Here is a 56,337-nt window from a genome sequence, read left to right as displayed (position 1 = left end):
GAACCGGGACCAGGACGCTGCCCCCAAGGCGGCCGAATGCGCGGATCTGGCGCTGAGTTGGCACTTCGTCGGCCAGTTGCAGACCAACAAGGTGCGATCCGTGGTCGGTTACGCCGATGTCGTGCAGTCGGTCGACCGGGCCAGGCTCGTGACCGCGCTGTCGAAGGAGGCCGAGCGGTCCGGGCGCGAACTGGGCTGTCTCATCCAGGTCGCGCTCGACGCGGGAGTGAGCGGGCGGGGCGAGCGCGGTGGCGTGGGGCCGGGCGGCGTAGGGGAGTTGGCCGACCTGGTGGCCGCCTCCCCGGGGCTGCGGCTCGACGGTCTGATGACTGTCGCCCCGCTCACCGGGGAGTACGCGGGACGCCAACAGGAGGCGTTCGGGCGGTTGATGGATTTGTCGACTGACCTGCGCCGAGCCCATCCGGCTGCGAACATGGTGTCGGCAGGGATGAGTGCGGACCTCGAACAGGCCGTGGCAGCCGGAGCGACACATGTACGCGTCGGCACTGCGGTACTCGGCGTCCGCCCCAGGCTCGGGTAACGTCGCCAGGAAGTCGGACCACAGCAGAAAATATGGTCATTGCCGCCGAAGGCGGGCACAACGACCTCGTGGATCGCGGGCACTTGGCAGTCGTCAGCCGATCCACCACAGAGCGGAGGACTCAGAGAATGGCCGGCGCGATGCGCAAGATGGCGGTCTACCTCGGCCTCGTGGAGGACGATGGGTACGACGGCCGGGGTTTCGACCCCGATGACGACTTCGAACCCGAACTGGACCCGGAGCCCGAGCGGGACCGGCGGCGGCACGAGCCGTCGCACCAGGCGCACAGTTCACATCAGTCCCAAAGGGACGAACCGGTACGAGTGGTGCAGCCTCCGGCCCCTCGTGACCCGGTGTCCCATTCCGCTTCACTGGGTGCGGAATCAGGGCGTCCGGCGCGCATCGCGCCCGTGGCATCCATCACACAAGAACGCCAGTCCCTGGAGAAGAACGCACCGGTGATCATGCCCAAGGTCGTGTCGGAACGAGAGCCTTACCGGATCACCACACTTCACCCCCGGACCTACAACGAGGCCCGTACCATCGGGGAACACTTCCGTGAAGGCACCCCGGTGATCATGAATCTGACTGAGATGGATGACACAGACGCCAAGCGACTTGTCGACTTTGCGGCCGGTTTGGTGTTTGGTCTTCACGGCAGCATCGAGCGGGTGACGCAGAAGGTGTTCCTGTTGTCGCCTGCTAACGTCGATGTCACGGCGGAGGACAAGGCCCGCATCGCAGAGGGCGGGTTCTTCAATCAGAGCTGAGACAGACAGCCGCTAGGAAGCACGGAACAGGGGAGAGGGAAAGACAGACCATGAGCGTGTTCGCGCAGGTGATCTACATCGCGCTGATGGTGTTCCTTATCGTGCTCATCTTCCGGTTGGTCATGGACTACGTCTTCCAGTTCGCCCGCTCATGGCAACCCGGCAAGGCGATGGTGGTCGTTCTGGAGGCCGCCTACACTGTCACCGATCCACCGTTGAAGCTTCTACGGCGGTTCATTCCGCCGTTGCGTCTCGGGGGCGTGGCGCTCGACCTGTCCTTCTTCGTCCTGATGATCATCGTCTACATCTTGATCTCTATCGTGGGCAATCTCGCGGGGTGACAGTGGACGATACGGTCTTGCCGACTGCCGATGACTACGTTGAGGTGAAGAGATGCCGTTGACCCCCGAGGACGTGCGGAACAAGCAGTTCACGACCGTCCGCCTCCGAGAAGGCTATGACGAGGACGAGGTTGATGCCTTCCTCGACGAGGTCGAAGCCGAACTGACGCGCTTGCTCCGCGAGAACGAGGACCTGCGCGCCAAACTGGCCGCGGCCACGCGTGCCGCTGCCCAGAACCAGCAGAACATGCGCAAGCCCCCGGACCAGGACCAGCAGCAGGGCGGCATGCAGCAACAGGGGATGCCCCAGCAGGGCATGCCCCCGCAAGGCATGCCGCAGCAGGGCATGCGCGGTCCGGGCGCCCCGGTGCCCGCCGGCATATCGGGCCCGCCGCAGCAGCAGATGGGCGGCCCCATGGGCGGCCCGCCCCAGCTGCCGAGCGGCGCCCCGCAGCTGCCGCCCGGCCCCGGCGGCCAGGGTGGCCCGCAGGGCCAGGGTCCGATGGGACAGGGCCCCATGGGCCAGGGTCCGATGCAGGGCCAGATGGGCCAGGGGCCCATGCAGGGCCAGATGCAGCAGATGGGCCAGGGCCCGATGCAGGGTCAGATGGGCCAGCCCCCCATGCAGCAGCAGATGGGCATGGGCGGTCCCATGGGCGGCGGCATGCCGCAGCAGGGCCCCGGTGGCGACAGCGCCGCCCGTGTCCTCTCGCTGGCCCAGCAGACCGCCGACCAGGCGATCGCCGAGGCCCGTTCCGAGGCCAACAAGATCGTCGGCGAGGCCCGTTCGCGCGCCGAGGGTCTCGAGCGCGACGCCCGTGCCAAGGCCGACGCCCTGGAGCGGGACGCGCAGGAGAAGCACCGCGTCGCGATGGGCTCCCTGGAGTCCGCCCGCGCCACGCTGGAGCGCAAGGTCGAGGACCTGCGCGGCTTCGAGCGCGAGTACCGCACGCGTCTGAAGTCCTACCTGGAGTCGCAGCTGCGCCAGTTGGAGACCCAGGCCGACGACTCGCTCGCTCCGCCGCGCGCTCCGGCCGCCGCGTCGCTTCCGCCGTCCCCGGCGCCCTCGATGGCCCCGGCCGGCGCGAGCGCCCCGTCGTACGGCGGCCCGCAGGGCATGGGCGGCATGGGAGGACCGGCCCCGGCCGGACCGTCCTACGGCGGCCAGCAGCAGATGTCCCCGGCGATGACCCAGCCGATGGCTCCGGTCCGCCCGCAGGGCCCGTCCCCGATGGGCCAGGCTCCCTCGCCGATGCGCGGCTTCCTGATCGACGAGGACGACAACTGACCGGCCTTTAGTACGCCTTCGGCGTCGGCAGCGTTCAGGGCGGGGCCCCGGATTTCGATCCGGGGCCCCGCCCTTTTGCGTGTGTCGCGGGGAGCACGGCGTTAGCGTGCGGTGCATGTTCAGCAAGCGCCGAGAGAAGCGGGCCGCCGCGGAGACGCAGGCGCGAGTGGTGGCGTATATCCACAACTGCCTGGCGGGCGCCGGTCTGCCGTTGCAGCCCGCGGGGGCGGATGCCGAGCCGGGCGTCATGGTCTATGTCCGTCCTTCGGACAAGGACGATGAGTGGACCGTGTGGGTCGGCTGGAATGTCGCGCCCGCGCTCCGCCAGGCAGCAGACGAGGCCGCGTTCGGCACGGCGGAGGACGTATACACGCGGTCGTACGCGCACCTGGTTCTCACCGCGATGACGCAGGCGATGGCGCTCATCCTCACCGCCAGAGGCTTCAGTGTGAGCGTGTTTCCCGCGGGTGGGTCGGACTCCACCCTCCAAGTGGTGGGCGTGCCCGCCGACCTGCTTGCGGTGCTGGAGCAGGGGTCTTCGTAGGCATGCGAAGGCCCGGCTCCCCTGGAGGAACCGGGCCTTCGGCCGGGCGTGCTTACGCCTTACGCAGGCGGAACACCAGCGACAGACCCTCATCGGTGAACGGCACGCCATACGTGTCGTCCGCCTCGCCCTGGGCGAAGTCCGTCGCCAGGACCTCGTCGGCGATCAGGGCCGCGTGCTCGGCCAGCGCGGAGATGACTTCCGGGTCGGTCGACGTCCAGCGCAGTGCGATCCGGTCGGCCACGTCCAGGCCGCTGTTCTTGCGGGCCTCCTGGATCAGCCGGATCGCGTCACGGGCCAGGCCCGCCTGCCGCAGCTCCTCCGTGATCTCCAGGTCGAGGGCGACCGTCGCACCCGAGTCGGAGGCCACGGACCAGCCCTCGCGCGGGGTCTCTGTGATGATCACCTCATCCGGAGCCAGCGTGATGGTCTCGCCGTCCACCTCGACGGTCGCCGTACCTTCGCGCAGGGCGAGGGACAGGGCGGCCGCGTCGGCGTTCGCGACGGCCTTCGCCACATCCTGGACGCGCTTGCCGAACCGCTTGCCCAGGGCGCGGAAGTTGGCCTTCGCCGTGGTGTCGACCAGCGAACCGCCGACCTCGCTCAGCGAGGCGAGCCCCTCGACGTTCAGCTCCTCCGTGATCTGCGCGTGCAGTTCGCGGTCCAGGGCGGCGAAGCCCGTCGCCGCGATCAGCGCGCGGGACAGCGGCTGGCGCGTCTTGACGCCCGACTCCGCGCGCGTGGCCCGGCCCAGCTCCACCAGGCGCCGTACGAGGACCATCTGCTTGGACAGCTCCGGGTCGATGACGGACAGGTCCGCCTCCGGCCACGAGGACAGGTGGACGGACTCGGGGGCGCCCGGGGTCACCGGGACGACGAGGTCCTGCCAGACCCGCTCGGTGATGAACGGGGTCAGCGGGGCCATCAGCCTGGTGACCGTCTCGACGACCTCGTGCAGCGTGCGCAGCGCGGCCTTGTCGCCCTGCCAGAAGCGGCGGCGGGAGCGGCGGACGTACCAGTTGGACAGGTCGTCGACGAACGCCGACAGAAGCTTGCCGGCGCGCTGGGTGTCGTAGGCCTCCAGAGCCTGCGTCACCTGGTCGGTGAGCGCGTGGAGTTCGGACAGCAGCCAGCGGTCCAGGACCGGGCGGTCGGCCGGGGCCGGGTCGGCCGCGCTCGGTGCCCAGTCGGATGTGCGCGCGTACAGGGCCTGGAAGGCGACCGTGTTCCAGTACGTCAGGAGCGTCTTGCGGACGACCTCCTGGATGGTGCCGTGGCCCACGCGGCGCGCCGCCCAAGGTGAACCGCCCGCCGCCATGAACCACCGCACCGCGTCCGCGCCGTGCTGGTCCATCAGCGGGATCGGCTGCAGGATGTTGCCCAGGTGCTTGGACATCTTGCGGCCGTCCTCGGCGAGGATGTGGCCGAGACAGACCACGTTCTCGTACGACGACTTGTCGAAGACCAGGGTGCCGATGGCCATCAGCGTGTAGAACCAGCCGCGGGTCTGGTCGATCGCCTCGGAGATGAACTGCGCCGGGTAGCGGGACTCGAACATCTCCTTGTTCTTGTACGGGTAGCCCCACTGCGCGAACGGCATCGAACCCGAGTCGTACCAGGCGTCGATGACCTCGGGCACGCGCGTGGCGGTCTCGCCGCACTGGGGGCAGGCGAAGGTGACCGCGTCGATGAACGGGCGGTGCGGGTCCAGGTTCGACTGGTCGGTGCCGGTCAGCTCGGTCAGCTCCGCGCGGGAGCCAACGACGGTGAGATGGTCGTCCGCGCAGCGCCAGATCGGCAGCGGGGTGCCCCAGTAGCGGCTGCGGGACAGCGCCCAGTCGATGTTGTTGTTCAGCCAGTCGCCGTACCGGCCGTGCTTGACGGTGTCCGGGAACCAGTTGGTGTTCTCGTTCTCCTCGAGGAGGCGGTCCTTGACGGCCGTGGTGCGGATGTACCAGGAGGGCTGCGCGTAGTACAGGAGCGCGGTGTGGCAGCGCCAGCAGTGCGGGTAACTGTGCTCGTACGGCACGTGCTTGAAGAGCAGACCGCGGTCCTTGAGGTCCTCGGTGAGCTTTTCGTCGGCCTTCTTGAAGAAGACACCGCCCACGAGCGGGACGTCCTCGGCGAAGGTGCCGTTGGGACGGACCGGGTTCACGACCGGCAGGCCGTACGCGCGGCAGACCTTGAGGTCCTCCTCGCCGAAGGCGGGGGACTGGTGGACCAGACCCGTACCGTCCTCGGTCGTGACGTACTCCGCCTTCACCACGTAGTGGGCGGGCTCCGGGAACTCCACGAGCTCGAACGGACGTTGATAGGTCCAGCGCTCCATCTCGGCGCCGGTGAAGGTCTCACCGGTGGTCTCCCAGCCCTCGCCGAGGGCCTTGGCGAGCAGCGGCTCGGCGACGACGAGCTGCTCCTCGCCGTTCGTCGCGACGACGTAGGTGACCTCGGGATGGGCGGCGACGGCGGTGTTGGACACCAGCGTCCAGGGTGTCGTCGTCCAGACCAGGAGCGCGGCACGACCGGCCAGCGGACCGGAGGTGAGCGGGAAACGGACGTACACGGAGGGGTCGACGACGGTCTCGTAGCCCTGCGCCAGCTCGTGGTCCGACAGGCCCGTCTCGTCGCGCGGGCACCACGGGGCGACGCGGTAGTCCTGGACCAGCAGGCCCTTGTTGAAGATCTCCTTGAGGGACCACCAGACCGACTCGATGTACTCCGGGTCCATGGTCCGGTAGGCGTCGTCGAGGTCGACCCAGTACCCCATGCGGTTCGTCAGCTCGGTGAAGGCGTCGGTGTGCCGGGTCACGGACGCACGGCACTTGTCGTTGAACTCGGCGATGCCGTACGCCTCGATGTCCTGCTTGCCGGTGAAGCCCAGCTCCTTCTCGACCGCCAGCTCCACCGGGAGGCCGTGGCAGTCCCATCCGGCCTTGCGGCCCACGTGGTAGCCGCGCATGGTGCGGAAGCGGGGGAAGACGTCCTTGAAGACCCGCGCCTCGATGTGGTGGGCGCCCGGCATGCCGTTGGCCGTGGGCGGGCCCTCGTAGAACACCCACTCGGGGCGCCCCTCGGACTGGTCCAGGGTCTTGGCGAAGATCTTCTGTTCGCGCCAGAAGTCGAGCACGGCGTGCTCGAGCGCGGGCAGGTCGACCTGGGCGGGCACCTGGCGGTACGTCGGCGTTGTCATCAGCGAGCTTCCTCCGGCGGACTATCTGCCTTCCGTCCGGAGGGACGAGAGCTACGACTTTCCGTACGCCGTGTGCGGCGCGCTCCCGCGGTACCACCCTCCTTGGCTCCCCGGTGCACCCTGCGCACCAATGAGCCCCCTCATTGGGGTCGCGATACCGGGTCTACTCACCGCGGCCGGTCGGCTGCGGCTTTCTTCCGGCGGCTCCGGGGTGATCTTCACGTCGCGCTCGCCCCCGGGCTTCCACCGTCCCCGGGTCGCTCTTGGCTGCGTACGCCGCTACTCGTCCCCATCCACGCTTCTCGCTCCGCCCAGTGTACGGGCCCGCGCCGACAGCGGCCGACCGGTTTTGCGGGGGCCTCGGCCCGGGGCTTCCCGGCCCGCCGTATGACTCGAATGGCGCTGAACGCGCGTTCGAGGTCCAGGGCGGCGGGCTCGGCGGATTACCCGGCGGGGAGCTGGGCACAACGCATGAAGGCTCGCCGCGCGGGGCCGGAGGGGTGGACGAATCGGGCGGCGTGCCCCGTTGCCGCGGGACTCAAGTCGATTTATCGTCCCAGCACGATTCGCGTGCGTGATCACAAAATGTGAAGGGGCCGCGGCCATGGTGGCGAAGAAGACCGCAACGAAGAAGACCGCGGCGAAGAAGGCGGTCGCTACGAGGGCGGCTTCTTCGGAGAAGGCGACCGGTGCGAGGACGACCGGTTCGGAGAGGACGACCGGTTCGGAGAAAGTGACTGGTTCGGAGAAGGCGACCGGCTCGAAGAAGACCACCGGTTCGCAGAAAGCGACCGGTTCCGAGACGGTGACCGGCTCGAAGAAGACGACCGTGAAGAGAACGGCCACGAAGTCGACGGCCACGAAGTCGACGGCCGCGAAGACGACGGCCGCGAATGCGAAGAAGACGGCTGTGAAGAAAGCGGCCGTGAAGAAGACGGCAGCCCCGAAGGCGGCCGTCGCCCTGAACGAGTCCCCGAAGGGGACCGCCACCAGGACGGCCACGAAATCGACCGCGAAGAAGCCGACTGCGAAGAAGGCGGCCGCGAAATCGACGGCCGGGTCGACGGCGACCGCCAGGACGACGAACAGCGCGAAGCGCACGAAGAGTGCGGCCAAGAAGGCAACGGCGGGCGCGGCGCGGGCCGCGGAGCAGACGGGAGCCACGACGGTGGTTGCGAAGAAGACTCCTGGCACGGCCACGGCGGCGAAGACACCGGTTCCGAAGGCACGGCTCGCCGCGGCGGCCGGGCCGGGCGAGCTGGCGGTCCGCCCGGGCGAGGACCCCTGGACGCCGCAGGAGGTCGAGGAGGCCCGTACCGAGCTGCAGGCCGACGCCGAGCGGCTGAGCGAGGAGATCACGTCCACCGAGCGGGCCCTGGCCGGTCTGATGCGGGACTCCGGGGACGGCGCCGGCGACGACCAGGCCGACACCGGCACCAAGAACATCACGCGGGAGAGCGAGATGGCGCTCGCCGCCAACGCGCGCGAGATGCTGATCCAGACCCAGCGCGCCCTCGGGAAGCTGGACGCGGGCACCTACGGCCTGTGCGAGAACTGCGGCAACCCGATCGGCAAGGCGCGCATGCAGGCCTTCCCGCGGGCCACCCTGTGCGTCGAGTGCAAGCAGAAGCAGGAACGCCGGTACTGAGCGCCAGTACCGAGCGCCGGTACTGAACGCCGGTACAGAGGGTGCCGAGAGGTGTGCCGTACCCTCTTCCTCAGTCAGGTACCTAGGTTCGAGGGACTCACGTGGCAGAGGCGGAGCGCATCATCGGTACGCCGGATACCCCAGAGGCGGCGGGGGCCGAGCCGGAGCGGGGCGAGACCGCGCGCCCCAGGGGAAAGCGCCGGATCGCCGTGCTGTTCGCGGTGGCCGCGTTCGCGTACACCCTCGACCTGGTGAGCAAGCTGCTCGTGGTGGCCAAGCTGGAGCACCACGCGCCGATCGAGGTCTTCGGGGACTGGCTGGAGTTCCACGCGATCCGCAACCCCGGCGCGGCCTTCGGCTTCGGCGCCGCCTTCACGGTCATCTTCACGATGATCGCGGCCGCCGTGATCGTGGTGATCGCCCGGCTGGCCCGCAAGCTCTACAGCCTGCCCTGGGCGATCGCGCTCGGGCTGCTGCTGGGCGGTGCCCTCGGCAACCTCACCGACCGGATCTTCCGCTCGCCCGGCATCTTCCAGGGCGAGGTCGTCGACTTCATCGCGCCCAAGGGCTTCGCCGTCTTCAACCTCGCCGACTCGGCGATCGTCTGCGGCGGCATCCTGATCGTGCTGCTGTCGTTCCGGGGCCTCGACCCGGACGGCACGGTCCACAAGGACTGAGCCCACAGGCTGAGGTAAGGCGGTGTCGGACCCGTCCGGCATACTCGACCGGGTGAGCACAGTTCCCGAGATCCGAAACCTGCCCGTGCCCGACGGCCTGGAGGGCGAGCGTGTCGACGCCGCCATCTCCCGCATGTTCGGCTTCTCCCGTACGAAGGCCGCCGAGCTGGCCTCGGCGGGGAAGGTCACGGTCGACGGCTCGGTGGTCGGGAAGTCCGAGCGGGTGCACGGCGGGGCCTGGCTGGAGGTCGAGATGCCGCAGGCGCCCGCGCCCGTGCAGATCGTCGCCGAGCCGGTCGAGGGCATGGAGATCGTCTACGACGACGACGATGTGATCGTGATCGTGAAGCCGGTCGGCGTCGCCGCCCACCCCAGCCCCGGCTGGACCGGCACGACCGTCATCGGCGGACTGGCCGCCGCCGGATACCGCATCTCCACCTCCGGTGCCGCCGAGCGCCAGGGCATCGTGCACCGCCTCGACGTCGGCACCTCCGGCCTGATGGTGGTCGCGAAGTCGGAGCGGGCGTACACCTCCCTGAAGCGCCAGTTCAAGGAGCGCACGGTCGACAAGCGCTACCACACGCTGGTCCAGGGCCACCCCGACCCGACCAGCGGCACCATCGACGCCCCCATCGGCCGCCACCCGAACCACGACTACAAGTGGGCGGTCACCGCCGAGGGCAAGCCGTCGGTCACGCACTACGACCTCATCGAGGCCTTCCGCGCGGCCTCCCTGCTCGACGTGAAGCTGGAGACCGGCCGCACCCACCAGATCCGCGTCCACATGGCCGCCCACCGGCACCCGTGCGTGGGCGACCTGACGTACGGCGCCGACCCGACCCTCGCCAAGCGGCTGCGCCTGACCCGCCAGTGGCTGCACGCCGTACGGCTCGGCTTCGAGCACCCCGCCGACGGCCAGTGGGTGGAGTTCGAGAGCGGCTACCCGGACGACCTCCAGCAGGCCCTGGACCTGGTGCGCGAGGAGACCTACGCATGAGTCCCACGCCCTACGCGGTGCGCGTCGCCGAGGACCCGGCCGACCAGGAGGCCTGCTTCGCGGTCCGCAAGGAGGTCTTCGTCGCCGAGCAGGGCGTGCCCCAGGAGCTCGAGTACGACGAGTACGACGCCGTGGCGACGCATGTGCTCGCCGTGCGGGACGACGGGCTGCCGTTGGGCACCGGGCGGCTGCTGTACGGCGAGGCGGCTGCCGCGAAGACCGACGGGGATCCCACCGTGGGCTCCCTGGGGCGGCTCGCCGTCACCAAGGAGGCGCGGGGGCTCGGGGTCGGGATCGCGCTGGTGCGGGCCATCGAGGACGCGGCACGCGCGCGTGGGCTGGCCGCGGTCGACCTGCACGCCCAGACGCATGCGCTCGGGTTCTACGAACGGCTTGGCTACGAGGCGTACGGCCCGGAGTTCCCGGACGCCGGGATACCGCACCGGGCGATGCGGCGCGTGTTGTAGGTCATGCGGCGCGTAGGGCGTCGAAAAGGCTGGTCGGGCGGGTGGCGTGGCAGGCTTTGGGCGTCCGCTGTGTGAACCGAACGTCGAGATCCCGCCGGAGCCCTGACCGTGGATCAATTGGCCCTGCTTTTCGTCCTGTTGCTCGGGGCCGTGGTGAGCGTCCCGCTGGGGGACCGGTTCGGTCTGCCGGCGCCCGTGCTCATGACGCTCCTCGGGATGGCCCTCGCGATCGCCGACTTCGTGCCGAACGTGAACGTCCCGCCCGACCTGATCCTGCCCCTGCTGCTGCCACCGCTGCTGTACGCGGCCGTACGGCGCACCTCCTGGCGGCAGTTCACCGCCAACATCCGGCCCATCTTCCTGCTCGCCGTGGCGCTCGTCTTCGTCACCACTCTCGCTGTGGCCGCCGTCGCGAGCGCGATCGTGCCCGGGCTGCCGATCGCCGCCGCCGTGGCGCTCGGCGCGCTGGTGGCACCGCCCGACCCGGTCGCCGCGACCGCCGTCGCCGGCCAACTCGGGCTGCCGCGGCGGCTGGTGTCGATCCTGGAGGGCGAGGGCCTCTTCAACGACGTCACGGCCATCGTGCTGTACCACGTGGCGATCGCCGCGGCCGTCAGCGGGAGCTTCCACTTCTGGCGCGCCGGGCTCGACTTCGTGCTGTCCGCCGTCGTCGCCGTGGCGGTCGGACTGGCCCTGGGCTGGGCCGCGAACAAGCTGATGTCGGTCCTGGACGACGCCACCCTGCAGATCGGCCTCACCCTCCTGGTGCCGTACGCCTCGTACGTCCTGGCCGACGAACTGCACGGCTCCGGGGTGCTCGCCGTGCTCACCACCGCGCTGTTCCTCGCCGAGTACTCGCTCGGCGCCGACGACGTGCTGACCCGGCTCGCCGGGGCGACCGTGTGGGACGTGGTGGACACACTGGTCACCGGGGTCGCGTTCGGGCTCATCGGGCTGGAGCTGCACAACGCGATCCGTACGGCGTCCGGGCGTTGGGGCGAGATGCTCGGCTGGGCCGCCGCGATCGTCGGTGTCGTCGTGGTCGTACGGCTGGCGTGGCTGCTGCCGGCGACCTGGCTGACCAAACGGCTGCACGCCAAGCGGGACTACGACGAGGAGATCCCGACGTCCTGGCGGGAGACCGTGATCATGTGGTGGTCGGGGATGCGCGGGGTGGCGTCGGTCGCGTTGGCGCTGGCGATTCCGCTGACGATGGACGACGGGTCGGCGTTCCCCGACCGGGACGAGATCGTGTTCATCGCGTTCGGCGTGATCATGGCGACGCTGGTGTTGCAGGGGCTCACCTTGCCGTGGCTGGTGAAGCGGCTCGGGGTGCGGGCCGATGTCGACAGCGAGAAGGCGTTCGAGAAGGAGCTCGCGGTGCGGGCGGCGAAGGCCGCGAAGCGGAGGCTGCGGGAGATCGAGGATGTGGAGGAGTTGCCGGAGGAGGTGTCCGAGCAACTGCTGCGGCGGGCGTTCGACATCGGGGTGCGGATCTCTCCCGAGGTGGGGGACGGGGAGCGGCGGGAGGCGTACGAGAAGAGGGTGAAACGGGTGAAGCGGATGCGGCGGATCCAGGGCGAGATGATGAGCGCGGCGCGGCACGAGGTGCTGGCGGCGCGGAGTGAGCCGGGGGCGGATCCGGAGATCGTGGACCGGGTGCTTCGGCATCTTGACGTGCGCAGCTTGCGCTGAGTCCTTGTACAGACATGGCAGTCGTGTAAACGCGGGAGAGGGCCACCCGGTTTCCTTTGTACGCTCGGACCATGGCTCGTAACGTCGTGATCAGTGGTGGGGGTACGGGAATTGGGCTCGCCGCGGCGCATGCCTTCGTCGCCGGTGGGGATCGGGTGTTGCTGCTCGGGCGGCGGCGTGAGGTGCTGGAGAAGGCCGGGGTGCCCGGGGCGCTGACGTACGCCGGGGATCTGAGTGAGCCCGAAGTGGTGCGGGGCGTCGCACGGTTCGTGGCCGAGGAGTTCGGCACGGTGGATGTGCTGGTGCACAGCGCGGGTGGCAACGGGACGTTGGAACCCGGGAGCGGCAGCGGCGATGCGCTGGACGCCGTCGCGCACGACTGGACCGTCAACTTCCGCATCAACACCCTGAGCGCCGCGCTGCTGACCGAGGCCCTGAAGTCGCGGCTCGCGGAGCCGGGTGGGCGGGTGCTGTTCGTCAGTTCCATCGCCGCGTACCGGGGGTCGGGGAGCGGGGCGTACGGCGGGGCCAAGGCCGCGTTGCATCCGTACGCCCATGATCTGGCCCGGGATCTCGGGCCGCGCGGCATCACCGTGAACGTGGTCGCGCCCGGGTACATCGAGGACACGGAGTTCTTCGGGCCGGAGATCGCGGAGGCCCGGCGTGAGCGGCTCATCAATGACACGTCGACCGGGCGGGCCGGGACGCCAGGGGATGTCGCCGGGACTCTGCACTGGCTCGCCTCGCCTGCCGCGGGGCATGTCACTTCGCAAGTGATTCAGGTCAACGGTGGGGCTGAGCGGGGGCGTTGAGGCGGTGGTCGGTCGGGTGCGGCGCCGTCGTGGCCGGGCGCGCAGTTCCCCGCGCCCCTAAAAGCCTGGGCGTCGCCGCCGAAGCCAGCTTGAGCAGGAACTGCGCGACCAGCCACCACAGCCCCGTAGGCTTCGGAGCTGCTCCGCGCCCTCCGTCACCCGCGCCCCGCCCCCGGCGGCTCATGCGCCGCCCGCCCACCACCCCCGTTGGGTGACGTGTCCTCGCCCGGTACCGGTGCCGCGTCCGCCGTGTTCACGCGCGGGAGGGCGTACGGGTGTTCCACGTACAGCCAGCGGATCATCTGTTCGCGGACCGTGACGCGGACCGTCCAGATGTCGTCCGCGTCCTTGGCCGTGACCAGGGCGCGGACCTCCATGGTGTTGGGGGTGGTGTCGGTGACGACCAGGCCGTAGCTGCGGCCGTCCCAGGCCGGGCAGGCACGCAGGATCTCCTGCAACTGCTCGCGCATCGCGTCGACCGGGGCCGAGTGGTCGACCTGGAAGTAGACGATGCCGGTCATCTGCGGGGTGCCGCGCGACCAGTTCTCGAAGGGCTTGGACGTGAAGTACGACACCGGCATGGTGATCCGGCGCTCGTCCCAGGTCCGTACCGTGAGGAAGGTCAGGGTGATCTCCTCGATCGTGCCCCACTCGCCGTCCACGACGACGGTGTCGCCGATGCGGACCATGTCGCCGAAGGCGATCTGGAGCCCGGCGAAGAGGTTGGCGAGCGTGGACTGCGCGGCGACACCGGCGACGATGCCGAGGACGCCCGCCGAGGCCAGCAGCGAGGCGCCGGCCGCGCGCATCGCGGGGAAGGTGAGCAGCATCGCGGCTACCGCCACCACACCCACGATCGCGGCCACCACCCGCGTGATCAGCGTCACCTGGGTCCGCACCCGGCGGACCCGGGCCGCGTCGCGGGAGGCGCGGGCGTAGCGGGCGTACGAGGACTCCACGATCGCCGCCGCGACCCGGATCATCAGCCAGGCGGTGGCGCCGATCAGCACCAGGGTCAGGGTCTGGCCGATGCCGACCCGGTGTTCCTCGAGGAGTTGTGCCTGGTCGTAGGAGCCTCTGAGGAAGGCCGCGCAGATGAGGAGTTGGTAGGGGACTCGGCCTCGGCGCAGCAGGCCCCACAGGGTGGTGTCGTCGTGGCGGGCGTCCGCCTTGCGCAGCAGCAGGTCGGTGACCCAGCCGATGAGCAGCGTGAGGACGACGGAGCCGCCGATGACGATCAGCGGGCGCAGTACGTTCTCCATGTGTCCGACCGTACTGGCACGATGGCTTCATGAACATCATGCTCTTCCACTCGACGTACGGACTCCGGCCGGCGGTGCGCGAGGCCGCCGACCGGCTGCGCGCCGCGGGCCACGAGGTGTGGACGCCGGACCTCTTCGAGGGGCAGACGTTCGAGACGGTCGAGGAGGGCATGGCCTTCAACGACGGGATCGGCAAGGACGAGCTGCTGAAGCGGGCCGTGCTGGCCGCCGCTCCCTACTCCGAGCGCGGGCTCGTCTACGCCGGGTTCTCGCTCGGTGCCTCCATCGCCCAGACCCTCGCCCTCGGCGACGAGAAGGCGCGCGGGCTGCTGCTTCTGCACGGCACCTCGGACATCGCGGCCACCGCCACCGTCGACGACCTCCCGGTCCAGCTGCATGTCGCCGAGCCGGACCAGTTCGAGACCGACGACTGGCTCAGCTCCTGGTATCTGCAGATGGGCAGGGCCGGCGCCGACGTCGAGATCTACCGGTACGCCGGAGCCGGCCACCTGTACACCGACCCCGGCCTCCCGGACTACGACGAGGAGGCCGCCGAGGCCACCTGGCGGGTGGCCTTCGGCTTCCTGGAGAGCCTCTAAAAGACCTACACCGGGTCGTACGTCCGCTCGACCTTCTGCGTGCCGCTGCGCGTGCGGTACGAGCGCTCCCAGGACGAGGTCGCGGTGGCCGAGGTGCGGTCGGACAGGACGTAGTAGTCCATCTGCGCGCGGTCGGCCGTGATGTCGAGGACGCCGTAGCCGTGGCGGTCCGTGTCGACCCAGTGGACGTGCCGGTTGGCGACCTGGATGAGCGGGGCGGCGAGCGCGGAGACCGTGCCCTCGGGCACCTTCACTATGTCGTCGAGGTTGTCGGAGGTCACCGAGGTGATCACGAACTCCGTTGCCGCGGACGGCGAGAGCGGGTAGGTGCCGGCGTCCACGGGCACGTCGTTGGCCCAGGACATGTGGATGTCGCCGGTGAGGAAGACCGTGTTGCCGATCGCGTTCGAGCGCAGATGGGCGAGGAGTTCACGGCGGTCGTCGGTGTAGCCGTCCCACTGGTCGGTGTTGACGCCGATGCCGTCCTGCGGCAGGTCCAGCAGCTTCGCGAGCGGCTTGAGCAGGTCGGCGGTGAGCGAGCCGATGACGAACGGCGCGATCATCACCGAGTTGCCGACAAGGCGCCACTTGGTGTCCGAGGCCTTCAACCCGGCCTTCAGCCAGTCGAGTTGGGCGCGGCCCGTGATCGTACGGTCCGGGTCGTCGACCGAGCCGCTGCCCGAACTCGCCTGCTGCGAACGGAAGGAGCGCAGGTCGAGGAGGGAGAGATCGGCCAGCTTGCCGAAGCGCAGGCGGCGGTAGGTGGTGCCCGCGATGGCCGGGCGGACCGGCATCCACTCGAAGTACGCCTGTTTCGCGGCCGCTTGGCGGGCCGTCCAGGTGCCCTCGGCGCCCTCGGTGTGGTTGACCGCGCCGCCCGACCAGGCGTTGTCCGCGAACTCGTGGTCGTCCCAGATCGCGATGACCGGCGCCTTCAGGTGCAGCGCCTGGAGGTCGGGGTCGGTCTTGTACCTGCCGTGCCGGGTGCGGTAGTCGGCGAGCGTGATGATCTCGTTCAGCGGCGCGTGCGGCCGTACGACCGTGCCGCGCGCCGCGTACTCGCCGGACTTGTACTCGTAGATGTAGTCGCCCAGGTGCAGCCAGGCGTCGAGGTCGTTGCGGTTCGCGAGATGGCGGTACGAGGAGAAGTAGCCCGCCTCCCAGTTGGCGCAGGTGACGACGCCGAAGCGGAGGCCGGTCACGGTGGCGTCCGCCGCCGGCGCGGTGCGGGTGCGCGCCGCCGGGGAGTCGGTGCCGCCGGCCGAGAAGCGGAACCAGTAGTCGGTGGCCGGGGCCAGGCCGCGGATGTCGGCCTTGACGGTGTGGTCGGAGGCGGCGGTCGCGGTGAGCGAACCCCTGGAGACGATGTTCGTGAACGCCTTGTCGGTGGCGACGGTCCAGCTCACCTCGGTGTCCGGGCCGAGCCCCGAACCGGGGACAGCCTCGGCGGTGGGCGTCACCCGGGTCCACAGCAGGACGCCGTCCGGGAGCGGGTCCCCGGAGGCGACCCCGTGCAGGAAGGCGGGGGTCTCGGTCGCGGCCCCGGCGGGCAGCGCGGCGACGAGCGGGCCGGCCAGCACGGCGGTGGCGGCAGCGGCCTTGACGACCGTACGGCGGCGCGGGAAGGGCGAGTTGGCGCCCTCGGTTGCTCTGTATCGACTGGTCACGAGCGAACAGGTTACTGACCGGTATTAACAACAGCGGGCGAACTCGTAAAAGTTCGCCCGCTGTTGTACTGCGTGTCTCACAAAACCGCGTGGCTCACGAAGAGGTGGCCGGACGGTCGGCTCAGGCCTTGAGGGCCGCCGTGATCGCCGTGGTGAAGTCGGCCACCGTCATCGGCGCGTTGGTGCCGTCCGAGCCGGTCAGCGTCTTGCCGTCCATCTTCAGGGTCGGGGTGCCGGTGACCCCGCTCTTGTCGAAGGTGGCGGACATGTCCAGCGCCCACTTGTCGTAGGTGCCGTCCTTCACGGCCTTCTGGAAGGCCGCGTTGTTCTTCAGGGCGGGGACCGTGTTCGCGACCTTGATCAGGTACGAGTCGTCCTTGAACTTGTCGGTCGTCTCGTCCGGGTGGTACTTCGTCGAGTAGAGCGCGGTCTTGTACTCCAGGAACGCCTCGGGGCTGACGTTCAGCGCGGCGCCCATGGCGCTCAGCGCGTTCTTCGAACCCTCGCCGTTGTCCTTGTTGTCGATGAACGTGGCACCGACGTACTGGATCTTGAACTTGCCGGCGTCCCAGTCGCTCTTCACGGTCGAACCGACGGTCTGCTCGAACTGGGCGCAGATCGGGCAGCGCGGGTCCTCGTACATGACGAGGGTCTTCTTGGCGGTGCTCTTGCCGAGGACGACGGTGGTGCCGTTGGTGCCGGTGGTGTTGGCCGGCTTGACGAGCTTGTCGTCCTTCGCCGCCTCCCAGTAGCCGGGCTTGTTGCCCTGCACGACGGCGTAGCCGATGCCGCCGGCTATCGCGAGGACGCCGACGACCGAACCGGCGACTATCAGCTGCCGCCTGACCTTCGCGCGCTTGGCCTCGCGCTCGCGCTCGGCGCGCAGCCGCTCACGGGCCGCCGTCTTCGCCGCCGCGCTGTTCCGCTTGCTCATGGTGGTGATCTCCATCAGGGACGCGCACTTGGTGTGCGCGGAATACGTATGGGGGGACTACACAGGGGTGCTCGTGGTGCCGGTGCGCGGCCTGGTTTCAGACCGCGAGGAGGAACGAGCACGGCGGTCCACGCCGTCCCAGGGAGTGCACCAGCAGGCGCTCACGGGCGCCGGCCGTGCGGTGCGTGGTGCGCGGCAGCCGGCCGACCGCGAGGGTGCGGCGGCCCGTCATCGCGGTGACGGCGAGCAGCAGCGGCCGGAAGCCCACCGCCGTCGCCGCACGCAGCAGTTCGGTCAGCGCGCGCTCGCCCCGGCGCAGATACGCGGCGGCCAGCAGCCCGACGCCGATGTGCGCGCCGAGCAGCAGCCAGGCGGCGGTGGCGTCGGTGTGCGCGAGCAGCGCAGCAGCCTGCTGGGGGTTGTCGGTCATCCGGGCCAGCGGGGTGCCCACGCTGCCGCCGCTGCACAGCACGTCCAGGCCGACCGCGCGCAGCGGTCCGGCGACCGGGCCGCCCGCCCTGCCGTAGCAGGCGTGCTGGCCGGTGGTGAACACCGTGTCGGCGGCCAGTTCCAGCGGGATGAGCAGGGCGGCGATCCGGCCGAAGCCGCGCTCGCGGCCCGCCAGCGCGTACGCGAGGACGAACACGGTGGCCGCGATCGCGGCCACCGTGCCGAACGGAAGGGGGACCCGGGACAGCAGCACGTGCGACGCGGTGCTGAGCGTCACGACCAGTGCCGTGAACAGCGCCGCGCGTACGGCCCTGAGCTGGATCCCGGATATGTCCATAGCGGAGGTGAGTCTGTCATGTGCTCCGGTAAGGGACCCCTAAAGGGTTCCTGTGAGCGTACGGATGGTTACAGACCCGGAATCCGGCCGTTGCGGAACAGGTCGACGAAGATCTGGTGATCGGCACGCGCGCGTGTGCCGTAGTCGTGGGCGAAGTCGACCAGGACGCCCGCGAAGCCGTCCTCGTCGGCCGCGATCGCCGCGTCGATGGCGCGCTCGGTGGAGAACGGCACCAGGGACTCGCCGGACTGGTCGTCGGCCGCCGCGTGCATGGTGGCCGTGGCCCGCCCGAGGTCGGCGACGACGGCGGCGATCTCCTCCGGGTCGTCGATGTCGCTCCAGTCCAGGTCCACCGCGTACGGCGACACCTCGGCGACCAGCTGCCCCGAGCCGTCCAGCTCGGTCCAGCCCAGCCACGGGTCCGCGTGCGCCTGGAGGGCCCGCTGCGAGATCACCGTGCGGTGGCCCTCGTGCTGGAAGTAGTCCCGGATCGCCGCGTCCGTGATGTGCCGCGAGACGGCCGGCGTCTGGGCCTGCTTGATGTAGATCACGACGTCGTTCTCCAGGGCGTCGCTGTTGCCCTCGAGAAGGATGTTGTACGACGGCAGCCCGGCCGAGCCGATGCCGATTCCGCGGCGGCCTACGACGTCCTTCACGCGGTACGAGTCGGGGCGGTCCAGGGAGGACTCGGGGAGGGTCTCCAGGTAGCCGTCGAAGGCCGCGAGGACCTTGTAGCGGGTGGCCGCGTCCAGCTCGATGGAGCCGCCGCCCGATGCGAACCGGCGCTCGTAGTCGCGGATCTCCGTCATCGAGTCCAGCAGCTCGAAGCGGGTCAGCGAGCGGGCGGTGCGCAGCGCGCCCAGGAGCGGCCCGTCGGCGGTGTCCAGGGTGAACGGCGGCACCTCGTCGCTCTTCGCGCCGGTCGCCAGCGCGTGCACCCGCTCGCGGTACGCGCCCGCGTAGATCTTCACCAGCTCGGTGATCTGCTCGTCACTGAGCGCCTTCGCGTACCCGAGGAGGGCGATGGAGCCCGCGAAGCGCTTCAGGTCCCAGGTGAACGGGCCGACGTAGGCTTCGTCGAAGTCGTTGACGTTGAAGACCAGGCGGCCGTTCGAGTCCATGTACGTGCCGAAGTTCTCGGCGTGCAGGTCGCCGTGGATCCACACGCGCGAGGTGCGGTCGTCCAGGTACGGGCCGCCCCGCTTCTCCGCGTCGAGGTCGTGGTAGAAGAGGGCCGCCGTGCCCCGGTAGAAGGCGAAGGCGGAGGCCGCCATCTTCCGGAACTTCACGCGGAACGCGGCCGGGTCGGCGGCCAGGAGCTCGCCGAAGGCGGTGTCGAAGACAGCGAGGATCTCCTCGCCGCGGTGCTCGTCGTTGAGCTGCGGAACCGACATCGCTCTGTGCCTCCTGGTACGGGTGGTGCATGACATGTGACGGGTCTGTCGTCACCTTCCAACGCTCGAAGGTACGTGGGAGTGCCCGCCGAGTGTCAGTCCCGAGGCATAGGATTCGGTCTCGTCCCCCCAGACCGCCCGCTGTCTGTTGTCGACTGTTTTCCCTGGAGGCCAAGCCGTGTCAAAGCCGCCGTTCACGCACCTGCACGTCCACACCCAGTACTCGCTGCTGGACGGTGCCGCGCGGCTGAAGGACATGTTCAACGCGTGCAACGAGATGGGCATGACCCACATCGCGATGTCCGACCACGGCAACCTCCACGGTGCCTACGACTTCTTCCACACGGCCAAGAAGGCGGGCGTCACGCCGATCATCGGCATCGAGGCGTACGTCGCCCCCGAGTCGCGGCGCAACAAGCGCAAGATCCAGTGGGGCCAGCCGCACCAGAAGCGCGACGACGTGTCCGGTTCCGGTGGTTACACCCACAAGACGATCTGGGCGGCGAACAAGACGGGCCTGCACAACCTCTTCAAGCTGTCCTCGGACGCGTACGCCGAGGGCTGGCTCCAGAAGTGGCCGCGCATGGACAAGGAGACCATCTCCCAGTGGTCCGAGGGGCTCATCGCCTCCACCGGCTGCCCCTCGGGAGAGCTGCAGACCCGGCTGCGCCTCGGGCAGGAGGAAGAGGCCCTGAAGGCGGCGGCCGAGTACCAGGACATCTTCGGCAAGGACCGCTACTTCCTGGAGCTGATGGACCACGGCATCGAGATCGAACGCCGGGTCCGTGACGGCCTGTTGGACATCGGCCGCAAGCTCGGCATCCCGCCCCTGGTGACGAACGACTCGCACTACACGTACGCGCACGAGGCGACCGCCCACGACGCCCTGCTCTGCATCCAGACCGGCAAGAACCTCTCCGACCCGGACCGCTTCCGCTTCGACGGCACCGGCTACTACCTGAAGTCGACGGACGAGATGTACGCCGTGGACTCCTCGGACGCCTGGCAGGAGGGCTGCCGCAACACCCTCCTGGTCGCCGAACAGATCGACACCACCGGCATGTTCGAGGCCAAGAACCTCATGCCGAAATTCGACATCCCGGACGGCTACACCGAGGTCACCTGGTTCAAGGAGGAGGTGCGCCTGGGCATGGAGCGCCGCTTCCCGGGCGGCGTCCCCGAGGACCGCCAGAAGCAGGTCGAGTACGAGCTGGACGTCATCATCCAGATGGGGTTCCCGGGCTACTTCCTCGTGGTCGCCGACTTCATCATGTGGGCCAAGAACAACGGCATCGCGGTGGGTCCAGGCCGTGGTTCCGCCGCCGGTTCGATCGTCGCGTACGCCCTGGGCATCACCGACCTCGACCCGATCCCGCACGGTCTGATCTTCGAGCGGTTCCTCAACCCCGAGCGCGTCTCCATGCCCGATGTCGACATCGACTTCGACGAGCGCCGGCGCGTCGAGGTGATCAGGTACGTGACGGAGAAGTACGGCGCCGACAAGGTCGCCATGATCGGCACCTACGGCAAGATCAAGGCCAAGAACGCCATCAAGGACTCCGCGCGCGTGCTGGGCTACCCGTACGCGATGGGCGACCGTCTCACCAAGGCGATGCCCGCCGACGTCCTCGGCAAGGGCATCGACCTCGACGGCATCACCAACCCCTCGCACCCCCGCTACGGCGAGGCGGGCGAGATCCGCGGGATGTACGAGAACGAGCCGGACGTCAAGAAGGTCATCGACACCGCCAAGGGCGTCGAGGGCCTGGTCCGGCAGATGGGTGTGCACGCGGCCGGCGTCATCATGTCCAGCGAGCCCATCGTCGACCACGCCCCGATCTGGGTGCGGCACACGGACGGCGTGACCATCACACAGTGGGACTACCCGCAGTGCGAGTCGCTCGGCCTGATCAAGATGGACTTCCTGGGCCTGCGCAACCTCACCATCATGGACGACGCCGTGAAGATGGTGGAGAGCAACAAGGGCGTCAAGCTCCAGCTCCTCGACGTCGCGCTGGACGACCCCAAGACCTATGAACTGCTGTGCCGAGGCGACACGTTGGGCGTGTTCCAGTTCGACGGCGGCCCGATGCGTTCGCTGCTGCGCCAGATGCAGCCCGACAACTTCGAGGACATCTCCGCCGTCTCGGCCCTGTACCGGCCCGGCCCGATGGGCATGAACTCGCACATCAACTACGCCGAGCGCAAGAACAAGCGCCAGGAGATCACCCCGATCCACAAGGAGCTGGAGGAGCCTCTCGAGGAGGTCCTCGCGGTGACCTACGGCCTGATCGTGTACCAGGAGCAGGTGCAGAAGGCCGCCCAGATCGTCGCCGGTTACTCGCTCGGCGAGGCCGACATCCTGCGCCGCGTCATGGGCAAGAAGAAGCCCGACGAGCTGGCGAAGAACTTCACCATCTTCCAGGAGGGCGCCCGGAAGAACGGCTACAGCGACGCGGCGATCCAGGCTCTGTGGGACGTCCTGGTCCCCTTCGCCGGCTACGCGTTCAACAAGGCGCACTCCGCCGCGTACGGCCTGGTCTCGTACTGGACCGCCTACCTCAAGGCCAACTACCCGGCCGAGTACATGGCGGCGCTGCTCACCTCGGTCAAGGACGACAAGGACAAGTCCGCGATCTACCTGAACGAGTGCCGGCGCATGAAGATCAAGGTGCTCCCGCCGAACGTCAACGAGTCGGTGCACAACTTCGCGGCCCAGGGCGACGACGTGATCCTCTTCGGCCTGGAGGCCGTGCGCAACGTCGGTACGAACGTGGTCGACTCGATCATCAGGTCCCGCAAGGCGAAGGGGAAGTACGCCTCCTTCCCGGACTACCTGGACAAGGTCGAGGCCGCCGCCTGCAACAAGCGCACCACCGAATCCCTCATCAAGGCAGGCGCGTTCGACACCCTCGGGCACACCCGCAAGGGCCTCACCGCGCACTTCGAGCCGATGATCGACAACGTGGTGGCGGTCAAGCGCAAGGAGGCCGAGGGGCAGTTCGACCTCTTCGGCGGCATGGGCGACGAGGACACCAGCGAGCCCGGCTTCGGACTCGACGTGGAGTTCACCACCGACGAGTGGGAGAAGACCTATCTCCTCGCCCAGGAGCGGGAGATGCTCGGTCTCTACGTCTCCGACCACCCGCTGTTCGGCCTGGAGCACGTGCTGACCGACAAGGCCGACGCGGGCATCGCCCAGCTCACCGGAGGTGAGCACGCGGACGGCGCGGTCGTCACCATCGGCGGCATCATCTCGGGCCTCCAGCGCAAGATGACCAAGCAGGGCAACGCCTGGGCGATCGCCACCGTCGAGGACCTCGCGGGCTCCATCGAGTGCATGTTCTTCCCGGCGACCTACCAGCTCATCTCGACCCAACTCGTCGAGGACACCATCGTGTTCGTCAAGGGGCGCCTCGACAAGCGCGAGGACGTGCCCCGTCTGGTCGCGATGGAGATGCAGGTCCCGGACGTGTCGAACGTGGGCACCAACGCGCCCGTGATCCTCACCATCCCGGCGACCAGGGTCACCCCGCCGATGGTGAGCAGGCTCGGCGAGATCCTCAGCCACCACCGCGGCGACAGCGAGGTCCGCATCAGGCTCCAGGGCCCGACCAAGACCACCGTGCTGCGCCTGGACCGGCACCGGGTGAAGCCCGACCCGGCCCTGTTCGGCGACCTGAAGGTGCTGCTCGGCCCGGCCTGCCTGGCGGGCTGAGCAAGGGACTTGCAGAAGTGACTGAGGGGCGCGTCCGCCAACGGACGCGCCCCTCAGTCGTTCAACAACCCTTGAAGCGGGCCTCAGTTGTGGCCGAAGCGCTTCTGTTTGCCCTTGCGGGCCATGTCGCTCGGCGTCGCCTGGGATATGCGCTGTTCGGCCTGTGCCTCCATCGAGGACGACGTGGCCTGCTCCTGGGCGCGCTCCGACTGCGGCTGCTTACGGTCACGGTGCTTGTTCTTGGCCATGGTGATCTGCCTCCTGAAGGGGATCTAGGGGCCAGGGCCGCGACCAGATTCACATAGGCTGACGAAGAACGCATTTCGGATAATTACCGTGTGTGACATGGTTGGTGCGAGACGGAAGCCCCGAAACGCCACGCCGAAGATCGAGTTTCGGGCCGTTAACCCCAGTGCGGTCGGGCAGACTCGAAGCGAGCCCGAAGCAAAACCGACCGGGAAGAGGGTGAGTCGCGTGGACCGCTGCATCGTCCTGGTGGACGCCGGGTACCTGCTGGGGGCGGCGGCAAGTCTCCTCGCCGGAGAGCCCTCGCGTTCCCGTATCACCGTCGATCACGCCGCCCTCATCCAGGGCCTGCGCGAGCGCGCCGAGTCCGACACGGAGCGGCCCCTGCTCCGCATCTACTGGTTCGACGGCGCCCCCGACCGCGTCCCGCAGCCCGAGCACCGCAGGCTGCGCGTGATGCCCCGGGTCACCGTCCGCCTCGGCGCCCTGACCCGCAGCGACGGCCGCTGGGCGCAGAAGGGCGTCGACGCCGCCATGCACGCCGAACTGACCGAGCTGGCCCGCAACCGCGCCTGCTCCGACGTCGTCCTCGTCACCGGCGACGGCGACCTGCTGCCGGGCATGATGGCAGCCAAGGAGCACGGCGTCGCCGTACACCTGTGGGCCGTGCAGGCCGCCGACGGGGACTACAACCAGTCCGAGGACCTGGTCGCCGAGGCCGACGAGCGGCGGGTGCTCGACCGGACGTGGATCACCAAGGCCGTACGGGCGAAGGATCTCGGTGGGGTGTGCGCGCCGCAGCCGGTGCCCAGGCCGGAGATCGCGGCGATCCTGTCCGCGCCGCTGCCCGAGTCCGCGCCGGCGACACGTGAGCGGCCCGTCGAGGACGGCGAGCACGCCGCCGCCGAGGCCGGTTCGGAGAACGGCACGCAGGAGCGGGTGCCCGCGCCCAAGGGCGTGCCCACCCCGAAGGACCTGGCGAGCCTCAAGGCCCCGGGGGCCGCCGCGCCCGCGCAGCAGCCCGCGAGCGCGACCCTGCGCTGGTCCTCCGACAAAGGGTGGGTCGACCGGCCGGGCGGGGCCGCCGAGCCGCCCGAGGTCGCCTCTATGCCGACGCTGGCGCAGCTGACCACCGCCGAGCAGCGCTGGGCCGACCGCGAGGAGGACATCACCACGGTCGGCGGCGACCCCTTCGAGGTCGGGCAGGTGTTCGCCCGCCGGTGGATGGGCCGCCTCGGCGACCAGGGCGCCCACCTGCAGAAACTCTCGGGAATGTATCCGCGAGTGCCGCATCGCATCGACGGGGAACTGCTGCGCTACGCGGCCCGCTTCGGACTCCTCGCCCACAAGGACGACCAGATCGACGAGCACGACCGGTACGCGATCCGCGCCGGGTTCTGGCGCGAGATCGACGTCCGCACGGCGGCCGAGCACGCCCCCGCGGGGGATTGACGCTCTTTACCGGGGTATTTGCGGTTCTCGACCGACCCGCGAGCGGGCGGGGGCCGCGGACCCCGTAGTCTCGTCCCTTGTGAGTACGCGCGCGGGACAGGCACTTCGACACGGTGGGGATGTCGTGTGCGCGGTGCGCGGACTCAGCAAGACCTATCCCGCGGTGCGCGGCCGGCGCGGTGCGCCGGGCACCCCCGAGGTGCGGGCCACCGACGCGGTGACCCTGGACATCCGCCGGGGCGAGATCTTCGGACTGCTCGGACCGAACGGCGCCGGCAAGTCCACCCTCGTACGCCAGCTCACCGGCCTGATGCGGCCCGACGCGGGCAGCGTCGAGATCCTCGGGCACGACATCGTGCGCCACCCGGAACGGGCCGCGCGGATCCTTGCCTACCTCGGCCAGGAGTCCACCGCGCTCGACGAACTGACCGTGTCGCTCGCCGCCGAGACCACCGGCCGGCTGCGCGGCCTGGAACTGCGCGAGGCACGGGCCGAACGGGACGCCGTACTGGACGAGTTGGGGCTTGCGGCCATTGCCGGGCGGCCGCTCAAGAAGCTGTCCGGCGGGCAGCGGCGGCTGGCGTGCGTGGCCGCGGCGCTGGTCGGGGAGCGCCCGCTGCTCGTGCTCGACGAGCCGACCACCGGGATGGATCCGGTGGCGCGGCGGGCCGTGTGGTCCGCCGTCGACCGGCGCCGGGCCGAGCGCGGGACCACCGTGCTGCTCGTCACCCACAACGTCATCGAGGCCGAGACCGTCCTCGACCGGGTCGCCGTCCTCGACCAGGGCCGGGTCATCGCCTGCGACAGCCCCGCCGGGCTCAAGGAACAGGTCGCCGGAGAGGTCCGGGTCGAGCTGGTGTGGCGGGAGAAACCGCCGCTGGACGTCCCGGAGGTCGCCGCGCTGCGGGACCGTGCCGTCGAGTCCGGCCGCCGCTGGACGCTCCGGCTCGCCCCCGAGGAGGCCCGGGTGGCCGTCGCCACGGTGACCGGCGGGGCCGCCTTCGCCGCCCTGGACGACTTCACGCTGGCCACGCCCAGCCTGGAGGACGTGTATCTGACGCTGGGCGGCAACGGGCAGGGGCTGGTGAAGGCATGAGTACACGGGCCGTCGTATCCGTATGGGACAGCGCGACTGCCGGCGTCGAGAGGAGCAGCGCGACGTGAGTGTCGTATCCGCCGATGTTCTGCCGAGTGGCCCGCTGGCCGTGCCACAGGCCGCCGGGGCAGGCGCTGCCGAGCTCGGGCCGAAGGCGCGGCTGTGGCCCTCGATGGCCGCCGTGTACCGGGCGCAGCTGTCCCGGGCGCGGGTCGCGCGGATCCCGCTGATGTTCGTGGCGACCTTCCAGTCGGTCGGCATCCTGATCATGATGCGCGGGGTCGTCGACGGCGGCAGCCACGACGCCCGGTTCGTCGTCGCCGGCTCGTCCGTGCTGGTCGTCGCCTACGTCGGGCTGAACCTGCTCGCGCAGTACTTCGGGCAGCTGCGCGGCAGCGGCGGGCTCGACCACTACGCCACCCTGCCGGTGCCGCCCGCCGCCGTCGTGCTCGGCGCCGCGGGCGCGTACGCGTCCTTCACCGTGCCGGGGACCGCGCTCACCGCCGTCTTCGGGTGTGTGCTGTTCGGGCTGCCGATGGGGAACATCTGGATCCTGGCGGCGGTGGTCCCGCTGGCCGGAGCTGCCCTGGCCGGGCTCGGCGCGGCTCTGGGGCTGCTTGCGCCGCGCCCCGAACTCGCCACGCTGCTCGGGCAGTTGGGCATGTCGGCGGCACTGCTGCTCGGTGTGTTGCCGGCCGACCGGATGCCCGACGCGGTGCGGTTCCTGCGGGACCTGGTGCCCTCGACCTACGGCGTCGAGGCCTTCGCGCAGACCTTCGCGGCGCACCCCGACTGGGCGCTCGTCCTCGGTGACCTCGCCGTATGCGCCGCGGTCGGCGTCGTTTCGCTGGCCGTCGCCGCCTGGGCCTACCGTCGGGCTGCCGTCCGGTGACGCGCCGCACAGCCGGGCCTGGCACGATGGCGTTGTGACCGCACCGCTGACTCCGCCTCCGCCACCGCGTGACCAGTCCTCGCACGATCCGTGGCAGCCGCCGGGCGACCAGGGCCCCCAGGGTGACCCCGGTGCCCCGAGCGCCGGGTATCCCGCCGGGTATCCCGTGTACGCCCCGCAGGACGCGTCCTACGGCGCGGACGGGCCCGGAATGAAGACCGAACTGATCGAGGCCGTCGTCGCCACGGTCGTCGTCGCGCTCGGCGGGGTGCTGCTCGGGCTGCTGTGGTGGTGGCTGGCGCCGCATGTGCCGCTGGTCGGGGACGTGGTCGACAAGAGCTGGGTCGTCTACCTCAAGGACTCCGAGGGGGAGCAGGCGGTGGGGGTGGACGGAACGTTCACTCTGCTCGCGGTGGGTTTCGGTGTGCTGAGCGCCCTTGCCGCGTTTCTGCTGCGGCGGCGTGGGGGAGTGCCGCTGGTGGTCGCTCTGACCGTGGGTGGGCTGCTGGCCTCGCTGCTCGCCTGGCGGCTGGGGATGTGGCTGGGGCCGACGAAGGACGTGCTCGCGCATGCGAAGTCCGTGGGCAAGGGGGTTACGTTCTCGGCGCCGCTGAAGTTGGGGGCGAAGGGGGCGTTGCTGGCCTGGTCCATCGCGGCGCTGGTCGTTCATCTGGGGCTGACCGCGTTGTTCGGGCCGCGGGATCCTGAGCCGCAAGGTGTTGCGACCGACGTTTACGGGGCGCCGATGTCGTAGGGGCGGGGGGTTTCTTCGCCCCCGCCGCCCCTACCCGTCCCGTCCCTGGGGGCTGCCGCCCCCAGACCCCCGCTTCGGCCTGAACGGCCTCGTCCTCAAACGCCGGACGGGCTGAAAGACCTTCCTACGCCGGCCGGTGTCCATGGTTCGAGCGGCGTTTCTTGATGCGCCACTTTCGTTTCCTGGTTTTCTTCGACATGCCTCTTGTGCTTAACCGAGGACGGGGGCGGCGTCGAGGGGTTACGCACGGCCGATGGGGGCCAGTACGGCGGCGGTGAGGGTGGCCAGGTCGTCGGGGGAGAGTTCTACCTCCAGGCCGCGGCGGCCGGCCGAGACGCAGATCGTGGGGTGGGTGGCGGCGGAGTCGTCGAGGACTGTGCGGAGTTTCTTGCGCTGGCCGAGGGGGGAGATGCCGCCGCGGACATAGCCCGTGGTGCGTTCGGCGAGGGTCGGGTCGGCCATTGCGGCCCGCTTGCCGCCCACCGCCGCGGCGAGGGCCTTCAGGTCGAGTTGGCCCGCCACCGGGACCACCGCGACCGTCAGCGCCCCGTCCACGTCCGCGACCAGGGTCTTGAAGACCCGGTCGGGAGACACCCCCATCGCCTCGGCCGCCTCCTCGCCGTAGGACGGGTGGGCGGGGTCGTGGTCGTAGGCGTGCACCTCGTACGGCACTCCGGCGGCCGTCAGGGCGACGGTCGCCGGGGTGCCGCCGGACTGGGGCTGTTGTTGCTTCCTGGACTTCTTCGCCATCGGGGTCTCAGTTCAGGCTCGTCGGGTTGCGCGTCAGGTCGGAGGCGGGCAGGGACGGCAGGTTGCGGATGATGGCCGTCTCGGAGCGCAGGAGCTTCAGCTCGTCGCGGAGGCGGGAGGCGGTGTCGGGGGCCTGGAGAAGGCGTTGTTTCGTCGCCGTGTCGAGCATCATCGCGGCGGCTACCAGGTACGACACCACCGCCGGTTCGTCGGGGAGTTCCGCGTCGCCGGTCGACAGGGAACGCTCGCGGGCGCCCGCGAGGCGCTTCTGGTACTGGCGGAACGCGCGTAGCACTCCCTCTGCCAGCGCGCCTGCCTCGTCGCCCTTCTCCTCGGGGAGCTCCTCCAGCTCGGCCGTGAGGAACGGGCCCGAGGCGTCGACGGTGAGCAGCCGCATCCGGGTGGTGCCCGTCGCCAGGACCTCGAAGGTGCCGTCGGCGCGCTCGCGGATGGTGGCCGCGTCGGCGACGCAGCCCACGGAGTGGAAGGCCTTGAGCGGGTCGGGGCCGAAGCCGGCCGTGGGTCCGCGCTCGGGCAAGGCGGTCTGGTCCGGCATGCCCTGGGCGGTGTGGGCCACCTCGTGGCCGTCACGGATGGCGACGACGGCGAATCGGCGCGGTTCCTCCTCGGGGGTCTTGAGCAGTTCGCGCATCATGGCGCGATAGCGCTCCTCGAAAATGTTCAGAGGAAGCACGAGCCCCGGGAACAGAACCGAGTTCAGGGGGAAGAGCGGCAGCCGGACGGTGGTCACGGCGCAAAAGCCTAGTGGTCGCCGGAGCGGGCGCGACCGTCGTGCTCACTCCGTGGATACGGCGGCGCGTCCTCGAAGCCCCACGGCTGCCGCGGAACCGCCGTGAGACCGGGCGGAACCGGCCCGCCCAGGGGCAGTTGCGAGGCCACCGCGATCCGCACCCCGTCCCGCACCTCCAGGAACTGGCCGAGCGGGTCGTCCGAGATCCGGTCCCAGGGGAAGGACGTGGCGTGCGGGCCGATCAGGCGCAGCTGGTCGAGGGCGTCCGGCCAGCGTTCGAGGCGGACGAGGACGTAGGCCAGCAGGTTGCGGACCTCGGCGGGCCAGGGGTCGCCCGCCGGGTAGCCGGCCGAGAGGGCGATAGCGAGGTCGGCCGCCGCGTCCAGCCGGGCGCGCGGCACCGCGGCTCCGCCCGCGTCCGGCCGGGCCTGCGCCATTGCCTCCCCGCCCGCGTCCGGCAGTGCCCGCGCCACCGCCGTCCCGCGCGCGTCCGGCCGGATTCGCGGCACCGCGGCGCCGCAGCCGTCGGTCAGACAGGCGAAGGCGGCCCGCACGGGCAGCGCCTGGACGAGCGAGCAGGGCAGGGCGTCCTGTGCGGCCCGTTCGGCGAAGTCGAAGCACTCGCGGTGGGAGGGCCGCTCGGTGTGGGGCGTGTCGCCCCACTGGGCGCAGCAGGCGGCCGAGAGGTACTGGAGGGCGGCCACATGGCAGCCGTAGTGGTGCGGGGCGCGGCGGACCGCCTCGCCCCACAGCCGTTCGAAGGCGGCGTGCCCGGCGTGGGTGCCCCGCGCGTGGTCCAGGGCGATCCGCCAGGGCACCGGGTCGCGCGGTTCGGCCTCGGCCGCCGCCGTGATCAACGGGCCGAGTTCGCCGAGCAGTTCGGCGCGGGCCGGCGACTCCCAGCAGCGGTCCACCGCCAGCTGGGCGCCGACCAGCAGCGCGTCGGGGTCGTGCGGGTCGGCGGCGCGCCAGTCGGCCAGCCACTCGGGACGGGAGCGGGCGAAGGCCGCGAGCCTGCGGGTGCAGCGGTCGCGGTCCTCCCACTCGGCGGCCGCGCGGGTGGTGGCCAGCAGCTCGGCGGCCGGCCCGTACTCGCCGCGGCCGGCCGCGACCAGCGCGGGGCCGAGCCGGTCGTCGGGCGCGTCGAGGAGTACCTCGTCGTCGGCCGGCAGTCCGGCGGCGAGCCGCGAGGTGTTCCTTGCCATCCGGGCGGTACGGATGAAAGCGCGCAGCAGAGCCATGGTGCCGACCATTGAAGGACCGGGATCCGGAGTGCGCCAGACCGTTTGGGCACCCCGTGGAAAGTTGTACGCCTCTCGGTCAAGCCCCGGTAAAAGGTGACTTTTGCTCACCTGTTCGATAACTGTGCCCGGACAGGCCCTAGCCCCGCCTGAGCAGCCGGGTCGCCCCCGCCGCCACCGTCGTCGCCAGGATCCAGCCCAGCAGGATCAGCGCCACCGACAGCCACTGCCAGCCCCCGTGCAACTGCCACTGGCCCACCTGCCCCAGATCGATCACCGGCAGCAGCAGATCCAGCGCGAACAGGGCGGGACTCCACGGCGGATGCCCGCTGCTGCTCACCGGCACGTGGTCCGCGTGTGCGAAGGCCAGCGAACCGGCCGCCCACAGCACCGCCATCCATACCGCGGCCCGGCCCGGCCGGTACCCGTAGGCGACCGTCCAGTCCTGCGCGAACCCCCACAGCTTCGCCGCGACGGGCAGACTCTCCCGGCGCCGCCGCTGCTTGGCGAGCAGCACCTCGCGCGCGTCCTCGTCCTCCCCGGCGTTGCGCAGCACGGTCGCGAGCCGCTCGTACGGCTCCGGGTTGTACTCGGCGGTCGCGGCGGCCACCCAGTCGAGCCGGGCCTCCAGCGGGAACGGGCCCTGCGGTACGAGGTTCTCGTACACGAAGCCGCCCATGTGGAGGTTGCCCGGACCCGGCCAACTGTCCTTGCCGTCGATCAGGTTGACGACCCGCGCCCCCGACAGCACCACCTTCCCGCGCTGCGGTTTCTCCCCGAGGAAGCGCAGTTCGGGCGCCTGGACCCGCAGCAGCGACAGTTCCTGGTCGTCCGTGAAGGTGAACCGGGCCCGCTCCAGGTCCACCGCGTCCCCGAACCGCCCGTCGTCCAGGCGCACCCCGCCCTGGCACGTGAAGCGCTGGATGCGGGTCCCGCGCGCGGGTGTGGTGCCGCTCAGCCAGGGGCCGCCGACGCCCGCCGGGGTGAGGTACAGGGTGCGGCCGACGGTCAGCTGCGGCGCGTTCAGCGCGAGCCGCGAGTACGGGTTGGCCAGCCGGGCGCCGCGCAGGCTCAGCGAGACGCCGACCTTCGCGCTGCGCAGGCTCAACTCACCGTGTGATTCGAGGAGTTCGGCCTGGAGGTCCTGCCCCACGGTCATGCCGTCGGCGGCGATCGAACGGCCCGTGCGGTCCCTGTACACGATCGCCTGGTTGAGCAGCAGATCGGTGCCGATGTGCGCGTCGGTCAGCCGCACCCCGTTGTGGAAGCGGCAGCGCGGCAGATGCAGGTCACCCTCCGTGTGCACCCGCGCCGCCTCCAGCCGCGGCACCGAGCAGTTCACCAGCCGTACGGTCTGGAAGCGGGCCTCCGGCAACAGGATCTCGTGCTCGAAGCGGCAGCCCTTCAGCTCGACGAAGGGGGTGATCGTGCCGCCCGCCAGGTCCAGGGTGCCGCTGATCTGCACTCCGGTGAGTTTCAGCGAGGCCACCCGGCCCGACAGCGCGGGCGGGCCGTCCAGGAGGAGCCAGCACACGAACCGTGCCCGTACGGTGCGCTCCGGGCCCCACGGATGTCCGCCGTGCGGATCGTCGACGACGGTGTCGCCGCTGCTCAGGTCGTACACGCTGCCGTTGCGGAAGGCCTGCCACATACCGGCCTCGGCGGCGGTCGCATCGTCCGGCACATCCCCCGCGCGGAGGCCGGCACCCTCGGTCACTGCTCTGTCATCCCTCTCGACTGCTCACGGGTTTCGCACAGCTGTTCATGCCCGCTGAGTAACGCCCGGAACACTAGACGTGAAGGGGATCTTCCGGGTTCCGGCCACGTTCTGTATCAGCCATTGATACGCGCGGACGACGCCCGATCGCCGTCTGAGAGAATTGGCTCGTGATCTCCCGAATCGATCTGCGCGGCGACGCCCTCCCCGAAGGGCCCGCCCTGCGCGACCTGCTGCCCCGAGCCGACTTCGACGTCTCGGCCGCCCTGGAGAAGGTGCGGCCGATCTGCGAGGCCGTGCATCATCGGGGCGACGCGGCGCTGATCGACTTCGCCGAGAAGTTCGACGGCGTGCGGCTGGAATCGGTACGGGTCCCGGCCCAGGCCCTCAGCGACGCGCTGGAACAGCTCGACCCGGCCGTCCGCGCGGCCCTGGAGGAGTCCATCCGGCGCGCCCGTCTCGTCCACCGCGAGCAGCGCCGTACGACCCACACGACCCAGGTCGTGCCGGGCGGTTCCGTCACCGAGAAGTGGGTGCCGGTCGACCGGGTGGGGCTGTACGCACCCGGCGGGCGGTCCGTCTACCCGTCGTCCGTGATCATGAACGTGGTGCCCGCGCAGGAGGCCGGCGTCGGCTCCGTAGCCCTCGCCTCGCCGCCGCAGGCGGACTTCGGCGGGCTGCCGCACCCCACGATCCTCGCCGCGTGCGCACTGCTCGGCGTCGACGAGGTCTACGCCGTCGGCGGCGCCCAGGCCGTCGCGATGTTCGCCCACGGCACCGAGTCCTGCGCGCCCGCCAACATGGTCACCGGTCCCGGCAACATCTGGGTCGCCGCCGCCAAGCGCTACTTCACGGGCAAGATCGGCATCGACACCGAGGCCGGTCCCACCGAGATCGCGGTCCTCGCCGACGACACCGCCGACCCGGTGCACGTCGCCGCCGACCTGATCAGCCAGGCCGAGCACGACCCGCTCGCCGCCGCCGTCCTGGTCACGGACTCCGTGACGCTCGCGGACGCGGTCGAGAAGGAACTCGAACCGCAGGTCGCGGCCACCAAGCACATCGAGGACCGGATCGCCCCGGCGCTGGCCGGCCGGCAGTCCGCGATCGTCCTGGTCGACGGCATCGACGAGGGGCTCCGGGTCGTCGACGCGTACGGCGCCGAGCACCTGGAGATCCAGACGGCCGACGCGGCTGCCGTCGCCGACCGGGTGCGGAACGCGGGCGCGATCTTCGTCGGCCCCTGGGCGCCCGTCTCCCTCGGCGACTACGCGGCCGGCTCCAACCACGTGCTGCCGACCGGCGGTTGCGCCTGCCACTCCTCCGGGCTCTCCGTGCAGTCCTTCCTGCGCGGCATCCACATCGTCGACTACACCCGCGACGCCCTCGCCGACGTAGCGCATCACGTGGTGACGCTGGCGGAGGCGGAGGACCTGCCCGCGCACGGCGCGGCGGTCAAGGCGAGGTTCGGATGGAAGGTTCCAGAGAGCAAGTGACCGGCATCGACGATCTTCCCGTACGGGACGAACTGCGCGGCAAGTCCCCTTATGGCGCGCCCCAGTTGGACGTCCCCGTACGGCTGAACACCAACGAGAACCCCTACCCGCTGCCCGAGGCGCTGGTCGAGCGGATCACCGAGCGGGTCCGCGAGGCCGCCCGCGGCCTCAACCGCTATCCCGACCGGGACGCGGTCGAGTTGCGCATCGGGCTGGCCAACTACCTGACGAAGACCGGCGGTTACCGGGTCGGCGTCGAGAACGTGTGGGCGGCCAACGGCTCCAACGAGGTCATCCAGCAGCTGCTGCAGACCTTCGGCGGCCCCGGCCGCAGCGCCATCGGCTTCGAGCCGTCGTACTCGATGCACGCGCTCATCGCGCGCGGCACGGGCACGGGCTGGATCTCCGGGCCGCGCAACGAGGACTTCTCGATCGACCTCCCGGCCGCCGAGCGCTGGATCGCCGAGAACAAGCCCGACGTCGTGTTCGTCACGACCCCCAACAACCCCACAGGCAACGCCGTTCCGCCCGGGACGGTGCTCGCGCTGTACGAGGCCGCGCAGGCCGCCAAGCCGTCGATGGTGATCGTCGACGAGGCGTACATCGAGTTCAGCCACGGCGACTCGCTGCTGCCGCTGCTCGAAGGTCGGCCGAATCTCGTCGTCTCGCGCACGATGTCGAAGGCGTTCGGGGCGGCCGGGCTGCGCCTGGGCTATCTCGCCGCGCACCCGGCGGTCGTCGACGCCGTCCAACTCGTCCGGCTGCCCTACCACTTGTCGGCCGTCACCCAGGCGACCGCGCTGGCCGCCCTGGAGCACACCGACACGCTGCTCGGGTATGTGGAGCAACTGAAGGGCGAACGGGACCGGCTGGTAAGGGAGTTGCGGGCCCTCGGCTGCGAAGTCGTCGAGTCCGACGCCAACTTCGTGCAGTTCGGCCGGTTCGCGGACTCCCACACCGCCTGGCAGGCGATCCTCGACCGGGGCGTCCTGGTCCGGGACAACGGCATCCCGGGGTGGCTGCGGGTCTCCGCCGGAACCCCCGAAGAGAACGACGCGTTCCTCGACGCGGTCCGTGAGTTGATGAAGGAGCAGAGCACATGAACCGCGTAGGACGTGTGGAGCGGGCGACCAAGGAGACGTCGGTCCTCGTCGAGATCGATCTCGACGGCCACGGCAAGGTCGACGTGTCGACAGGAGTCGGCTTCTACGACCACATGCTCGACCAGCTCGGCCGGCACGGTCTGTTCGACCTCACCGTGAAGACCGAGGGCGATCTGCACATCGACTCCCACCACACCATCGAGGACACCGCCCTCGCCCTCGGCGCCGCCTTCAAGCAGGCGCTCGGCGACAAGGTCGGGATCTACCGGTTCGGCAACTGCACGGTCCCGCTGGACGAGTCCCTCGCCCAGGTCACCGTCGACCTCTCCGGCCGCCCGTACCTCGTGCACACCGAGCCCGAGAACATGGCGCCGATGATCGGCGAGTACGACACCACGATGACCCGGCACATCCTGGAGTCCTTCGTGGCCCAGGCCCAGATCGCGCTGCACGTGCACGTGCCCTACGGGCGCAACGCGCACCACATCGTGGAGTGCCAGTTCAAGGCCCTCGCGCGCGCCCTGCGGTACGCCTCCGAGCGCGACCCGCGCGCGGCCGGCATCCTCCCCTCCACGAAGGGCGCGCTGTGACCAGCCTGTCGAGCCTCCTCATCGTCGTCGGGCTCTTCCTGCTCGGCGGGGTCTACTCCTTCGTCAAGCAGAAGATGCCGCGCCAGCTCATCGTGCTGATCTCCATCGCCGCCGGGATGTGCCTGGTGGCCGGGGTCATGAGGCTGGAGGTGTGGAATTGAGCGCAGCCACGAGCACATCCAAGAAGGCGTCGAAGAAGGTGGTCGTCTTCGACTACGGCTTCGGGAACGTCCGTTCCGCCGAGCGTGCCCTCGCGCGCGCGGGTGCCGAGGTCGAGATAACGCGTGACTACGACAAGGCCATGAACGCGGACGGCCTGCTGGTGCCCGGCGTCGGCGCCTTCGCCGCCTGCATGGAGGGCCTGCGCTCGGCGCGCGGCGACTGGATCGTCGGCCGTCGGCTGGCCGGCGGGCGCCCGGTGATGGGCATCTGCGTCGGCATGCAGATCCTGTTCGCGCGCGGCATCGAGCACGGCGTGGAGACCGAGGGCCTGGACGAGTGGCCCGGCTCGGTCGAGCCGCTGCAGGCCGAGATCGTGCCCCACATGGGCTGGAACACCGTAGACGCCCCGGCCGGCTCCCAGCTCTTCGCGGGCCTGGACGCCGACGCGCGCTTCTACTTCGTGCACTCCTACGCCGTCCACGACTGGTCCCTCGAAGTCTCCAACCCGGCGATGCGCGCCCCCCTGGTGACCTGGTCGACGCACGGCAAGCCCTTCGTGGCCGCCGTGGAGAACGGCGCCCTGTGGGCCACCCAGTTCCACCCCGAGAAGTCCGGCGACGCCGGAGCGCAGCTGCTCACCAACTGGATCGGAACCCTGTAGACCATGGCCAAGCTCGAACTCCTCCCCGCCGTCGACGTCCGTGACGGCCAGGCCGTCCGCCTCGTCCACGGCGAGTCCGGGACCGAGACCTCCTACGGCTCCCCCCTGGAGGCCGCCCTCGCCTGGCAGCGCTCCGGCGCCGAGTGGCTGCACCTCGTCGACCTGGACGCCGCGTTCGGCACCGGCGACAACCGCAAGCTCATCGCCGAGGTCACCGGCGCCATGGACATCAAGGTCGAGCTGTCCGGCGGCATCCGCGACGACGACACGCTCGCCGCGGCCCTCGCCACCGGCTGCACCCGGGTGAATCTGGGAACGGCCGCCCTGGAGACCCCGGAGTGGGTCGCCAAGGTCATCGCCGAGCACGGCGACAAGATCGCGGTCGGCCTCGACGTACGCGGCACGACCCTGCGCGGGCGTGGCTGGACCCGCGACGGCGGCGACCTCTACGAGACCCTGGACCGCCTCAACTCCGAGGGCTGCGCCCGCTACGTGGTCACCGACATCGCGAAGGACGGCACCCTCCAGGGCCCCAACCTGGAGCTGCTGCGCAACGTCTGCGCGGCGACCGACCGCCCGGTCGTGGCCTCCGGCGGCGTGTCGTCGCTCGACGACCTCCGCGCCATCTCCGAGCTGGTACCCCTCGGTGTCGAGGGCTCCATCGTCGGGAAGGCCCTGTACGCGAAGGCGTTCACGTTGGAAGAGGCCTTGGAGGCGGTGGCCCGGTGACCGAGCTACGACGCGTCACGACCGGCGCGCCCTGGGAGGACGCCTTCGGCTACTCCCGCGCGGTGGAGCTGCCGAACGGCCTGGTGCTGGTCTCCGGGTGCACGTCGATAGTGGACGGCGAGATCGCCGGGGGCGGTCCCTACGAGCAGACGGTCAACGCGTTCAACGTCGCTTTCGCGGCGCTGGAGCAGCTGGGTCTGGGCCGTGGGGATGTGGTGCGCACCCGCATGTACATCACCCACGCGCGGGACGTCGAGGACGTGGGCCGCGCACACAAGGAACTCTTCGACGCCATCCGGCCCGCCGCGTCCATGATCATCGTGTCCGGTTTCGTCGACCCCAGCCTGGTCGTCGAGGTCGAGGTGGAGGCGTACCGAGGGGAGGGTTCCTCATGACCCTCGCCGTACGCGTGATCCCCTGCCTGGACGTCGACAACGGCCGGGTCGTCAAGGGCGTCAACTTCCAGAACCTGCGCGACGCGGGCGACCCCGTCGAGATGGCCAAGGTCTACGACGCCGAGGGCGCCGACGAGCTGACCTTCCTGGACATCACCGCGTCCTCCGGCAACCGCGAGACGACGTACGACGTGGTCCGCCGCACCGCCGAGCAGGTCTTCATCCCGCTCACGGTCGGCGGCGGCGTCCGCACGGCCGAGGACGTGGACAAGCTGCTGCGGGCGGGCGCGGACAAGGTCGGCGTCAACACGGCGGCGATCAACCGGCCCGAGCTGATCAAGGAGATCGCGGAGCGGTTCGGGCGGCAGGTGCTGGTGCTGTCGGTCGACGCGCGCCGGACTCCCGAGGGCTCCTTCGAGGTGACCACCCACGGCGGTCGCAAGGGCACCGGCATCGACGCCGTCGAATGGGCGCACCGGGCCGCCGAGTTGGGCGCCGGGGAGATCCTCCTCAACTCGATGGACGCGGACGGCACCAAGGACGGCTACGACCTGGAGATGATCGCGGCGGTCCGCAAGCACGTGACCGTGCCGGTCATCGCCTCCGGCGGTGCGGGCAAGCTCGCCGACTTCCCGCCGGCGGTCGCGGCGGGCGCGGACGCGGTGCTGGCGGCCTCCGTCTTCCACTTCGGGGATCTGCGGATCGGCGAGGTCAAGCAGGCGCTGCGGGAGGCGGGGCACCCGGTGCGGTGACCCCTCCTGTGGAGGCGTTGTAAGCCCCGACCGCCTGGCGGTCGGGGCTTACGCATGCTTCCTCTTGGGCAGAAGCGAAAGGAAATTTGCGCAATAAATATTGCGCAACTTTCCTTTCGCTTCTAGCGTGAGGGGGTGGCTGACAAGAAGAGAGACCGTCGCATCACGGATGTGGGCACGCTCAAGGCCATCGCGCACCCGCTGCGGGCCCAGCTGTACCGGCTGTTGTTCCTCGCCCGGGTGGCGACCGCCTCGCAGCTCGCCGAGCAGGTCGACGAGGCCGTCTCGCTGGTCAGCTATCACCTGCGCAAGCTGGCCGAGCACGGGTTGATCGAGGAGGCCGAGCCGCGCAGCGGGGATGGCCGGGAGCGGTGGTGGCAGCCCGCCTCGGACGGCGTGAGCGTCCGTGACGAGGATTTCCGGGACGCCCCGGAGAAGGCGGCCGTGCACACTGCGGCCAGCCGTATGTTCCTCGACCAGCGGACCGACATGTACCGGCGCTACATCGACGAGCGTGCCTACTGGAGCGACGAGTGGACATCGGCCGCCGACAACTCCGAGTGGCTGCTGCGGCTCACCCCGGCCGAACTGGCCGAGCTGTCCAAGGAGTTGGGCGACGTCGTGCGCCGATACCAGGAGGCGAGCCGGGCCGCCGTCGCCGACGGTGACACCGAGGGCCGCGAGAACGTCGCGGTGCACACGTACGGCTTCCCCTTCCGAGTCTGAGTCTCCGAGAGGGCCAACTCCCTTGACCACCGCGCTCATAGCCCCCGGCAGACCCGCTCACCGCGACCCCAACGTCCTGCGCTGGCTCGGTGCCTACGCGGCGTCGATGGCAGGCGACGGCGTCTACTACATCGCCCTGTCCTGGGCCGCCGTACAGGCCGGATCCCCGGCGCAGGCGGGCCTGGTGATGTCGGTCAGCGCGCTGCCGCGTGCCGTGCTGATGCTGGGCGGCGGAGTGATCGCCGACCGCTTCGGACCGCGCCGGGTCGTCATCGGCAGTGACGCCGTGCGCTGCGCGGCCGTACTCGCCGTGGCCGCGCTGCTGTTCCTCACCGGCCTGGGGCTGTGGCCGCTCGCCGCGCTCGCCCTGGTCTTCGGCACCGTGGACGCCGTCTTCGTACCCGCCGTGGGCGCGTTGCCCGCCCGCATCACCGGCAAGGCGCAGCTCGCCAGGGTGCAGGGCATGCGGGGCCTCGCGTACCGGTTCGCCGTGATCTTCGGCGCCCCGCTCGGCGGTCTCGCCGTGGCGTTCGGGGGCGCGGCGACCGCGTTCGGGTTGGCCGGGCTGCTGATCGCGACATCGGTACCGCTGCTGATCTCCGTACGGGTCCGGGAACTGCCGCCGGACGACACGGCCACCGGGACTCCGACCACCGCCTGGCGCGACCTGGTGACCGGTCTCCGCTACATCCGCCGGCACCGCGTCCTCGCCCCCTTGATGCTCGCGATAGCCCTCGGTGACCTGGGTTTCGTCGCGCCGTTCAACGTGGGGCTGACCCTGCTCGTGGACCAGCGCGGCTGGGGAGCGTCCGGAATGGGCTGGGTGCTCGCCGGCTTCGGGGTCGGTGCGGGCAGTGCCTCGATGACGCTGGCCGTACGGGGCAGGCTGCCGCGCGCGGGGCAGGTCGCCGCGTGGTCGATCATCGCGGGCTCGATCACGATCGCCGCCCTCGCCTACGTCCCGAGCGTTCTCGCGGCCGTAGGGGTGGCCCTGCTCGTCGGGCTGTTGGCCGGGCTCAGCGGAGCCCTGTGCGTCGCCCTGCTCCAGACCCACTCCGACCCCGCCTACCTCGGCCGCGTCACCGCCCTCTCCAGCCTGGTCAGCCTCGGCCTCGCCCCCCTCACCATGCCACTGTCGGCGGCGGCGATCGGCGTGTGGGGCACCGGCCCGGTGTTCGTGGTGAGCGCGGTGGTCTGCGGTCTCGGCGGGGTCGTCGCCCTGTCCGTACGGGACCTGCGTCGGGCCGAACTGCCCGACTGAACCTCAGATTCCCAGCTGCTTGGCCTCGTGGAGCTTGGCGATCGCGTTCTCGTCGCCGTCCAGTTCCACCTTGGCCACGTTCTGCCGTCCGTGTGCGAACAGCAGCAGCTCCGAGGGCTCGCCGGTCACCGTCACGACCGGCGCTCCCTTGTGGGCGACCGCGGTCTGCCCGTCCGGGCGGCGCAGCACCAGCCCGGTCGGCGCGCTCCGGCCCACCAGCCGGGCCATGCGCTCCAGCCGCGACCACAGGGCGTCCTGGAACACCGGGTCCAGCTCGCGCGGAGTCCAGTCCTCCTGGGCCCGCCGTACGTCCTCGGTGTGGACGTAGAACTCGACCGTGTTGGACGCCTCGTCGAGCTGCTTGAGCTGGAACGGCGAGAAGCGCGGCGGGCCCGTACGGATGAGCTGGATCAGCTCCTCGTACGGCTTGGCCGCGAACTCCGCCATCACCCGGTCCAGGCGCGGCGCGAGCTGCTTGATCATGATGCCGCCGGCGGCGTCCGCGCGGCGCTCGCGCACCACCACGTGCGCGGCCAGGTCACGGGTCTGCCAGCCCTCGCAGAGGGTCGGGGCGTCCGGGCCCGTCGTCTCCAGGAGGTCGGCGAGAAGAAGTCGTTCACGCTTGGCGAAGGTCGACATACCGTCAGCCTACGACCGCCCACCGGGTCCGCACAGTGGACGTCGGCCTGGGCTGTCGGTGCCGCGCGGCACAATGGGCCCATGACCAGCGCGCCCCAGTCCAGCAGCCTCGACCCCGAGATCGCCGCCCGCCTCAAGCGGAGCGCCGACGGGCTCGTCCCCGCCATCGCCCAGCAGTACGACACCGGTGAGGTGCTCATGCTCGGCTGGATGGACGACGAGGCGCTGCACCGCACCCTGACGACCGGCCGCTGCACCTACTGGTCCCGCAGCCGCCAGGAGTACTGGGTCAAGGGCGACACCTCCGGCCACTTCCAGCACGTCAAGTCCGTCGCCCTGGACTGCGACGCGGACACGGTCCTGGTGAAGGTCGACCAGATCGGTGCCGCCTGCCACACCGGCGCCCGCACCTGCTTCGACGCGGACGTGCTGCTCAAGGAAGAGCTGGTTGACGAGAGTCTTCTTAAAGAAGGCGTTGATTCCAGCACCACCGCCTCGGATCAGTAGGGTCAGCCGCCATGGACCTTGACACGTTCCGCAAGCTGGCCACCGACCGTCGCGTCATCCCGGTCACCCGCAAGCTCCTCGCCGACGGCGACACCCCGGTCGCGCTCTACCGCAAGCTCGCCGCGGAGCGCCCCGGCACCTTCCTCCTGGAGTCCGCGGAGAACGGCCGCACAGCTTTTCAATGGTCTCGGTACTCCTTCGTGGGCGTCCGCAGCGCCGCCACCCTCACCGCGCGCGACGGGCAGGCCCACTGGCTCGGCACCCCGCCCGTCGGCGTCCCGGTCGACGGCGACCCCCTCGCCGCCCTGCGCGCCACCATCGACACCCTGCACACCCCCCACCAGGAGGGCCTGCCGCCCTTCACCGGCGGCATGGTCGGCTATCTCGGCTACGACATCGTCCGCCGCCTGGAGAAGATCGGCCCCGGCGAGCGGGACGACCTCAAGCTCCCCGAGCTGACCATGCTCCTCACCAGCGACCTCGCCGTGATGGACCACTGGGAGGGCTCGGTCCTGCTGATCGCCAACGCGATCAACCACAACGACCTCGACACGGGCGTCGACGAGGCCTACGCCGACGCGGTGGCCCGCCTGGACGCCATGGAGGCGGACCTCTCCCGCCCGGTGGCCCAGCCGCCCGCCCAGCTCCCGCCCTCCGAGCTCCCCGAGTACACCGCGCTGTGGGGCGGCCCCGACTTCAAGGTGGCCGTCGAGGACATCAAGGAGCGCATCCGCGCGGGCGAGGCCTTCCAGGTCGTCCCCTCCCAGCGCTTCGAAACCCCTTGCACGGCAAGCGCGTTGGACGTGTACCGGGTGCTGCGCGCCACCAACCCGTCCCCGTACATGTACCTGTTCCGCTTCGACGGCTTCGACGTGGTCGGCTCGTCCCCGGAGGCCCTCGTCAAGGTCGAGGACGGCCGCGCGATGGTCCACCCCATCGCCGGCACCCGGCACCGCGGCGCCACCCCGCAGGAGGACCAGGCCCTCGCCGACGAACTCCTCGCCGACCCCAAGGAGCGCGCCGAACACCTCATGCTGGTCGACCTCGGCCGTAACGATTTGGGACGCGTCTGCGAGCCCGGCTCGGTCGAGGTCGTCGACTTCATGTCGGTGGAGCGCTACTCGCACGTGATGCACATCGTCTCGACGGTCACCGGCCGCGTGGCCCCCGGCCGCACCGCTTTTGACGTCCTCACCGCCTGCTTCCCGGCCGGCACCCTCTCCGGCGCGCCCAAGCCCCGCGCGATGCAGATCATCGACGAACTGGAGCCCTCCAGAAGGGGGTTGTACGGCGGCTGCGTCGGCTACCTCGACTTCGCCGGCGACTCCGACACCGCCATCGCCATCCGTACGGCCCTCCTCCGCGACGGCACGGCCTACGTCCAGGCGGGCGCCGGCATCGTCGCCGACTCGGACCCGGAACTGGAGGACCAGGAGTGCCGCAACAAGGCGGCGGCGGTCCTCCGCGCCGTGCACACGGCGAACCGGCTCGGGCAATAGGACGAGGGTCATATGAACCCCGGGTGACGGTTCGCCCGGGGTTCGAGCGATAGTGGACTACGTGACTGCAGCTGTTCCTCACCCCCGTTCCGAAGGCGAAGGCCCCGCACGCGCCGGCCGCCGCAGCCTCGCCGTAGCGCTGATGAGCGGTGCGCTCGGCGCGGCCGTGGCGCTGCTGGCCACCCGTCAGCGCTGGTCGGAGGGGATCGCGACGGTGGCGGGCGACCCGTTCCCGCTGTCCGCCAAGGGCAGCGACGTCACGGGTGTGCCCGCGGCGCTCGCCATAGTGGGCCTCGCCGCGCTCGTCGCCGTCTTCGCCGTCCGCAGGACCGGCCGCTTCGCGGTCTCCGCCCTCCTCGCGCTCTCCGGCGCGGGCATCGTCGTCGCCGCCCTCCTGGGCGCCTCCGACAGCTCGGCACTGGACGACAAGGCCACCCAGGCCTCCGGCGGCACCTCGTCCGCCGTGCACGCCTTCGACCACACCGCCTGGCCCTACGTCGCCGCGGTCGGCGGCGCCCTGATCCTGCTGGCCGGCCTCCTCGCCCTCCTCTACGGCCGCCGCTGGCCCGCCATGTCCGGCCGCTACGAACGCAACGGCGCGCTTCGCCCCCGGCGGGCTCCGGTGGTTGACCCTGACCGTCCCGAGGACATCTGGAAGGCGTTGGACCGGGGCGAGGACCCCACCGGGGCGTAGCCGGGCCGACGCGCGAGACGACCCACCCCGAAGCACCGCACACGCACGCGTGCGGAACAATGAGCCGTGAGCGTCTGCTCACACACGTACACAGCAACGAGGAGCACGTCATGGCGGGCAACAGCCACGGTCACACTTTGGCCGCCTGGACCGGTACCACCATCATCTTCATCGGGTTCCTGGTCGCCGGCGCCTTCATGGTCATGGCGCAGCCGATCGGCTTCTGGGCCGGTATGGCGATCACGGTCATCGGCGGCATCGTCGGCTGGGTCATGAGCGCGATGGGTATGGGCATGCCCAAGGACCGTCCCCAGGACCTGACCGAGCTGCTCGGCAAGACGGCGCACGCCGACAGCTGAGCCGTAGCTGCTGTCGGCCACCACTTCGTGGAGGGGCGGTCCCGGACACACCGGGAACCGCCCCTCACGCGCGACAGGGGGCACAATGCGTGACGTGAACGCCGACAGCGACAGCCGGAGCATCCCGACCCGCGCCCCCGGTTCCGCCTCCGTGCTGAACCGCGTAGCCGTGCCCGCGGGCATCCTGGCAGCCGTCGCGGGAGCCTTCGCGTACGTCGGCACGGTCGACCCGAACCAGCCCGGCCACTACCCCGTCTGCCCCCTGTACCGCCTCACCGGCCTGTACTGCCCCGGCTGCGGCGGCCTGCGCAGCGCGCACGAGTTCATCCACGGCGACTTCCTCGCCGCCCTCCAGGACAACGCGATCGCCGTGGTGGGCTATCTGGCCTTCACGGTCGTATGGACCGTCTGGGTGGTCCGCGCGGCCCGCGGCCGACCGCTGCGGATCGAACTCGGCGGGGTCCAGCTCTGGACTCTGGGCGCATTGGTGCTGGTCTTCACGGTTGTCCGGAACCTGCCGTTCGGTGGCTGGCTACACCCTTGATCAACCCACCGCTGTCCAGGTACTGGGACCGCCGTCAACCGGATGCGAGGCCTACGCCTTCCTCCGGATACCATCGAGGTCAGATGTGACCATTGCTTTTCCACCGTCAGGAAGGGGGCCGCTCGCGTGAGTGTGCTCGACGAGATCATCGACGGAGTCCGTGCCGACCTGGCGGAACGGCAGGCGCGCGTCAGCCTCGACGAGCTCAAGGAGCGCGCGGCGAAGGCACCCGCGGCCAAGGACGGCGTCGCGGCCCTGCGCGGCGACGGCGTCAAGGTCATCTGCGAGGTCAAGCGCTCCAGCCCCTCCAAGGGCGCCCTCGCGGCGATCGCCGACCCGGCGGGCCTCGCGGCGGACTACGAGGCGGGCGGCGCCGCCGTCATCTCCGTCCTCACCGAGCAGCGCCGCTTCGGCGGCTCCCTGGCCGACCTGGAGGCCGTCCGCGCGCGGGTGGACATCCCGGTCCTCCGCAAGGACTTCATCGTCACGTCGTACCAGCTCTGGGAGGCCCGGGCCTACGGCGCCGACCTCGCCCTGCTGATCGTCGCGGCCCTGGACCAGCCCGCCCTGGAGTCCCTCATCGAGCGCGCCGAGTCCATCGGCCTCACGCCGATCGTCGAGGTCCACGACGAGGACGAGGTCGACCGCGCGGTCGACGCCGGCGCGAAGATCATCGGCGTCAACGCCCGCAACCTCAAGACCCTCGAGGTCGACCGCTCCACCTTCGAGCGCGTCGCCCCCGAGATCCCGGCCCACATCGTCAAGATCGCCGAGTCCGGAGTCCGCGGCCCCCACGACCTCATCGCCTACGCCAACGCCGGCGCCGACGCGGTCCTGGTGGGCGAGTCCCTGGTCACCGGCCGCGACCCCAAGTCCGCGGTCTCGGACCTGGTGGCAGCAGGCGAACACCCGGCACTGCGCCACGGCCGCAGCTGATCACCCGGTAGAGTTTTCCGCGATGACTCCGACGACCTCTCCCACGGACCGGTACGCCCGCCTGGCGCGCGGCTGCCGCCCCCGTGGTTGCCGTGCGCCCGCCCGCCGGGTGCACGGCCGCAGAGTCCGGTACGTCATCGGAGACGAACCAGGGCAAGTGAACGGCATGCGATGGCACGAGGTCTTCAGGGGCGCGGGGCGCTTCTAATATGCGGCTCCGCCGCGTGGGCGCGACCAGCCCCAACGGGCCCGCAGCCAACTAACAACCCCCCGTCCCACGGCGATTAGTGATTTCCCACAAACTCACCGTGAGGTTTCCGCATGCCCAGCGAGTTCTTCATCCCCGACCCCGACGGTCAAATCCCCAGCCCCGAAGGCTACTTCGGCGCCTTCGGCGGCAAGTTCATCCCGGAGGCCCTCGTGGCCGCCGTCGACGAGGTGGCCGTCGAGTACGACAAGGCCAAGCACGACCCCGAGTTCGCCCGCGAGTTGGACGACCTCCTGGTCAACTACACCGGCAGGCCAAGCGCGTTCACAGAGGTCCCCCGCTTCGCGGAGCACGCGGGCGGCGCCCGGATCTTCCTCAAGCGCGAGGACCTGAACCACACCGGCTCCCACAAGATCAACAACGTCCTCGGCCAGGCCCTGCTCACCAAGCGCATGGGCAAGACCAGGGTCATCGCGGAGACCGGAGCCGGCCAGCACGGCGTGGCGACGGCCACCGCCTGCGCGCTCTTCGGCCTCGAATGCACCATCTACATGGGCGAGATCGACACCCAGCGCCAGGCGCTGAACGTGGCCCGTATGCGCATGCTCGGCGCCGAGGTCATCGCCGTGAAGTCCGGCAGCCGCACCCTCAAGGACGCGATCAACGAGGCGTTCCGCGACTGGGTCGCCAATGTCGACCGCACGCACTACCTCTTCGGTACGGTCGCGGGCCCGCACCCCTTCCCGGCGATGGTCCGCGACTTCCACCGGGTCATCGGCGTAGAGGCACGCCGTCAGATCCTGGAGCGCGCCGGCCGCCTCCCCGACGCGGCGATCGCCTGTGTCGGCGGCGGCTCGAACGCCATCGGCCTGTTCCACGCCTTCATCCCGGACGCCGGCGTACGCCTCATCGGCTGCGAGCCCGCAGGCCACGGCGTCGAGACCGGCGAGCACGCGGCGACCCTCACCGCGGGCGAGCCCGGCATCCTGCACGGCTCCCGTTCCTACGTCCTCCAGGACGAGGAGGGCCAGATCACCGAGCCGTACTCGATCTCGGCCGGACTGGACTACCCCGGCATCGGCCCGGAGCACTCCTACCTCAAGGACTCCGGCCGCGGCGAGTACCGCGCGGTCACCGACGACGCGGCCATGCAGGCCCTGCGCCTGCTGTCCCGCACGGAGGGCATCATCCCGGCCATCGAGAGCGCCCACGCGCTCGCCGGTGCGCTGGAGGTCGGCAGGGAGCTGGGCAAGGACGGCCTGATCGTCGTCAACCTGTCCGGGCGCGGCGACAAGGACATGGACACGGCCGCGCGCTACTTCGGCCTGTACGACAACGGGACCGACGCCACCGTCGCGGCCAACGCGGCCGACACCGCCGAGATCGAGGGGGACGCCAAGTGAGCGGGAACATTCAGCTGCTGTCCGACACCCTCGCCGCCGCCAAGGCCGAGGGACGCGCCGCGCTCATCGCCTATCTCCCGGCCGGGTTCCCGACCGTGGACGGCGGCATCGAGGCCATCAAGGCGGCCTTCGACGGCGGCGCGGACGTCGTGGAGGTGGGCCTGCCGCACAGCGACCCCGTCCTCGACGGCCCCGTCATCCAGACCGCCGACGACATCGCCCTGCGCGGCGGCGTCAAGATCGCGGACGTCATGCGCACGGTCCGCGAGACCCACGCGGCGACCGGCAAGCCCGTACTCGTCATGACGTACTGGAACCCCATCGACCGCTACGGCGTCGAGCGCTTCACCGCCGAACTGGCCGAGGCGGGCGGCGCCGGGTGCATCCTGCCCGACCTGCCCGTCCAGGAGGCCGGGCTGTGGAGGGAGCACGCGGAGAAGCACGGGCTCGCCACGGTCTTCGTGGTCGCGCCCAGCAGCAAGGACGCGCGCCTCGCCGAGATCACCAAGGTCGGCACCGGCTTCGTCTACGCCGCCTCGCTCATGGGCGTCACCGGCACCCGTGAGTCCGTGGGCGCGCAGGCGCAGGACCTCGTCGAGCGCACCCGGGCCACCACCGACACGCCCGTCTGTGTCGGCCTCGGTGTCTCCGACGCCCGGCAGGCCGCCGAGGTGGCCCGCTTCGCGGACGGCGTGATCGTCGGCTCGGCCTTCGTCAAGCGGATGCTGGACGCGCCGGACGACGCGGCCGGCGTCGAGGCGGTCCGCACGCTCGCCGGTGAACTCGCCAAGGGCGTGCGCGGACAGGCGTAACCGAACGACTGGTCCCTCGTATGGGTGGACCTGGGACCGGGGAGGCGCGCTGCGCCTCCCCGGTTCGTTCTGCGGGGTGTGAGCGAGAAGAACCGTGACGGAAAGCGCACCGCCCGCGAGCGGCTGGCGGCAGAGCGTGAGAAGCAGAAGTCCGCGGAGCGGCGGCGGCGCACGCTGATCGTGGCCGCGAGCGTCGTCTGCGTGCTGGGGTTGGCGACGGTGGTCGGCGTCCTCGCCGCGAACCACAAGAAGGACGACAGCGGCAGCAAGAGCACGGGCCCGGTCGTGGCGCCCTCCGGGGCGACCGGCAAGGACAGCCTGGCGATCCAGGTCGGCAAGGACAGCGCCAAGCCGACGCTCACGGTGTGGGAGGACTTCCGCTGCCCGGCCTGCCAGGCCTTCGAGACGGCGTACCGCCCGACGCTCCACGAGCTGACCGACTCCGGGCAGCTCAAGGTGCAGTACCACCTGGTCACGATCATCGACGGCAACCTCGGCGGCACCGGCTCCAAGCGCGCGGCCAACGCGGCGGCCTGCGCCCAGGACGCCGGAAAGTTCCGCGACTTCCACGACGTGCTGTACGAGAACCAGCCCAAGGAGACGGACGACGCCTTCTCCAGCAACGCCAAGCTGATCGAGCTGGCGGGCAAGGTGAAGGGTCTCGACACGCCCGCCTTCCAGAAGTGCGTCAACAGCGGTACGCACGACAGCTGGGTCACCAAGTCCGCCGCCGCGTTCCAGGCCGGCGGATTCACCGGCACCCCGACCGTCCTCTTCGACGGCAAGAACATCTACGCGGACCAGACGATGACCCCGGCGAAGCTGAAGCAGCTGGTCCAAGCCGCCAACAAGGGGTAAGTGGCGGGCCGGTTTTCACACCGGCCCGTTATGGAGCCGTAGCCGGGCCGCTTGCCGAGGTCGCGGTCCGGCACGGTAGCGTCGACCCTGCCATGGAACTTGCCTACATTCCCAGCCCGTCGCGCGGGGTCTACCACCTCGGCCCCATTCCGCTGCGCGGCTACGCGTTCTGCATCATCATCGGCGTCTTCGTCGCCGTCTGGCTCGGCAACAAACGCTGGGTCGCCCGCGGCGGCAAGGTCGGGACGGTGGCCGACATCGCTGTCTGGGCCGTGCCGTTCGGCCTCGTCGGCGGCCGCCTGTACCACGTGATCACGGACTACGAGCTGTACTTCAGCGAGGGCCGCGACTGGGTGGACGCCTTCAAGGTGTGGCAGGGCGGCCTCGGCATCTGGGGCGCGATCGCGCTCGGCGCGGTGGGCGCGTGGATCGGCTGCCGCCGCCGTGGCATCCCGCTGCCGGCCTGGGCCGACGCGCTGGCCCCCGGCATCGCCTTCGCCCAGGCCATCGGCCGCTGGGGCAACTGGTTCAACCAGGAGCTCTACGGCCGCGAGACGCACCTCCCCTGGGCGCTGCACATCACGTCCTCGACGGACGGCCGCGTCCCCGGCTACTACCACCCGACCTTCCTGTACGAGTCCTTGTGGTGCGTCGGCGTCGGCTTCCTCGTCATCTGGGCCGACCGCCGCTTCAAGCTGGGCCACGGCCGGGCGTTCGCGCTCTACGTCGCCGCGTACTGCGTGGGCCGCGGCTGGATCGAGTACATGCGCGTCGACGACGCCCACCACTTCCTGGGCCTGCGGTTGAACGACTGGACCGCGATGATCGTCTTCGTCCTCGCGGTCACGTACTTCGTGATCTCCGCGAAGAAGCGCCCGGGCCGCGAAGAGGTCGTCGAACCGGATGTCTCCGACGACGGAACCGACGGCGACGGCGACGAGCCCAAGGCGAAGGAAGACCCGGAGACCGACGAGCCCGAAGCCTCCGAGGCCAAGGAAGACGCGCCGGAAACCGAGGATGCGGACGTGGACCTGAAGAAGGACGAGCCCGAGTCGGCGAAGAAGAGCTGACGGCTGGTTCTACGACGACGAGGGCGCCCTGTGATCGACAGGGCGCCCTCGTCGCATGTCAGGTCCGGCGCGCCGACGCCAGCGTGCGCTGCGCGGCCGCCACCACCGCCGCGTCGATGAACCGCCCGTCCGGAAGAGCCTGGGCGCCCTCCTCCCGCATGGCCGCCTTGACGATCGTCTCGGCCTGTTCGAGTTCGTGGTCGGTCGGGAGGAAGGCGCTCTCGATCACCGGGAGTTGACGGGGGTGGATCGCCGCCCGCCCGAGGAAGCCGAGGGCGCGGCCGTGGGCGCAGGAGGCCGCCAGGCCCTCCAGGTCGCGGATGTCCGGGTGGACGGACTGGGGCGGCGGGGCCAGATCTGCCGCCCGGGCGGCGACGATGACCCGCGAGCGCGACCAGTCGAGGCCCGCGTCGTCGCGCACACCCAGGTCGGCCCGTAGATCCGCCTCGCCGAGCGCGATGCCGTGCAGGGCGGGGTGTGCGGCGGCGATCGAGAAGGCCCGCTCGATGCCGAGGGCCGTCTCCAGGAGGGCGAACAGGGGAACGCCGTCCGTCCTTTCCGCTACGGCTACGACCTCCTCGGCGGACGTGACCTTCGGGAGCCGTAGGCCCGAAACGCCAGGCAGTGGGGCGATCGTACGGAGGTCGTCCGCCGCCCACGGGCTGTCCAGGGCGTTCACCCGGACGTGGACCGGGACGCCAGGCCCAGGCTCCGCGAGGAGTTCCGCCGTCGCCGCGCGGGCGTACTCCTTGCGGTCCGGGGCGACCGCGTCCTCCAGGTCGATCACGACCACGTCGGCGCCGGCGGCGAGGGCCTTGGTGACGACCGCGGGGCGGTCGCCGGGGACGTAGAGCCAGGTCAGGGGATACGGGGTCACAGGGCGCCCGCCTGGCGGAGTGCGGTCAACTCGGCTTCCGTCAGGCCGAGTTCGGTCAGGACCGTGTCCGTGTCGGCGCCGTGGGGGCGGCCGGGCCAGCGGATGGCGCCCGGGGTGGCGGAGAGCCGGAAGAGGACGTTCTGCATGCGGAGGGGGCCGAGTTCGGGGTCGTCGACGGTGGTGATCGTGTCGAGGGCTTGGTACTGGGGGTCCGTCATCACGTCCCGTACGTCCTGGATGGGGGCCACGGCCGCCTCCGCCTTCTCGAAGGCGGCCAGGACCTCGGTGCGCGAGCGCTGGGCGATCCAGTCACCGACCGCCGCGTCGAGGATGTCGGAGTGCCGGGCCCGGTCCGCGCCGGTCGCGAACCACGGTTCGTCGATCAGTTCCGGGCGGCCGACCAGGCGCATCACGCGCTCGGCGATCGACTGGGCGGAGGTGGAGACGGCGACCCAACTGCCGTCCGCAGTGCGGTAGGTGTTGCGCGGGGCGTTGTTCTGCGAGCGGTTGCCGGTGCGCGGCTGGACGTGGCCGAGCTGGTCGTACCAGAGGGGTTGCGGGCCCAGCGCGGTCAGGATGGGTTCGATGATCGCCATGTCCACCACCTGGCCCTCGCCGGTGCGGTCGCGGGCCGCGAGGGCCGTCATCACCGCGTACGCCGTCGCCAGGCCCGCGATCGAGTCGGCGAGGCCGAACGGAGGGAGCGTCGGGGGCGCGTCCGGTTCGCCGGTGATCGCGGCGAAGCCGCTCATCGCCTCGGCGAGGGTACCGAAGCCGGGGCGGTGGGCGTAGGGCCCGAACTGACCGAAGGCGGTGACCCGGGCGAGGATCAACTTCGGGTTGGCGGCGGAGAGTTCGGCCCAGCCGAGGTCCCATTTCTCCAGGGTGCCGGGGCGGAAGTTCTCGATGACCACGTCGGCGGTGGCGGCGAGGCGGAGGAGGGTGTCGCGCCCGCCCGGGGTCGACAGGTCGAGGGTGATGGTGCGCTTGTTGCGGCCCAGCAGCTTCCACCACAGGCCGACCCCGTCCTTCGAGGGGCCGTGGCCCCGGGACGGGTCGGGCTTCGTCGGGTGCTCGACCTTGATGACCTCGGCGCCGAAGTCGCCGAGCATGGTGGCGGCGAGGGGGCCGGCGAAGAGCGTGGCGAGGTCCAGAACGCGCAGGCCGGACAGGGGAGTTGTGGTCGTCGTCTCGGTCATGAGGCGTACTGCTTGTCGATCTCCGCGCGGAACGGCATCGAGGCCGTCGCACCCGGCCGCTGCACGGAGAGTGCCGCCGCCGCTGCCGCCCATCCCAGCGCGTCCCGCATCGGGCGGCTCTCGGCGAGGGCCACCGCCAGCGCGCCGACGAAGGTGTCGCCCGCGCCCGTCGAGTCCACTGCGGTCACTTGGGGTGCGGGGACGGTGAAGGGCTCGGCGTCCCGGGCCGCGTACAGGCTGCCGGCCGCGCCCAGGGTGACGATCACCTCGGGCACCTGGTCGAGCAGGGCCGCCGCTGCCTTGCGCGGGTCGGTGTGCCCGGTGAGGGCGGTGGCCTCGTGCTCGTTGGGGACCAACAGGTCGGTGGCGGCGAGGAGTTCGGGCGGGAGGGGTTGCGCGGGGGCGGGGGTGAGGATCGTACGGACGCCGTGGCGGCGCGCCGCCTCCGCGCCCGCGACCACGGCCGCGAGGGGGATCTCCAGCTGGAGGAGCAGGGCGTCGGCGGAGGCGATGAGGGCCTCGTCGCCGGGGGCGAGGTGGTCGACGGTGCCGTTGGCGGCGGGGATGACGACGATCGCGTTGCCGCCCTCGTCGTCCACGACGATGTGCGCGGTGCCGGACGGCCCCTGGACGGTGCGCAGATGGTCGGTGTCGACGCCCGAGTGCTCGAAGGTGGACCGGAGTTGGGCGCCGTAGGCGTCGTCGCCGACCGCGCCGATGATGGTGACGTCGGCGCCCGCGTGGGCCGCGGCGATCGCCTGGTTGGCGCCCTTGCCGCCGGGGATCGTACGGAACTCCCGTCCCGTCACGGTCTCTCCGCGCAGCGGGGCCTTCGTGACGTAGGCGACGAGGTCCATGTTCGTGCTGCCGAGCACGGCGATGAGGGTCATGGGCGGGCGGTCTCCTGGTGGGTGAGCCGGGCGAGGGTGTCGAAGCCGATGCCGTTGAAGTCGCCTACGGAGGTGGCGAGTCGGTTCTTGAGAGGGGTCGTCCAGCGGTCGGGGAGTGTGGCCGGGCTGCCGGCCAGCAGGGCTGAAACGGAGCCGACCGTGGCCCCGTTGGAGTCGGTGTCCCAACCACCCGACACCGCACGGCAGATGGAGCCGGTGAAGTCGCCGTCCGCGTGGGTGAGGGCGGCGGCGATCAGGGCGGTGTTGGGGATCGCGTGGACCCAGTGGTGGGTGCGCGCGTGGGTGGCGTGGAGTTCGTCCACCACGGCGTCGAAGTCCCGGTGTTTCCGGGCCAGTTGGAGGGCGTGCTGGAGCGCCTTGGTGAGGCGGGAGGCGGGCGGGACGACCGTCAGGGCGGTGCGCAGGCAGGTGTGGATGTCGTGGGTGCCGGTGGCCGCGGTGGCGATGACGGCGGCCGTGAACATCGCCGCGTAGACGCCGTTCGCGGTGTGGGTCAAGGTGGCGTCGCGGTGGGCCTGTTCGGCTGCCGCGCCCGGGTCTCCGGGGTTGGTCCAGCCGTGGACGTCGGCGCGGATCAGGGCGCCGATCCATTCGCGGAACGGGTTGCGGTGGCGGGCCGTTCGCGGGGGTTCCAGGCCGGAGAGCAGATTGCGGTAGGCGATGCGTTCGGCGGTGAAGGTGCGGCCCGCGGGGAGTTCGTCGAGCCAGAGCTTCGCCACGTCGGCGGTGGTGAAGTCCTTGCCGTGGCGCTGCAGCAACAGGAGGTTCAACAGGGGGTAGTTGAGGTCGTCGTCCTCGGGCATGCCGTCGATGTTCTCGGCGAGGGAGGTGGGGGCGGAGCGGCGGTTCCAGGGGTGGGCGGCGAGGAGTTCGGCGGGGACGCCCCGGGCGGTGAAGTAGGTGTTCAGGGGCCAGTTGCCGGTGGCTCGGGCGAGTTGGCGGATGCCGTCGAGAGGGAGTTTCTCGACCGGCTTGCCGAGAAGACAGCCGACGGCCCGGCCCAGCCAGGCGGCCTGGAGGGTGGCCGGGCGGGGTGGGGAAGTGGCCTGTGGGGCGGGCCAGTTGGGGCACAGGGCCTTGATCCGCGCCAGGTCCGTCGGCTCCTGGTCCGCCAACCGGCTGGGCAGATCGGCCAGTTCGTCCAGCAGGTCCTCGGCGAGCAACCTGAGGTAACGGGAGGCCGGTTGGCCCGACGCGCCCGCCCGGGCCGGTGCCTCCGCACCACCCGCCGCGCGCCAGCGGGCCGCGATCGCCGACGGCTCGCGGCCGTCCTGGACCGCCTGGCGCAGTTCGTGGCCGAGCAGGTCCTCCGGCTGGACCCAGGTCAGTCGGAGCACCGGAGCCCTCCGATCTCGGTGAACGCGGCCTCGTGGGCACGGCGTTGGCGGACGTCACGCTCGAAGACCTCACGGGTGACGGCGGTGAGGGTCGTCGCCGGTTCCCAGAGGTCCAGGCGGCTGGCCTCGGCGACCGTCTTCGACCAGTCCCGCGGAACGGGCGAGCCGAGCGCACCGGCCACCGCGCCCGCCATCGTCGCGATCGAGTCGCAGTCCCGGCCGTAGTTCACCGAACCCAGCACCGCGTGGCGGTAGTCGCCGCCGGAGACCACCAACATGCCCAGCGCGACGGGGAGTTCCTCGATCGCCTTGGTGCGGGAGGGGCGGCGGGCGTCCAGGGAGGGGGAGCGGTAGACGGGGCCCACCGTGTCGTACGGCGCGATCGCCTCCCGCAGCGGGGCGAGCGCCGACTCGAAGTCCGAGTAACGGGCGGCCACTTCGCAGACCTTCTCGATGGCCGTGTGCGTGCCGTCCTTCGCCAGGGCGAGGCAGGCGGTCACCACCGAGTCGGGGGTCGCGCCGGGTGCGCAGGCCGCCGCGACGGCCGCCGCGAAGACACCGGCCGCCTCACGGCCGTACGACGACTGGTGTGCGCCCGCGATGTCGACGGCCTCGGCGTAAGCACCGGCGGGATTCGCCGCGTTGACCAGGCCGACCGGTGCCATGTACATCGCGGCACCGCAGTTGACGATGTTGCCGACGCCGGCCTCGCGGGGGTCGACATGGCCGTAGTGGAGCCGGGTCGCGAGCCACTTCTCGGCGAGGAAGAGGCGCTGGAGCGGGATGGCCTCCGTCTCCAACTCCGGGATCCAGCGCGGGTTCTGCATCAGGTCCGGGACGAGGTGGTCGGCGAGCGCGTACGCGTCGAGGTGGTCGCGGACGGTCGCGTAGACCCGTACCAGAGCGTGCGTCATCAAGGTGTCGTCGGTGACGTGGCCGTCGCCCTTGTGGTACGGCGCGATGGGGCGGGCGGTGCGCCACGCGTCGCCGTTCCAGGGGCCGACGATGCCGTGGACGCGACCGCCGTGGCGTTCCAGGATCTGGTCGGGGGAGTAGCCCTCGACGGGACCGCCGAGGGCGTCGCCGACCGCCGCCCCGACGAGGGCTCCGGTGATCTTCTCGTCAAGGCTGCTTTCTGGTTCTTTGGGCGTCATGCACCGAATCATCCTCCTGGTGGGGGCGGTTGTGTGGCTTCCAGGAGTTCGGCGAGTTCTACGAGGTCGGTGCCGGTGAGACGGGGGAGGGCGCAGCCGGAGAGGGTGCGGCAGGCGTCCCGCCAGGTGGACGGGATCGCCCGTCCACCGCTCAACGCGCCGGTGAGGGCGCCCGCGAGGGCGGGTGCGGAGTCCGCGACGCGGGAGAGGCAGGCCGCGGCGGGGACCGCTTCCGCGATACGGCCGCGGGACGCGGTGGCGAGAGCGAGGGCGACCGGGACGGTTTCGGCTGCGGCGATGCCGTAGCTGTAGACGTGGTCCACGATCTGGTGTTCCAGGAGGGGGATCAGGGCGAACGCGTTGTCGCTGTCCCGGGCCAACTTCAGGGCGTGGCGGGCGTTGCGGCCGATCTCGGTGGCTTCGGGGAGTTCGGCGAGGGCGGCCGCCACGCATTCGTCCACGTCCGCCCCGACCAGCGCGAGTGCGAGGGCCGCCGCCATCGCTCTGGCGCCGTGGACTCCGTCGCCGTCCTGGGTGTAGCGGGCGTCGAACTCGGCGAGGGCGGCGGCGCGTTGGGGGTCGCCGGGGTGCGCCACGGCGAGGACGCAGGCTCTTACGCAGGCCGCGTCGTCGAAGTAGTGGGGGTTGTCGTGGCCGGTGGCGGGTGGGCGGAGGCCGGCGGCGAGGTTGCCGAGGCCCGCTCGTACGGAGATGCGGGCGCGGAGGGGGAGTACGGCGGATTCGACCTCGGGGGCGCGGTCCGCTGCGGCGGCTACTTCGCTGGCTACGGCGTTCCAGCTGAGGTCGATGGAAGCGCGCGTACGGCGTTCTCTGCTGAGGTCGCCCAGGACTGTGTCGTCGCCGGCTCGCAGTACGGCTTCTGCGGCGAAGGCCGCCCACTCGGCGTCGTCGGAGGGGCCCAGGCGGAGTGGCTCAGGGGGTTGGTTGAGGGCGATGGGGACGGGGAGTGTCGTGGTCGCGTTCTGTTCGGCGAAGGTGTCCAGCTCACGGGTGAGCCGGCGAGTCCACTCCGGCATCCTGGCGGCGCGGTGCCTCGCGGCGGGCCAACCGGCGGCGTCCCCTGCGGCGAGTCCGATCAGCAGCCCCTCGATCCGACACGCCTCGGCTCCGCCATCGGCTTTCGTTTTCCCACCCGCACCGCCCGTGCGACTTTCGTTGTCGGGTGCGGGTGGCCCCTGTGGGGCGTAATCGCCGTCGGCGGCTG

At 70.7% G+C, this 56,337-nt stretch carries 56 protein-coding genes (1 of these 56 only partly in view); 38 read left to right on the top strand and 18 right to left on the bottom strand.

Going from position 1 to position 56,337, the window contains the following annotated elements:
* The 5 genes from SSP08S_RS11550 to SSP08S_RS11530 form a co-directional block, all read left to right on the top strand.
* Positions 1-541, top strand: the 3' portion of a protein-coding gene (locus SSP08S_RS11550; RefSeq protein WP_026178398.1) for a YggS family pyridoxal phosphate-dependent enzyme. Its footprint begins 179 nt before the window's first position; 541 of the gene's 720 nt are visible here — the last part of the coding sequence; its start codon lies off the left edge, out of view; it ends in the stop codon at positions 539-541.
* Positions 542-669: 128 nt separating this feature from the next.
* A complete protein-coding gene (locus SSP08S_RS11545) occupies positions 670-1,311 on the top strand; it encodes a cell division protein SepF (protein ID WP_026178397.1) in 642 nt (213 codons plus the stop codon).
* A 50-nt stretch (positions 1,312-1,361) separates the two neighbouring features.
* Positions 1,362-1,652: a YggT family protein gene (locus tag SSP08S_RS11540; protein WP_019067748.1), complete on the top strand. Its 291-nt coding sequence runs from the start codon at positions 1,362-1,364 to the stop codon at positions 1,650-1,652.
* A gap of 52 nt (positions 1,653-1,704) precedes the next feature.
* The gene (locus SSP08S_RS11535; RefSeq protein WP_019067747.1) at positions 1,705-2,940 is read left to right on the top strand and encodes a DivIVA domain-containing protein; all 1,236 of its coding nucleotides are present in this window, start codon (positions 1,705-1,707) and stop codon (positions 2,938-2,940) included.
* 115 nt (positions 2,941-3,055) lie between these two features.
* The gene (locus SSP08S_RS11530) at positions 3,056-3,484 is read left to right on the top strand and encodes a hypothetical protein (RefSeq protein ID WP_019067746.1); all 429 of its coding nucleotides are present in this window, start codon (positions 3,056-3,058) and stop codon (positions 3,482-3,484) included.
* 52 nt (positions 3,485-3,536) lie between these two features.
* Here SSP08S_RS11530 and ileS read toward each other — a convergent pair whose 3' ends face one another.
* The gene (ileS, locus tag SSP08S_RS11525; RefSeq protein WP_019067745.1) at positions 3,537-6,674 is read right to left on the bottom strand and encodes an isoleucine--tRNA ligase; all 3,138 of its coding nucleotides are present in this window, start codon (positions 6,672-6,674) and stop codon (positions 3,537-3,539) included.
* A 604-nt stretch (positions 6,675-7,278) separates the two neighbouring features.
* Between ileS and SSP08S_RS55175 the strand changes: the two genes are divergently transcribed.
* From SSP08S_RS55175 to SSP08S_RS11495, 6 genes are all read left to right on the top strand, one after another.
* The gene (locus tag SSP08S_RS55175) at positions 7,279-8,322 is read left to right on the top strand and encodes a TraR/DksA family transcriptional regulator (protein WP_019067744.1); all 1,044 of its coding nucleotides are present in this window, start codon (positions 7,279-7,281) and stop codon (positions 8,320-8,322) included.
* A gap of 101 nt (positions 8,323-8,423) precedes the next feature.
* On the top strand, positions 8,424-8,999 hold the full coding sequence (lspA, locus tag SSP08S_RS11515) for a signal peptidase II (protein ID WP_019067743.1): 576 nt from the start codon (positions 8,424-8,426) through the stop codon (positions 8,997-8,999).
* Between the two features lie 52 nt (positions 9,000-9,051).
* Entirely contained in the window at positions 9,052-9,996 is a 945-nt protein-coding gene (locus tag SSP08S_RS11510) for an RluA family pseudouridine synthase (protein ID WP_026178396.1), read from the top strand.
* On the top strand, positions 9,993-10,463 hold the full coding sequence (locus SSP08S_RS11505; protein WP_019067741.1) for a GNAT family N-acetyltransferase: 471 nt from the start codon (positions 9,993-9,995) through the stop codon (positions 10,461-10,463). Before SSP08S_RS11510 ends, SSP08S_RS11505 begins: the two co-directional genes overlap by 4 nt.
* Positions 10,464-10,571: 108 nt before the next feature.
* Positions 10,572-12,158 carry a Na+/H+ antiporter gene (locus SSP08S_RS11500; RefSeq protein WP_026178395.1) on the top strand — a complete coding sequence of 529 codons (1,587 nt, stop codon included), beginning with the start codon at positions 10,572-10,574 and terminating at the stop codon, positions 12,156-12,158.
* Between the two features lie 71 nt (positions 12,159-12,229).
* Positions 12,230-12,970, top strand: a complete 741-nt coding sequence (locus SSP08S_RS11495) for an SDR family NAD(P)-dependent oxidoreductase (protein ID WP_026178394.1) — start codon at positions 12,230-12,232, stop codon at positions 12,968-12,970.
* A gap of 155 nt (positions 12,971-13,125) precedes the next feature.
* Here SSP08S_RS11495 and SSP08S_RS11490 read toward each other — a convergent pair whose 3' ends face one another.
* Entirely contained in the window at positions 13,126-14,232 is a 1,107-nt protein-coding gene (locus tag SSP08S_RS11490) for a mechanosensitive ion channel family protein (protein WP_019067738.1), read from the bottom strand.
* Positions 14,233-14,261: 29 nt separating this feature from the next.
* Here SSP08S_RS11490 and SSP08S_RS11485 point away from each other — a divergent pair, with 29 nt between their 5' ends.
* Positions 14,262-14,831 carry a dienelactone hydrolase family protein gene (locus SSP08S_RS11485; protein WP_019067737.1) on the top strand — a complete coding sequence of 190 codons (570 nt, stop codon included), beginning with the start codon at positions 14,262-14,264 and terminating at the stop codon, positions 14,829-14,831.
* 5 nt (positions 14,832-14,836) lie between these two features.
* On the opposite strand, the gene SSP08S_RS11480 is transcribed toward SSP08S_RS11485, so the two are convergent.
* From SSP08S_RS11480 to SSP08S_RS11465, 4 genes are all read right to left on the bottom strand, one after another.
* The gene (locus SSP08S_RS11480) at positions 14,837-16,498 is read right to left on the bottom strand and encodes an alkaline phosphatase D family protein (RefSeq protein WP_019067736.1); all 1,662 of its coding nucleotides are present in this window, start codon (positions 16,496-16,498) and stop codon (positions 14,837-14,839) included.
* Between the two features lie 121 nt (positions 16,499-16,619).
* Positions 16,620-17,432 carry a thioredoxin domain-containing protein gene (locus SSP08S_RS11475; protein WP_026178393.1) on the bottom strand — a complete coding sequence of 271 codons (813 nt, stop codon included), beginning with the start codon at positions 17,430-17,432 and terminating at the stop codon, positions 16,620-16,622.
* Between the two features lie 97 nt (positions 17,433-17,529).
* Positions 17,530-18,219, bottom strand: coding sequence for a hypothetical protein (locus SSP08S_RS11470; protein WP_019067734.1), 690 nt, complete (start codon positions 18,217-18,219; stop codon positions 17,530-17,532).
* Between the two features lie 68 nt (positions 18,220-18,287).
* Complete coding sequence (locus tag SSP08S_RS11465; RefSeq protein ID WP_019067733.1) at positions 18,288-19,613, bottom strand: DUF2252 domain-containing protein; 1,326 nt, start codon at positions 19,611-19,613, stop codon at positions 18,288-18,290.
* Positions 19,614-19,791: 178 nt separating this feature from the next.
* On the opposite strand from SSP08S_RS11465, the gene dnaE reads away from it, so the two are divergent.
* Complete coding sequence (gene dnaE, locus SSP08S_RS11460) at positions 19,792-23,331, top strand: DNA polymerase III subunit alpha (RefSeq protein WP_019067732.1); 3,540 nt, start codon at positions 19,792-19,794, stop codon at positions 23,329-23,331.
* Between the two features lie 83 nt (positions 23,332-23,414).
* On the opposite strand, the gene SSP08S_RS62510 is transcribed toward dnaE, so the two are convergent.
* Positions 23,415-23,579, bottom strand: coding sequence for a hypothetical protein (locus tag SSP08S_RS62510; protein WP_019067731.1), 165 nt, complete (start codon positions 23,577-23,579; stop codon positions 23,415-23,417).
* 226 nt (positions 23,580-23,805) lie between these two features.
* Between SSP08S_RS62510 and SSP08S_RS11450 the strand changes: the two genes are divergently transcribed.
* The 4 genes from SSP08S_RS11450 (at position 23,806) to SSP08S_RS55170 (ending at position 27,771) form a co-directional block, all read left to right on the top strand.
* On the top strand, positions 23,806-25,029 hold the full coding sequence (locus SSP08S_RS11450; RefSeq protein WP_019067730.1) for an NYN domain-containing protein: 1,224 nt from the start codon (positions 23,806-23,808) through the stop codon (positions 25,027-25,029).
* A 124-nt stretch (positions 25,030-25,153) separates the two neighbouring features.
* Positions 25,154-26,125 (top strand): ABC transporter ATP-binding protein, encoded by a 972-nt coding sequence (locus SSP08S_RS11445; protein WP_019067729.1) that lies wholly within the window; start codon positions 25,154-25,156, stop codon positions 26,123-26,125.
* Between the two features lie 64 nt (positions 26,126-26,189).
* Positions 26,190-27,017, top strand: coding sequence for an ABC transporter permease (locus tag SSP08S_RS11440; RefSeq protein WP_019067728.1), 828 nt, complete (start codon positions 26,190-26,192; stop codon positions 27,015-27,017).
* 34 nt (positions 27,018-27,051) lie between these two features.
* On the top strand, positions 27,052-27,771 hold the full coding sequence (locus tag SSP08S_RS55170) for a hypothetical protein (protein ID WP_051105891.1): 720 nt from the start codon (positions 27,052-27,054) through the stop codon (positions 27,769-27,771).
* Positions 27,772-28,011: 240 nt separating this feature from the next.
* Here SSP08S_RS55170 and ybaK read toward each other — a convergent pair whose 3' ends face one another.
* The 4 genes from ybaK to SSP08S_RS11415 all read right to left on the bottom strand — a co-directional run bounded on the left by ybaK (position 28,012) and on the right by SSP08S_RS11415 (position 32,230).
* Positions 28,012-28,521, bottom strand: a complete 510-nt coding sequence (gene ybaK / locus SSP08S_RS11430; protein ID WP_019067726.1) for a Cys-tRNA(Pro) deacylase — start codon at positions 28,519-28,521, stop codon at positions 28,012-28,014.
* A gap of 7 nt (positions 28,522-28,528) precedes the next feature.
* A complete protein-coding gene (locus SSP08S_RS11425) occupies positions 28,529-29,272 on the bottom strand; it encodes an LON peptidase substrate-binding domain-containing protein (protein ID WP_019067725.1) in 744 nt (247 codons plus the stop codon).
* Positions 29,273-29,283: 11 nt separating this feature from the next.
* Positions 29,284-30,513 carry a hypothetical protein gene (locus SSP08S_RS55165; protein WP_245607863.1) on the bottom strand — a complete coding sequence of 410 codons (1,230 nt, stop codon included), beginning with the start codon at positions 30,511-30,513 and terminating at the stop codon, positions 29,284-29,286.
* Between the two features lie 139 nt (positions 30,514-30,652).
* Positions 30,653-32,230, bottom strand: coding sequence for an oxidoreductase (locus SSP08S_RS11415; RefSeq protein WP_019067723.1), 1,578 nt, complete (start codon positions 32,228-32,230; stop codon positions 30,653-30,655).
* Between the two features lie 170 nt (positions 32,231-32,400).
* Here SSP08S_RS11415 and hisD point away from each other — a divergent pair, with 170 nt between their 5' ends.
* The 10 genes from hisD to SSP08S_RS11365 all read left to right on the top strand — a co-directional run bounded on the left by hisD (position 32,401) and on the right by SSP08S_RS11365 (position 40,105).
* Complete coding sequence (gene hisD / locus SSP08S_RS11410) at positions 32,401-33,726, top strand: histidinol dehydrogenase (protein ID WP_019067722.1); 1,326 nt, start codon at positions 32,401-32,403, stop codon at positions 33,724-33,726.
* Positions 33,702-34,829, top strand: a complete 1,128-nt coding sequence (locus SSP08S_RS11405) for a histidinol-phosphate transaminase (RefSeq protein ID WP_043259390.1) — start codon at positions 33,702-33,704, stop codon at positions 34,827-34,829. The genes hisD and SSP08S_RS11405 overlap by 25 nt, the downstream gene beginning before the upstream one ends.
* Positions 34,826-35,419, top strand: coding sequence for an imidazoleglycerol-phosphate dehydratase HisB (gene hisB / locus SSP08S_RS11400; RefSeq protein WP_019062289.1), 594 nt, complete (start codon positions 34,826-34,828; stop codon positions 35,417-35,419). The genes SSP08S_RS11405 and hisB overlap by 4 nt, the downstream gene beginning before the upstream one ends.
* Complete coding sequence (locus SSP08S_RS62505) at positions 35,416-35,580, top strand: CG2302 family histidine operon protein (RefSeq protein ID WP_019067720.1); 165 nt, start codon at positions 35,416-35,418, stop codon at positions 35,578-35,580. The genes hisB and SSP08S_RS62505 overlap by 4 nt, the downstream gene beginning before the upstream one ends.
* Positions 35,577-36,242, top strand: coding sequence for an imidazole glycerol phosphate synthase subunit HisH (gene hisH, locus SSP08S_RS11390; RefSeq protein WP_019067719.1), 666 nt, complete (start codon positions 35,577-35,579; stop codon positions 36,240-36,242). Before SSP08S_RS62505 ends, hisH begins: the two co-directional genes overlap by 4 nt.
* A gap of 3 nt (positions 36,243-36,245) precedes the next feature.
* Positions 36,246-36,971, top strand: coding sequence for a bifunctional 1-(5-phosphoribosyl)-5-((5-phosphoribosylamino)methylideneamino)imidazole-4-carboxamide isomerase/phosphoribosylanthranilate isomerase PriA (gene priA, locus SSP08S_RS11385; RefSeq protein ID WP_019067718.1), 726 nt, complete (start codon positions 36,246-36,248; stop codon positions 36,969-36,971).
* Positions 36,968-37,366, top strand: a complete 399-nt coding sequence (locus SSP08S_RS11380; protein WP_019067717.1) for a RidA family protein — start codon at positions 36,968-36,970, stop codon at positions 37,364-37,366. The genes priA and SSP08S_RS11380 overlap by 4 nt, the downstream gene beginning before the upstream one ends.
* Positions 37,363-38,118, top strand: coding sequence for an imidazole glycerol phosphate synthase subunit HisF (gene hisF, locus SSP08S_RS11375; protein WP_019067716.1), 756 nt, complete (start codon positions 37,363-37,365; stop codon positions 38,116-38,118). Before SSP08S_RS11380 ends, hisF begins: the two co-directional genes overlap by 4 nt.
* Before the next feature lie 135 nt (positions 38,119-38,253).
* Positions 38,254-38,844 (top strand): ArsR/SmtB family transcription factor, encoded by a 591-nt coding sequence (locus SSP08S_RS11370; RefSeq protein ID WP_026178392.1) that lies wholly within the window; start codon positions 38,254-38,256, stop codon positions 38,842-38,844.
* A gap of 22 nt (positions 38,845-38,866) precedes the next feature.
* Complete coding sequence (locus tag SSP08S_RS11365; RefSeq protein ID WP_019067714.1) at positions 38,867-40,105, top strand: MFS transporter; 1,239 nt, start codon at positions 38,867-38,869, stop codon at positions 40,103-40,105.
* A gap of 3 nt (positions 40,106-40,108) precedes the next feature.
* Here the strand turns inward: SSP08S_RS11365 and SSP08S_RS11360 are convergent, their stop codons facing one another.
* On the bottom strand, positions 40,109-40,744 hold the full coding sequence (locus SSP08S_RS11360; RefSeq protein WP_019067713.1) for a TIGR03085 family metal-binding protein: 636 nt from the start codon (positions 40,742-40,744) through the stop codon (positions 40,109-40,111).
* An 81-nt stretch (positions 40,745-40,825) separates the two neighbouring features.
* Between SSP08S_RS11360 and hisI the strand changes: the two genes are divergently transcribed.
* From hisI to lgt, 11 genes are all read left to right on the top strand, one after another.
* Complete coding sequence (gene hisI, locus SSP08S_RS11355) at positions 40,826-41,251, top strand: phosphoribosyl-AMP cyclohydrolase (protein ID WP_019067712.1); 426 nt, start codon at positions 40,826-40,828, stop codon at positions 41,249-41,251.
* Between the two features lie 11 nt (positions 41,252-41,262).
* The gene (locus SSP08S_RS11350) at positions 41,263-42,750 is read left to right on the top strand and encodes an anthranilate synthase component I (RefSeq protein WP_019067711.1); all 1,488 of its coding nucleotides are present in this window, start codon (positions 41,263-41,265) and stop codon (positions 42,748-42,750) included.
* A gap of 52 nt (positions 42,751-42,802) precedes the next feature.
* Complete coding sequence (locus SSP08S_RS11345; protein ID WP_026178391.1) at positions 42,803-43,444, top strand: TIGR02234 family membrane protein; 642 nt, start codon at positions 42,803-42,805, stop codon at positions 43,442-43,444.
* 110 nt (positions 43,445-43,554) lie between these two features.
* A complete protein-coding gene (locus SSP08S_RS11340; protein ID WP_026178390.1) occupies positions 43,555-43,803 on the top strand; it encodes an HGxxPAAW family protein in 249 nt (82 codons plus the stop codon).
* 85 nt (positions 43,804-43,888) lie between these two features.
* Positions 43,889-44,347, top strand: a complete 459-nt coding sequence (locus tag SSP08S_RS11335) for a DUF2752 domain-containing protein (protein ID WP_019067708.1) — start codon at positions 43,889-43,891, stop codon at positions 44,345-44,347.
* A gap of 126 nt (positions 44,348-44,473) precedes the next feature.
* Positions 44,474-45,283 (top strand): indole-3-glycerol phosphate synthase TrpC, encoded by an 810-nt coding sequence (trpC, locus tag SSP08S_RS11330; RefSeq protein ID WP_019067707.1) that lies wholly within the window; start codon positions 44,474-44,476, stop codon positions 45,281-45,283.
* Positions 45,284-45,305: 22 nt separating this feature from the next.
* Positions 45,306-45,491, top strand: coding sequence for a tryptophan biosynthesis modulator TrpM (gene trpM, locus SSP08S_RS64485; RefSeq protein ID WP_078532409.1), 186 nt, complete (start codon positions 45,306-45,308; stop codon positions 45,489-45,491).
* Positions 45,492-45,604: 113 nt separating this feature from the next.
* On the top strand, positions 45,605-46,894 hold the full coding sequence (trpB, locus tag SSP08S_RS11325; RefSeq protein WP_019067706.1) for a tryptophan synthase subunit beta: 1,290 nt from the start codon (positions 45,605-45,607) through the stop codon (positions 46,892-46,894).
* Entirely contained in the window at positions 46,891-47,706 is an 816-nt protein-coding gene (trpA, locus tag SSP08S_RS11320; protein ID WP_019067705.1) for a tryptophan synthase subunit alpha, read from the top strand. Before trpB ends, trpA begins: the two co-directional genes overlap by 4 nt.
* A gap of 78 nt (positions 47,707-47,784) precedes the next feature.
* On the top strand, positions 47,785-48,564 hold the full coding sequence (locus tag SSP08S_RS11315; RefSeq protein WP_019067704.1) for a DsbA family protein: 780 nt from the start codon (positions 47,785-47,787) through the stop codon (positions 48,562-48,564).
* Positions 48,565-48,656: 92 nt separating this feature from the next.
* Entirely contained in the window at positions 48,657-49,634 is a 978-nt protein-coding gene (lgt, locus tag SSP08S_RS11310) for a prolipoprotein diacylglyceryl transferase (protein WP_019067703.1), read from the top strand.
* A gap of 58 nt (positions 49,635-49,692) precedes the next feature.
* Here the strand turns inward: lgt and SSP08S_RS11305 are convergent, their stop codons facing one another.
* From SSP08S_RS11305 to SSP08S_RS11280, 6 genes are all read right to left on the bottom strand, one after another.
* Positions 49,693-50,511 (bottom strand): HpcH/HpaI aldolase/citrate lyase family protein, encoded by an 819-nt coding sequence (locus SSP08S_RS11305; protein ID WP_019067702.1) that lies wholly within the window; start codon positions 50,509-50,511, stop codon positions 49,693-49,695.
* Positions 50,508-51,710 carry a CaiB/BaiF CoA transferase family protein gene (locus tag SSP08S_RS11300; RefSeq protein ID WP_019067701.1) on the bottom strand — a complete coding sequence of 401 codons (1,203 nt, stop codon included), beginning with the start codon at positions 51,708-51,710 and terminating at the stop codon, positions 50,508-50,510. Before SSP08S_RS11300 ends, SSP08S_RS11305 begins: the two co-directional genes overlap by 4 nt.
* Positions 51,707-52,600 carry a ribokinase gene (gene rbsK / locus SSP08S_RS11295; protein ID WP_019067700.1) on the bottom strand — a complete coding sequence of 298 codons (894 nt, stop codon included), beginning with the start codon at positions 52,598-52,600 and terminating at the stop codon, positions 51,707-51,709. Before rbsK ends, SSP08S_RS11300 begins: the two co-directional genes overlap by 4 nt.
* Entirely contained in the window at positions 52,597-53,958 is a 1,362-nt protein-coding gene (locus SSP08S_RS11290; RefSeq protein WP_019067699.1) for an ADP-ribosylglycohydrolase family protein, read from the bottom strand. The genes rbsK and SSP08S_RS11290 overlap by 4 nt, the downstream gene beginning before the upstream one ends.
* The gene (locus SSP08S_RS11285; RefSeq protein WP_019067698.1) at positions 53,946-55,112 is read right to left on the bottom strand and encodes an ADP-ribosylglycohydrolase family protein; all 1,167 of its coding nucleotides are present in this window, start codon (positions 55,110-55,112) and stop codon (positions 53,946-53,948) included. The genes SSP08S_RS11290 and SSP08S_RS11285 overlap by 13 nt, the downstream gene beginning before the upstream one ends.
* An 8-nt stretch (positions 55,113-55,120) precedes the next feature.
* Positions 55,121-56,337: ADP-ribosylglycohydrolase family protein (locus tag SSP08S_RS11280; RefSeq protein WP_245607862.1), on the bottom strand; the 1,217-nt coding region annotated here is incomplete at its 5' end.

This window comes from Streptomyces hokutonensis (assembly GCF_000376565.1).
Classification (GTDB): domain Bacteria; phylum Actinomycetota; class Actinomycetes; order Streptomycetales; family Streptomycetaceae; genus Streptomyces; species Streptomyces hokutonensis.
The sequence above is the reverse complement of the archived record's forward strand: the minus strand, read 5'-3'. Positions and strand labels throughout refer to the sequence as shown.

Bases quoted from the DNA above. Each gene is read 5' to 3' on its own strand.
- SSP08S_RS11545 (WP_026178397.1), top strand. From the start codon at position 670: ATGGCCGGCGCGATGCGCAAGATGGCGGTCTACCTCGGCCTCGTGGAG.
- SSP08S_RS11540 (WP_019067748.1), top strand. From the start codon at position 1,362: ATGAGCGTGTTCGCGCAGGTGATCTACATCGCGCTGATGGTGTTCCTT.
- SSP08S_RS11535 (WP_019067747.1), top strand. From the start codon at position 1,705: ATGCCGTTGACCCCCGAGGACGTGCGGAACAAGCAGTTCACGACCGTC.
- SSP08S_RS11530 (WP_019067746.1), top strand. From the start codon at position 3,056: ATGTTCAGCAAGCGCCGAGAGAAGCGGGCCGCCGCGGAGACGCAGGCG.
- ileS (WP_019067745.1), bottom strand. From the start codon at position 6,674: ATGACAACGCCGACGTACCGCCAGGTGCCCGCCCAGGTCGACCTGCCC.
- SSP08S_RS55175 (WP_019067744.1), top strand. From the start codon at position 7,279: ATGGTGGCGAAGAAGACCGCAACGAAGAAGACCGCGGCGAAGAAGGCG.
- SSP08S_RS11505 (WP_019067741.1), top strand. From the start codon at position 9,993: ATGAGTCCCACGCCCTACGCGGTGCGCGTCGCCGAGGACCCGGCCGAC.
- SSP08S_RS11495 (WP_026178394.1), top strand. From the start codon at position 12,230: ATGGCTCGTAACGTCGTGATCAGTGGTGGGGGTACGGGAATTGGGCTC.
- SSP08S_RS11490 (WP_019067738.1), bottom strand. From the start codon at position 14,232: ATGGAGAACGTACTGCGCCCGCTGATCGTCATCGGCGGCTCCGTCGTC.
- SSP08S_RS11485 (WP_019067737.1), top strand. From the start codon at position 14,262: ATGAACATCATGCTCTTCCACTCGACGTACGGACTCCGGCCGGCGGTG.
- SSP08S_RS11475 (WP_026178393.1), bottom strand. From the start codon at position 17,432: ATGAGCAAGCGGAACAGCGCGGCGGCGAAGACGGCGGCCCGTGAGCGG.
- SSP08S_RS11470 (WP_019067734.1), bottom strand. From the start codon at position 18,219: ATGGACATATCCGGGATCCAGCTCAGGGCCGTACGCGCGGCGCTGTTC.
- SSP08S_RS11465 (WP_019067733.1), bottom strand. From the start codon at position 19,613: ATGTCGGTTCCGCAGCTCAACGACGAGCACCGCGGCGAGGAGATCCTC.
- SSP08S_RS62510 (WP_019067731.1), bottom strand. From the start codon at position 23,579: ATGGCCAAGAACAAGCACCGTGACCGTAAGCAGCCGCAGTCGGAGCGC.
- ybaK (WP_019067726.1), bottom strand. From the start codon at position 28,521: ATGGCGAAGAAGTCCAGGAAGCAACAACAGCCCCAGTCCGGCGGCACC.
- SSP08S_RS55165 (WP_245607863.1), bottom strand. From the start codon at position 30,513: ATGGCTCTGCTGCGCGCTTTCATCCGTACCGCCCGGATGGCAAGGAAC.
- SSP08S_RS11405 (WP_043259390.1), top strand. From the start codon at position 33,702: ATGGAAGGTTCCAGAGAGCAAGTGACCGGCATCGACGATCTTCCCGTA.
- hisB (WP_019062289.1), top strand. From the start codon at position 34,826: ATGAACCGCGTAGGACGTGTGGAGCGGGCGACCAAGGAGACGTCGGTC.
- priA (WP_019067718.1), top strand. From the start codon at position 36,246: ATGGCCAAGCTCGAACTCCTCCCCGCCGTCGACGTCCGTGACGGCCAG.
- hisF (WP_019067716.1), top strand. From the start codon at position 37,363: ATGACCCTCGCCGTACGCGTGATCCCCTGCCTGGACGTCGACAACGGC.
- SSP08S_RS11360 (WP_019067713.1), bottom strand. From the start codon at position 40,744: ATGTCGACCTTCGCCAAGCGTGAACGACTTCTTCTCGCCGACCTCCTG.
- hisI (WP_019067712.1), top strand. From the start codon at position 40,826: ATGACCAGCGCGCCCCAGTCCAGCAGCCTCGACCCCGAGATCGCCGCC.
- SSP08S_RS11350 (WP_019067711.1), top strand. From the start codon at position 41,263: ATGGACCTTGACACGTTCCGCAAGCTGGCCACCGACCGTCGCGTCATC.
- SSP08S_RS11340 (WP_026178390.1), top strand. From the start codon at position 43,555: ATGGCGGGCAACAGCCACGGTCACACTTTGGCCGCCTGGACCGGTACC.
- SSP08S_RS11335 (WP_019067708.1), top strand. From the start codon at position 43,889: ATGCGTGACGTGAACGCCGACAGCGACAGCCGGAGCATCCCGACCCGC.
- trpM (WP_078532409.1), top strand. From the start codon at position 45,306: ATGACTCCGACGACCTCTCCCACGGACCGGTACGCCCGCCTGGCGCGC.
- trpB (WP_019067706.1), top strand. From the start codon at position 45,605: ATGCCCAGCGAGTTCTTCATCCCCGACCCCGACGGTCAAATCCCCAGC.
- lgt (WP_019067703.1), top strand. From the start codon at position 48,657: ATGGAACTTGCCTACATTCCCAGCCCGTCGCGCGGGGTCTACCACCTC.
- SSP08S_RS11300 (WP_019067701.1), bottom strand. From the start codon at position 51,710: ATGACCGAGACGACGACCACAACTCCCCTGTCCGGCCTGCGCGTTCTG.
- rbsK (WP_019067700.1), bottom strand. From the start codon at position 52,600: ATGACCCTCATCGCCGTGCTCGGCAGCACGAACATGGACCTCGTCGCC.
- SSP08S_RS11285 (WP_019067698.1), bottom strand. From the start codon at position 55,112: ATGACGCCCAAAGAACCAGAAAGCAGCCTTGACGAGAAGATCACCGGA.